Below are 57,671 nucleotides of genomic sequence, written 5' to 3' on the forward strand. Positions count from 1 at the left end.
CGCTAGCATTTAAAAACGAAAATGAATTAAAGGATGGCCATGATATTATTGGTCAATTCGGTGTTGGATTCTACTCTTCCTTTATGGTTGCAGATGTTGTAACTGTTGTTTCTAGAGCTTTAGGTAGTGAGACGGCTTTCAAATGGCAATCAGAAGGAGCCGATGGGTACACCATCGAAGCTACTGATAAAGAAACAATTGGAACAGAAATTACCTTACAACTTAAAGAAAACACGGAAGACGAAAACTATGATGATTACCTACAGGAATATAAACTAAAGGAAATCATTAAAAAATATTCTGATTTCATCCGCTACCCAATTAAAATGGATATTTCTGTTCAAAAGCCAAAAGATGGTGAAGAAAATGAATTCATAGAAGAAGTAGAAGAACAGACTGTTAATAGCATGGTTCCTATTTGGAGAAAAAATAAAAGTGAATTAACAGACGAGGATTATGAAAATTTTTATCAGGAAAAGCATTACGGTTTTGACAAGCCTCTAAAGCACATTCACATTACTGTAGATGGTATGTTGAGATACAATGCTATCTTGTATATTCCTGAAAATATGCCATTTGATTACTATTCAAAGGAATATGAAAAGGGACTAGAGCTATATTCCAGTGGTGTTCTTATTATGAACAAGTGCGCGGACCTACTTCCTGATCACTTTAGCTTCGTGAAAGGGATGGTGGATTCAGAGGATTTATCCCTAAACATATCTAGAGAGCTACTTCAACATGATCGTCAGCTAAAGCAAATTGCCAAAAATATTAAAAACAAAATCAAGAGTGAATTACAAAAGCTAATGAAAGATGATCGTGAAAAATATGAAAAATTCTATAGCGCATTTGGTAGACAGCTAAAATACGGAGTTTACAGTGACTTTGGAGCAAACAAAGAGGATTTACAGGATTTACTTATGTTCCATTCATCTAAAGAGAAGAAATTAATTACTTTTGATGAATATGTATCCAATATGCCAGAGGACCAAAAGTACATTTATTATGCAACTGGCGAATCTAACGAACGAATTGAAAAACTTCCACAAACAGAAGTCGTATTAGACAAAGGTTATGAAATTCTATATTTCACAGAAGACATTGATGAATTTGCCATAAAAATGTTGATGAAATATAAAGATAAAGAATTCAAATCTGTTTCAAGTGGGGACTTAGGATTTGAAGAAGAGAATAAAGAAGAAACAAAGAAAGAGCAAGACGAAAATAAAGAACTGTTTGATGAAATGAAAAACATTCTTTCTGGTAAGGTAACGGATGTAAGAGTGTCTAAACGATTAAAGAATCATCCAGTTTGTTTAGCAACAGAAGGAGAAGTTTCCATAGAGATGGAAAAAATTCTTCAAGCAATGCCAGATAATAACCAAAATGTAAAAGCAGATAAAGTACTGGAAGTGAACATCAATCATGATGTATTCCGTTCATTAAAAGAGGCCTATTCGAACGATAAAGACAAATTAAGTCTATATACAAACCTTTTATTTAATCAAGCCCTTCTAATTGAAGGATTACCTATTCAAGATCCTGTTGAATTTACGAATGACATTTGCAAAATTATGAACTAAATGTTTATCGTTTTCGTGCATAATGGAACAAACATTGGAGCATCTTAACTCATGAAGAGGAAAGGTTACTTTCTTCTTCACTAGAGTAGTACTTGGAAGAAAGGGAATCGTCGTAATATGACCTTGAGGGGTGGTTAGCTTGAACAAGTAGCAGGCAACAAACGCTTCTAGGTATATAAAACGATCGAAAAAATGAGGTGTTTCCAGCAGACAAACATCGCTTTGACCCCAGAGTAACCAGTATCTACTCAAATAAAGGGATAGCCTAAACGGCTATCCTTTTTTTCTAAAGGTTAGAATTTATATAATATATCACTTTGAAAGTTGTCTAGGATGTCGATAGTACGCCGTTGCCTACAGGACGTAAGTTGTACTTAGGCGGAATTGGGGCACCTTGCGCTTTTCTTATTATAAACATACAATCCAATTTATATATAACCAAATGTTAACTAAAAATGTCGAATTCAATATGTTTTACATGTAATTATTGGTCATCAGATGGATAACTTCCCCTAATGTATGAATACGGATTCCGATCACGAAAAATCGACTGATTTCGTCTTTTATATATTTATTATCTTGTGGTTTAATTTAATAGTCTGTGAAAAATATAAGAAGGAAGTGTTATATCTTGGAAAGTGACAGGTCGATTTTTAAAATTTCTATTGCAATAGCGATTACTTTTGTATTTATTGGTGTTATAATTCCAAACCAATTAGGGGCTGTAATGAGTATTGCTCAAAGCTTTGTTCTTGAGTCGTTTGGATGGTTTTATCAATTAGTGGCAACGTTTTTTCTTTTCTTTGCCGTTTTTATGATCTTTAGTAAGTATGGAAAAATAAAGCTCGGAAAGCCTGAAGATAAACCTGAATACAACCGTCCAACTTGGTTTGCCATGTTGTTTTCAGCAGGGATGGGGATTGGTCTATTGTTTTATGGTGTATCTGAACCAATTGCCCATTTTTCAACTCCACCTATTGGGGATGGAAATTCTGAACAATCAGCCATAATAGGGATGAGGTATACATGGCTTCATTGGGGATTACATGCTTGGGCTATTTATGCAGTTGTGGCACTAGCGCTTGCATACCAAAAATTTAGAAACAATGCACCAGGTTTAATGAGTGCAACACTATATCCTGTACTTGGTGAAAAGGTGAAAGGGCCTATTGGGAAAACAATAGATGTTGTAGCAGTATTTGCAACGTTATTCGGAGTAGCAGCATCTCTCGGATTAGGATCTCAGCAAATTAATGCTGGATTAGAATATCTTATTGGAGTACCTAATAATTTTATGATTCAGATGATTATCATGGGGATTATTACTGTACTTTTCATTATTTCAGCAAATACAGGTATTTCTAAAGGAATTAAATATTTGAGTAACGTAAATATGTCAATTGCAACATTACTCTTTTTTACGATGCTAATTCTTGGTCCCACATTATTTCTACTTAACATGTTTACGACAACGTTAGGAAGCTATATACAAAATGTTACATTAATGGGATTACGTTTATCTCCTTTTGATGAAAACGAAGCTGCATGGTCTCAAGGCTGGACTATATTTTATTGGGCTTGGTGGATTTCATGGACACCATTTGTAGGAATGTTTATTGCTAGAGTGTCGAAGGGGCGTACAATTAGAGAATTTGTAATCGTTGTCCTTCTTATTCCAACACTTGTTTGTGGTCTGTGGTTCACTGTTTTTGGTGGAACAGGAATTTATTTAGAATATGTACAAGGATTAAATGTTTCATCACAAAATCTTGAAACAGCATTATTCTATGTATATCAACAATTACCTTTTGGTATTTTACTTTCTATTTTGACAGTAGCTCTAATCACTACATTCTTTGTAACATCTGCAGACTCCGCTACATTCGTTTTAGGTATGCAAACAACAGGAGGAAAATTAAATCCATCAAATAAAGTTAAGGTAACTTGGGGATTAATACTAGTGGCATCAACAGCAGTTTTAATGGCATCAGGAGGACTAGGTGGATTACAGACAGCCATTATAGTTAGCGCATTACCTCTTACGTTTATCATATTACTTATGTGTTATGGTTTAATAAAAGAGCTCAACAATGAATTGAATATACAGAAGAATGTTTCAACAAAAAATAAAGAAAAATCTTCATTAGAAAAGTCAGTAAGTTAGTTCCCTTTATAATTATCTAATACTTTATGATAAATATTGAAATGTGTAGTCTAAAAAAATAATGTACGAAAAAGAGTACCAGGGTCGCAGGTACTCTTTTTCATTTATAAAATGAAAAATTGTATTAAGTATCATTAAGCAAACTTTAATGACGAACTTTCCAACTTTTACACCTATCTATAAAATACTAATTTGACACATTTTTTCTAAATGTTGGATTCATTTAATGGAATAAAGGGAAAATATATTAATAGGGGTAGGAAATCACAGACTGTCTTTAAGAACGCTTTAATTTTAAAAGGGGGGGATATTGATGAAAGTATCAAACAAAGTGTTTGTTGTCACTGGTGGAGGAGCTGGTATTGGACGGGATTTAGTTCTTACACTACTCTCTAGTGGGGCAAGTGTTGCTGCAGTGGATATTAACAAGATCGCTTTAGAGGAGACTTTGGAGCTATCAGGAGGAAATCAAGATAAGCTCTCCACACATGTTGTAGATATAACCGATAGACATGGCGTGGAATCATTACCTGAGGATGTAATTGCTTATCATGGAGCTGTGGATGCTATTATAAATAATGCTGGAATTATTCAGCCCTTTGTGAAAATAAATGACCTTGACTATGAAAAAATTAAGTTAGTCATGGATATCAACTTTTATGGTACTCTTTACATGACGAAAACCTTTCTTCCATATTTATTAAAAAGACCCTTTGCACACATCACAAATGTTTCAAGTATGGGTGGATTTCTTCCTGTACCGGGGCAATCAATTTATGGTGCATCAAAAGCCGCTGTAAAACTTTTTACTGAAGGCCTTCATTCAGAATTAAAAGATACTAACGTAAAAGTAACTATTGTTTTTCCAGGAGGGGTTGGGACAAACATATTGGAGAACTCAGGAGTAGATAACTTAAAAATAACAGATGAATCACAAAATCAAAAGTACAAAGTATTAACACCAAGAGAAGCGGCTGAAATCATAATAAATGGAATAGAAAAGGATAAATTTAGAGTTTTACCTGGGAAAGATTCTAAAATGATGGATTTATTCTATCGATTTAATCCTAAACGAGCAGCGAACGTGATAGCAAATAAATTGAATTTACAATAGACACTACAAATATCAGTACAAAACAAACATAATAACCCGTTCGGTTGAGAGGGAGAAGACGATAAAAACAATAGCTTTTGGAGATGCAATTAGCACGCTAATTAACATCTCCTTTTTATGTTGTCATATCAACGTTTAGGGGCAATACTTTGTGTTTTAACAGGCATTTTAGGACTCTTTTTAGCACAACAAATGACATGGGGTGAATAAATTTATGCATTGGTGTTATTTTGGGTGTTAAAACATACGTCAATAGGCAACCTAGCCATTCGATGAGGAGAAGAGATCAGCCTGGGCCATAAGGGTCCTCTATTATGGATTAGGAAATCAGGTTAAGCAACCAATCTGATAAATAAGCGGAGAAATTTCCCTTAATTAGCAAATAGCATGAAAAATAGCTTAAATAGTCGGAGAAATTCCGCCTATTGACTCGAAGCACTTGAAAAAAGGGGGAGTTTGATTTGCATAGCCGGAAAAACTCCGCTTATAAAGCCCGAAACGAGCTCAATTTTGAATTTAATCGGAATTTCTCCGCTTATTTTATTTCACTGGTGAGAATCTTAAGCAATAGGTCTACTGAAACAAGTTGATAAACTGCTGTGGAGTCTGGTCAATGGGTATTAAAGGTTAATATAAGAGAGAAAGCGCTGTTTTAACCAAATAAAAGAGCCGTGATTTCTGGTGTGAAATCAACGGCTTCTATATTGTTGTTTTCATTGTTAATTCGAGAGCTAATTTGCATTTTCTCCGCGTCATCCGAACGGGTTAATGTTAAAGAAACTGGTTTTATTCGTTCATGTTAAAAATTTGATACCTCAATCATCACATTTTTTAATATTTCAATAGATTCTATTGGATTCTCCATTATACTTAAGCTATGATCAGCATTACGAATAAGCTGTAGCGTGAAAAAATGGTTATGTTTTAGTTCATTGTATCTTTCATCAACGTAACATGGATCATTGTCTCCAATTATACAAAGGCTTTTCTTTGTGCTTTTCTTCATGGCTTCATATACATCATCTCTTTGGAGAAGGGGAGTTAGCCAAATTGTTTTATCAATAAGGTAGGTGTAGGAAGTTTCTTTCACTAAAGAAGCTAATGCAATGGTACCAATTGATTTTCCGATTATCGAAATAGATTTATATTCACTATTGTCTAACACCAAGTCTATTATTTGTTTAACATCATTTATAAAATATTCATCTTTAATAGCTTCTAACTCATTTCCACTAAAAGAATAGTTTATTTGAAGGATATCAAAACCCTTATTATAATAAATCCCACTTGTGTAAAACAACAATGGCCCTTGAGTTGAATATCCTGCTCCAGGCAAAATGATAGCAAGGCTATCGCTATCATGCTTTTGTTTCATAAGTTTGTATGGAATTGTCTTGTTGAGAGAACCCATAAACACCTTCTCCAGACTCATCAAAACACCGCCTTTTTAGATTTTAGTATACAGCAATTGGTAGAATGTTTGTAAAGATATATTTTCTTCATTCGTTTAAATTGTCATCTAATTAACATAAACTATGTTATGTTAACTAAAAACAGAAAACAGTTATGTATGCTATGTAATCGCAAAGTCATATCTGAAACTTCTCATATTTTCAATCGTAAGCATGTAGAGGAGTGCTGTCAGTGCAAGATTATACATTTGTTCTAGAATAACAGAAGAAAATGAAGCAGGTTAGAATCAATAAAAAAATGAATTGGAGGGATTAGATGCCTTTAAATGTTACATATGAAGAACAACATATTGGTTTTGTGGCTGGTGCTTATCCTGGGAAAAGTCATGTTTTTCTCATTGCCTTAACAAGCTTAACTGTTGAAGAAGCAGGTATAGATCAGCCACAAATGAAATCTTATTTAGCTAGAATATTTGAAGCTACTAATTTTTTTGGGAGAGTTAAAGAAGATGAGTTAAATGAAATTCTTAAAAGACTCCAAAAAGATAATTTTAAGGACTTAGACATACATGATGATGAAACTCTCTTGCGATTCATTTTTTTAAAAGCTGCTGCGGAAAGAGGCGGTTATGAAATCGAAATGTTATTTAATTGGGAGGAGTTAAGCCACAATGTAGAAGGCTTTCTTATTCTTGATATGGAAAAAGTCCTTTTCAAAAGAAATGCTGTTATTTTAGAAGAAAAAATTAGTTATTTTTCAGATGCAACGTTAGCAGAAGATAATGGATTACCAATATTCGCCATTATTAACGATTATCCTATTATTAAAACTGATGTGATGGGAGCCGGTGAGGGGTTACTCTTAGGAGCTAATTTATCAGATTTTGGAGGACGAAACCATTCCCATAAAACGACTTTATTGCTGAAGTCAGGGAACAGTGAACAAGAGTTTACCTTTCCACTCCATATGCATGTTAAACGAGGTATGCCTATTCAATTATACGTAAAAGAAAATCGCATTCATAAAATATTTTGTAATGAAACGATCTACCAATTGTAGCTCTATACCAAAGTAGTTTTCCATTTAAAAACTTGTTTGGTTTTTTTATTAATGCTCTTTTCTAAAAGATTGTTGCTTTTAGCTATTGAAATTAAATTTTGATAACAATTTTTGGTATAAAAGGTTTATAATAGTATTTAGTTATTATGAAATGCGTGTAATCCATATTTTATGTCGGTAAGGATGTAATATATTCTAAATGATAGGATGGGGATACTTTTGGCTATTAAACGAAATATGATTGGTACTATTATTTTATGGATCGGTATTATTTTCATGGTAATCTTATTTCTAATTGGTATTTATTCAGGAAATGCAGCTTCCCATTTTGGTATGGCATGGCCAGTTACACTTACGTGGTGGGGATATGGATTTGTCATTGGGATGCTTATCATTGGCTTTTCTGAAGTAATTGAACTATTAAATCGTATTTGGTTAGCTCAACCAAAGGGAGAATTAATGGAAAATCACCAAGTATTAGGAAGTAATAGTGAAAAAATAAATCCAAAGGACGTAATAATAGACAAATTGGGGGGCCATACAGCAAATAGAATTTATGAATTGTACGGGATGCAAGGGAAAGTAATTGAAGAAGTTATTATCACTCCTTATAAAAATAAAATGATTGTAAAAGCACGATTAGAAGGAGATGATCAATCAACCTACGATGTTGTGAATACAGCAGGGAATGATGCTATAAATTCACCACTAAATAAAGATCCAGAACTAGAGGCTTGGTTTAATAACCAAGATAAATAAGAATAAACACCCGAAACAACGGGTAAGGGCAATGAAGAGAAGCCGTTAGTCGTTGTTTTATTATTATTCTATTAAACAAACGCCCTTGATATAATAGCAAGATATTATATAGCAGTGACATACGAAGTGTGTGAACACAATATTATTTATGAAGGTATGAACGAATATAGTTTAGATTTTACTGCTGAGTTTGATAAGCAAATAAAGGAATATGCAAAACGGATCTCAATCCAATAGTAAACGGTTATGAATCAAATAGAAGAAATTTTGAAGAGTTAAGATTGAATAAAGAATATAAATATAAAGAATATGAATGTGGTTGTAATCTATAGTCTTTGCGCAAACGGGAAAGCTTATCTTAAACAAAGAAATTTGAAGTTTATTAATAGGATTTTTGATAAAATAAAAAATAAGATATTACTATTTCAAAAAGGAGGAGTTTAAAATGTTATGGGAAGAAGTTCGACAAACATACCCTAATAAATGGGTCGTAATTGAAGCAATTGAAGCTCACTCAGATAGTAATTATCGCATAGTAGATGATATAGCTGTAATAGATTCTTTTAACGACTCAATGGAGGCATTTCGTCGCCACAATGAATTACACAAGCAAAAGCCTAATCGTGAACTTTACTTCTTTCATACATCTAGAGAAGATCTAGATATACATGAGAAGAAATGGACAGGAATTAGAAAAATATGACTAAGATAAAAGAATTGTCAGAATTACCATTTATAGAGGCTTATGTAACTTTTCGAGGACAAAGCTTAAAATTAGAAAATGTTTTAATTGATACCGGATCTGCTGGAACAATTTTTAATGTCAATAAACTCGAAGCGATAGGGGTAAAACCAGAAGCAAACGATGTAACTCAAACGATTCAAGGAGTCGGTGGAATTGAGTTTGTCTATACTAAAAATATAGATTAAATCTCTATTAACGATGAAATAGAAATTCACAACTTCCAGGTTGAATTAGGGTCAATGGATTATGGTCTTGAGATTGATGGAATTATCGGCTATGATTTTATGAAGAAAGTAGGTCTTATTATTGACTTGCAACAATTTAACATATCTACAAAGTGAGTCCTCTTGTATAGGGATATTTTTATTATGTCGCTATTCAGGAAAATGATTGCGCAAATGAAAAATTAAGTTATGTGAAATGTTATACTTAAATTATAGGAAGTTTTAGTTATACAAAGTTTAGAGCATCTGATACTGTCATTGCTCTTGTTCATCAAACATGTGTCGTGAAGTGAAGATGAAACGAAAAAGTTTAAATCTGATGGAACCTACTACGCGGTGTAGTTGGTTCTTTTTAGATGGTATGCTTCCCATTACGAAAAGAAAAAGGTAACGTTAAGATCAACATATTTTTGGCTTGTACCAATAGCATCATCGTTATTTTTTACATTCCGTTAATCTCGCCCCAAAAAAAGTATTAAATATATAAAACTTTTTTAAAGCCTATCTCGTTATAGATATAGACTTATCGATAAGTACTATTTTTGTTAAGGGTGAAGGAAATTGATTAAGATTCATAGTTTATCAAAGAAATATAGAGATAATGTGGTACTTGATGATATCCATTTGACCATTGAAAATGGATTATTTGGTTTACTTGGTCCAAATGGAGCAGGAAAGACAACATTAATGAGAATATTGGCTACATTACTTCCTGCTAGTAGTGGTACAGTGGAGGTGGGTGACAATAGCCTAACAAAAAAACCAGATATTATTCGTAAACAATTAGGCTATTTACCTCAATACTTTCAAATTTATCCACAATTAACAGCAATAGAGTTTTTAGACTATGTGGGAGTAATGAAAGGGGTAAAGAAAAAAGAAGCTAGAGTTGATCAAATACACAAACTTCTCCAATCCGTAAATTTATCGGATGTGGCAAATAAAAAAGTAAAAACATTTTCAGGGGGGATGAAGCAGCGTCTTGGCATTGCTCAAGCTTTAATGGGGGATCCAAGCATCGTAATTATCGATGAACCGACAGCTGGCTTAGACCCAGAAGAACGTGTCCGTTTCAGAAATCTATTAAGTCGGATTAGTATTAATAGAATTGTTATTCTTTCTACGCATATTGTTGCAGATATTGAATCGAGCTGTGATCAGCTTGCTGTTCTTCATAAAGGAAAATTAAAACTAACCGGGGATGTAGATACTTTACGTAAACAAGCGGAAGGAAAAGTCTGGTTATTTGAAACTGATGAAAAGACCTTGCTACGTTTAGATGAAAGGAAGATTATTTCCTCCAAGCGAAGTGGATCGAACATCCAACTGAAACTAGTCAGTGATGAAAAACCAGCTCCTGACGCAACTTCTGTTGAACCTTCATTAGAGGACGGATACATTGCGTTGATTGGAGGATCGCACAATGTATAAATGGAAAAAGCAGTTCAACTTGGAGACGAAGATCCTGTTTCAAAATAAATTTTTTCTAGTTTTACCATTGCTTTTTGCTGTATGGATGGGATTCACTTTATATCAAACACCTTACTTTAAGCCGGACCACATTATTGTGAATACCAATGATTTTCATAAACTCGGCCATACGATGACATTAGGAATTGCTATGTTAATAGGAATTTTGATGATTCGTAGAGATATTCAATCACCAACCTTTGAGTGGATTCATTCATGGCCAAGGTCGAATGGAATGGCGATCATCACTAAGTTCTTAGCTGGGTTCCTATATTTATCTACCTTTACAGTGATGATGAGTATTGTTTATGTAGGTATCGCGTCCAATGTATACGGTCTATCTTTTCAACAATATGCAGCTTATTTTTTTCATGACATTCTTATGTATCAATGGTCCTATGGTGTTACATTAGCATTAGCCATGTTTTTAGCAGTGACGATTAGTCATCGCATTGTTTATTTAATTGGATTTTGTGCATGGATGTTCGGAACTTATTTTATCGACATCTTCATCATTTCAAGGTTAAATTTACCGTTTTTGACAACCTTCCATTTAAATCAATATACGTTAGATACGATGTTGAACAATGAAGTGTGGGGAATTCACATTTTTCAGAAAGAAATATGGACTTCCCGTTTATTTGTTGCAAGTTTCGCAGTCATGCTATTAACTGTTATGATCATGCTGCTTAACTTAAAGCGGGCGACAATGCATAAAACAAGAAGTATTATTCTAGGAATGATGAGTATCGTCCTTGTAGGCTTACTCTTTGTCCCATACGGTATGTACTGGGCTGATAAATTTAGTACATATCAAGTAGTTGAAGCTGATGCTTTTGTTCCTGATGACAACTATTGGAACAGTGGGGAATCAAGCTATCAGGAAATACCAATTGATTCGTATGATATTCATGTTTTGAGGGAAGATGATGATACATTACAGGTTGAAGCTACACTGACAATTTCACAAGATGGAATGCCTCAAGGAGAGGAACTATTTTTCCGGCTTAACCCTTTACTCCATTTACAAGAAGTATCTATAAACGGAGAGAAGATTTCTTATGAAAGGGAAGGAAGCTTAATTACTCTTTCTGTGATGAGTGATGAGATCGTTGGTACGGATAACTCCTTACACAACATTCGATTTCAATATGAAGGAAAAATAGATATGTGGGCTGCTCCAACAAACCAACAGGATAACATCTTCAGCTTTGTAAATGGAGATTATGTTTATTTAAACGGGGCGATAGGCTGGTATCCGATCCCAGGTAATATGCCGCTATTTATTCTCAACTTTGGTAATGATGTAAGACCGTATAATAGTACGTTTAGCTATTCATATCAACAGTCATTATCACAGTATGCTGAGTTTCAGTTAACATTATCTAATTTTACAAATAACGTGTATGCAACCATTGAAGCGGTAGATAGAAACGAAAGGGAACAAGTGTTTTACAGCAAAAATACTCCAGGGGTTACTCTTGTTGGAGGAAATTTAGTAGAAAAAGAAGGAGAGGGGCAATTATCAGCAGTTGTCAATCCATTTAGTAAACAAGATGCCTACCAAATTATAGAGGATATATCTATCGCAACAAATTTCGTAGAAAATTACTTCGCCATAGATAATGTATTAAAGGCGCCTGTATTAATACTTCCTAATGACGGCTTAGGTTTTTGGCAATATGAAGCACAATATATCGACGAAACGTATATGATACCAGCCTTTCGGATGTATCAATATTATCGTGATGACCAAAGCCATCCTCATAGTTACCGTCTTATGAGGGATGTCATCTACAATTCTTTATTTAAAGAATTTGCACCTTTTAAAGGGACAACGTTTAGTAGAGAGTCTTATGCTTCCATTTTAGAAAATGGACTATTCTATTTGTTTCTAGTTGACGAATTAAATTTAACTCATGATGAATTCAGAGAAGCGATGTATCATGTCAATACTAGTTACCATTTTTATATGGACGATGAAGATTTCTATTTTAGTGATTCGTTTTATGAAGGGATGTCACATGAAGAGGTCGAGGAGTATCAAGAAGGAGAACGTAGGAATAAAGAAGCGGGTAGACTTTTAATTGAGACGTTGGAAGCTGGAAAAATAGATAAAGTGAGAGAGTTTTTAGTAGAGTTATACGAAAACTACGTGATTCCGCAAAAAGGAATGGAAGAATACTATCCGATCATCACTCCTGAAGAATGGGAAATGGAGTGGAATCAGGTGATGGCGGATGAGTAGCATTCTGCAAGATTGGAAAAATATGAAAGGTGCCTGGTTGTCTGTATTGGTTGTCTTTTATCTTCTTTTTCTCTTATCGTTTCTATTTTCGTCAGAACCGCGTGATTTGTTTTACTTAAATGAAATGTTTATGCTTCCTCTCGTAGTTATTTGTACGATTGTATTTTTTCAAAGAGAATTTGGTGGTTATTTCTCTGAGATTTATGGGACTTTTCCAGTATCGATACCACTCATGATGCTTAGAAAGATAGTACAATTATTCGTATTGATCTTTATCCTTCATTTCTTTTGGACTGTTGTTTATAGTTGGAGATTTGGTGGAATGGAAACCGTTCTTTATTCCTATCAAGGGAAGGAAGCTGTTTATCAGGAAGTTACATCTATACAGCTTTTTCTCCAAGCTCTTCCGACGTATTTCGTCATGGCTGGGGCTACGATACTTGGCCTCGTGTTGACGAAAAAGGTGTACGGAGGATTAGGAGTAGGATTTGCCTTATGGATGTTTGAAGTCATTTCTGTAGGGAGCATTACTGGAAAGTGGGCGTTATTCACGATATTTCTTTCGCAAAATGATTCTTTTGCAGTCAACCGTATTGCACATATAGTTGTATTTTTATTATTATTTACCATTAGTATATTTTGGGCTAATCGAAGGTCCCTATGGGTTATTCATGATGAGTATCACTAAGGGGAAGGAAGGGGGAACGCTTATGGTAACGGATGAGGAATTAATTCAATCATATAAACAAGGAAACATGGGAGCATTTGAAGCATTTGTACATCGTTATCATAGTTCTCTCCTTGGTTTTTTGTTAAGAACGGTAAAAGACCCAACGAAAGCGGAGGATTTTACACAAGAAACGTTTATTCGATTAATGAAGCAAGTAAAAAGAGATGAAGTGCCAAAACAAATAAAGCCGTGGATGTACCGAGTTGCACTAAATCTATGCCGTGATTATTGGCGAAGCAGTCGATATCGATCAGAACGATACGATTTAGAAAGTATTCCAGATCTTACGGATACAAATTCATCTGTTGTAGAAATTTATGAAAAACTAGAAGATCGTAAACAGATTATTGCAGCGTTAGAACAACTATCTGAAGATCAACGGCACATTATTATCTTACGGTTTTATCAGGAGCTAAAACTACAGGAGATTGCGGAAGCATTAGAAATGCCACTAAGTACAGTGAAAACGAATTTATATAAAGGGTTAAAAATGCTAAAGAGCTTATTAAGTAAAGGGAAGGAGGGGGCTATCTATGAAGGAAAATTCTGATTGGAGTGAAGAAGAGCTTGATCTACTTGAAGAGGAGATGAGGGATGCTCTATCTTTATATCAAGTGAAGGAAGCTACCTCTAAGGAAACAAAGGATTTAATTTCTTTCTTACAACTTGAGGAAAGTGAATTGGAAAATGAATCAGTTGTCCCAATTGAACCTTTTACTAATCCTATGTCTAGCATTTCATTATGGAAGCAATTTGTTATTCAGTTCACATCCACAAAATGGCCAATTTGGTTAAGTAGCTTTGTTTTTATCGGCATGCTGACATTATTAGTAAGGCCAGTTAGTCGAATAACGTATCATTACGATCAACCATTTATTGTTTTGTTTCCGCTACTCATCTTTGTTGGGATTTTATATACGTATAAAACGTGGAATAGAGAAATGCGACTTGTAGAAATGGTAACTCCATTTCCACCTGTTTTGCTTTTATTTTGCCGTATGTTTTCAATATTAATGATTAATATTGTTTTAGCGTTAGGTGCTTCCTTGTATCTATTTTTTACCATACAAGAGTTTATGTTGTTTTCTTTTATATTGAGTTGGCTTGCTCCTACTATTTTCCTTATTGGGCTACTAGCCTATCTCGTCTTTTGGAAGGGGTTCTTGTTCGGATTAATTATTTCTTCTGGAATCTGGTTTGCCATGATCGTCCAAACGCAGATGTTCATAAGAAGCGTGCTTTTTATTGACTTGTATTATATTATTCACTTTTCATTTTTACTAATAGGGATATTATTCCTATTCATTAGTTACAAGAAGGGGTACTCAGATAAAAAAATTTTAACGTATTAAGGTAGAGGAGACGGCTATATGATTCATATGCAGCGTGTTACGAAATTGAAGCAAGGGTTTTCTTTAAATATTCAGGACCTTCAAATTCAACGTGGAATTACTCTCCTTGTAGGGAAGAATGGAGCTGGGAAATCCACCTTGCTCCATCTCCTTGCTACTGCTTCTCAACCTAGTTCAGGTAAAATTACATATGGTGGAAAAACAACAGCTGATATAGCACAAATACGTCGGGAAATCGGTTTTCTTCCAAGTGCAATAGAGCTTTATGAAGTTATGACAATGGAGAAATTTCTTTATTATATGGGTGAATTAAAAGGGATTAATAAGAATGATTGTAAAAGGGAAGTAGAGGAACTATTATATTGCCTTCATCTTCAAGGTATGCACAAAATAAAATTGAAGAATCTTTCCGAAGGTGTTAAACAACGAACGGCTATTGCACAAGCGTTACTAGGTTCGCCTTTTTTCCTTTTCTTAGATGAACCTTTAACAGCTCTTGATATTCAAGAGAAAAAATCTGTAATTAAATATATTGGTCAACATTATGCTCAAAAACGATTAGCAGTCATTGTTACCCATGAATTAAACGAATGGGAAGTCATCTGTGACAACTTAATTCTATTACATGATGGAGAAATTGTTTACAGTGGAAATCCGACACAATGGAAGTATGACACAAACTACTATGTGTGGGAAGGTATCTTAACTCATGAAGAAGGGGAGCATCTTGAACGACAGGTGAATGTTATTAACAGAAAGAAGGAAAAGGATCATGTTAAGTACCGAATCATCTCCAAAACTCCTCCAAACCCTTCCTTTCAACAACAGCAACCAACTCTTGAAGACGCTTATTTTATTAAAAAAATGTCTTTAGGTTTGAGTAATGATTAGTGGTAAAAATTACCTATTGGAATAGTTTAATATGGAAACCATAAGTGAGTTATTGGAAAACTATCAGATGATATGAAGAGAGTAATAGAAGATAGAAACTCATTATAAGGGAGTAATATATTATAATTATGCTATAACATAAATTTAAAATGTACGATCAAGGAGAAACTGTTGACAATTGTTTTTTTCTAACAACATAATTTTAGAAAACCTATGGTTAAATTAACGTTTGAAGAAAATTAAAAAGAGCAGCTAAAGCATAGTTCTACCCTGAAAATAAGTGTTAGTTCAGGTGTGAATGCGGTGACTCCAGCAGGAAAAGCAACTGGTGAAGACCCGACAATTCGGCACTTTAGTGCGAAGTTTGGAGGCTGAGGCGTTGCCCGCAGAAAGCGTCCGCAAGTAACGGATGAACCAACATGATGAGTATTTTCATCCTCCATGGTCAAAGTGCTTACTTGAATGGGAGGTCTACCTTATTAATTGAATACACGAAAAGAAAGGAGAGGAAATCTATGTTTTTAATTGAAATAGCGATTAGGTTGTTTATTTTGTTTAGTTTATTATTTATATCACACTTCGTTTTATTACTAATTTCACAGTTCTTAAAAGTAAAGGCAAACAACGGTTCTGAATCATCCCCTTATTTTTACCTTACTGCCAGTATTTGTTCTATGATTGTCTATATTGCTATTCCTGATTTTTATCCAACCTTCATATCAATGATTGGTATATCTTGTTTTCTTGTTTTTATTATCTTATTAATAAAAAATATATTAAAAAGAAATTCAAATAGAATTCGTAAATAGGTTAGCAACCTCTTAGTTAAATGATAAACATCATGACAGAACCAATGATAGTAAGTGCTATAAAATGATAGCCTACACTAATGAAATACAAAGATAAAGGCTTTTTACTATTTGTTCCAAGACCAAAAATAAAGTCTTTCGCATAGGCGAGAGCAATGATAACCCCGATTACTGCTCCTACTATCATACCATCTAATACTGATTCAGCTTGAGAAAATTGAATTGCACCGTACAATAAAATGGTTGTTAATACAGTCACTAATGATAAGAGACCATAATTAGGATGCTCAGGTTTTATATTTAAAATTTGTACCCATTTATTCCCGAAGAGTAAAGGGGAATAGTATAACATACCAAGTGCCATATATAATAGAACTCCTACTACGATTGCTAAAATCATGATATTCCTACCTACTTTCTTTTCAGATTAGATTTTTTCTATTTAACATTCGTCATTATAACACCATTTTTCATTGTTGTAATCACCCAATAATAAACGATAGCCTTAAAATCATTAACCTTCTTACTCTATTTAACCAAGCTCTTCGATTGACTAGGTTAAATAGATTTATTACAAAAGTTAATGCACTTCCAAATTTGTAATAAAAGAATATGTTAAACATTCTTATATATTGAATTTATGTAGACGAAATGATAAATTGTTTATATAATTACAAACGTAAATAGGGGGTTGTTTATAATGAGTGATGATGAACTGTTTTGGAATGCATCTATTGAAGAACTTACGAATGGCTATATTTATTTAGAGGAGAAAGAAGAATATATTTGTCTCATATGCAACGAAAGGTTCGAAAGTGGCGTTATATATGAAATAGAAAGTAGGTTATTAGAAGCAAAGAAAGCGATTCAATTACATATAACTGATTCTCATGATTCTATGTTCCACAATTTAATTAGTATGGATAAAAAATATACTGGTCTATCAGAAAACCAAAAAGAGCTCCTCCAATATTTTTATAAAGGCTTATCTGATAAAGAAATAGTAAAAGAACAAATGGGTGGAAGTACATCAACAATTCGAAATCACAGATTTAAGTTTAAAGAAAAGGAGAAGCAAGCAAAAATATTTTTATCGTTAATGAATATAGTTAAAAATTCGAAAGAAAAAAGTCTGGATGAACTTGTACCATTTCATAAGGGGGCTACGATGGTGGACGAACGTTATGCGACAACAATAGAAGAAAAAGAAAAAGTTTTGGCTACGTACTTTGAGGAAGGATTAAATGGACCTCTTCATATTTTTCCTAGTAAAGAGAAGCGAAAAATTATTGTGTTACAGCATATTTTAACAAGATTCGAAAGTAATAAAATGTATTCAGAAAAAGAAGTAAATACGATTTTAAAATCTATTTACAGTGACTACGCAACAATTAGAAGATATTTTATTGAGTACGGTTTTATGGACAGAAGTAAGGATTGCTCGACATATTGGATAAAAAACTAAAGCAGAGGAGGTTTTAGCACATGAATGAGGCATATGGAGTTGGTTGGTTCACCCTATCTCTTATAAATGCTGGGATTGCTCAAGGGAAAAACAGAAGCGGATTAAATTGGTTTTTACTATCATTATTCCTTGGTCCGTTTGCTACCTTTTGTCTCGTTATTTGTGATAAGCTCCCGTCTTCTAATTAATACCATTAATAATTTCCTAATACTGATCATTTCCCTGGCAAGCGCATAAACTTACATAATAGTATAAAATTAGCATAACTTTGTCTAAAAAAACTGATTATGTTCTTATGTTAAATTGTTTATAAGGGGGGGGGATTACCTTGATTATTTTACGAGGAAAGGTTGTTAGCGGGTTCGGGAATTTCTCTTATTGGATAGAAAAACTTCAAAAATATTATAGAAAAAAGACTGAAATGTCGTTGTATCCAGGTACTTTAAACATAGAGTTGGATAAACCATATGATTTACCTACAAATTGTATTCGTCTAGAAAAAGTGGAATATGGTGGTACAGTTTCTGTAAGTATTCAGCCATGTACCATATTAAATCGTCCTGCATTTATTCTTCGTACGGATAAGAACGCTTCAGGAAAAGGGGATCATCCACGGACAATTATTGAAGTTGCGACGGATGTGCGATTAAGAGATGTATATAACTTGATGGACGGAGATATAGTTGAAGTAACAATTAACAATTAATATTCTTGCTATAAGGATGTGTTAAAAGGTGAAACATGCCTTAATTGTTGGAGGTACGGGTATGTTATCAGATGTTTCACTGTCGTTAGTGGAAGAGGGCTATCACGTATCGATAGTTGCACGAAATTCATCTCGTATGAATCAATTAATAAAAGCTTCGAATAACGGATCGCGTATCACACCTGTATTTGTAGATTATAGGAATAGTGATGAGCTTAGAAAAAATGTGAAAGATGTTCTTCAAAAAAATGGTCCAGTTGAAATTATAATCACTTGGATTCATTCAGTAGCAAAAAATGCCCTAGATATTATCATGAAAGAGGCTAGTAATCAAAACAAGAAGTGTTATTTGTATCATATTGTAGGTAGTAGTACAGATTTAAAAGCATTGAATAATAAAGTAGCAGTCCCAAACAATTGTTCTTACCATCATATAAAGTTGGGGTTTAGTATTGAAAACAAACGTTCCCGATGGCTAACCCAAGAGGAAATATCCAATGGCGTAATAGAAGCTATTCATTCAAACAAATGTTCTCATATTGTTGGTGTAATTGAACCTTGGGACAAACGGCCATAATGACCTTTTGTCCGTCGAGAAAATATCCATATTCTTCTATAGTTTATTTGTATAGTCCCTTTGCGGGAGAGGAGATCTTTTTATGTTTGCGATTGTTCTAAACTAATCCGAACTGGATATGATCTGAAAGGAGTGGTCATGGGATTATAGAGGAAATCATTTTTAGAAAGTAATTTACTTAATGACAAATAAATACTTACCAAGTATTTACCTTTCTTTCGTTTCGACTTTATCTAGATATCGATGTAGTTTAAAACTGTTGTATAATTAAGGGTAAGTACTTTGAAATGGAGGTTAAATAAGAATATGAGGAAACTTGATAGATACGAAGCAGAGTTAATTAAAAGTATTATTCTTGATGGAGAATCAGTTATAGAGCTAGACGGCAAAAAATATCATTTAAGTTTAATCGAAAAACCAGAAACTACAGTAAAAGAAGATGTTTATGCTGATCCAGTGTTAAAACAAAAATTACTCCAAGCAAAGAAAGATATAGTAGATGGTAAAGTTTATTCAACCGAAGATGTATTAGAGATGATTGAACAAGGTGAAATATAGATGAATATTGTATGGACTAATCAAGCATTAAAAGGATTTCGCAACATTCAAAGTCAGCATTTCACACTACAGGAGACTAAAGAATATAAGAAAAATTTAGTGAAAAATATCGTAGAAAAGGTTTCTCTTTTAGGTACAAGTATCCCAGTAAATAAACTAGAATGGGAAGGAAGTTATAAAATAATTAGTGATAAATACATTATTTACTATTCGTTGTCAGATGATCGAACAACATGTTATATAGAATATTTTAAGCACTCTAGACAAAAGCGTTAGCTAGGAATGATATTAATGTAATTGTAAATATCATTCCTAGCTTATTTTTGTATTGCTTATTGTGCCAACGGGTGGAGTTAGTGGAAAAGGCTGCTGCCGTTGTATCGCTATGGAGGGATTCCTGCAATACGAACTTCAAATACTTGTAATTTCTCATCGATTTTCTATAAATAACGAAATTGTTTTATTTGTATTTTTCTCCTCACGAACTGAGTTACTTAACACTTAACACGGTAGTAGATACCTTTTAGTTCACATAAAAAATATTATGTAAACAAAAATATATCGTTTACGTTCTAATGTAGACAGGGGTTCCTATTGGTATTATTCTTGAAAGTTCTTCCACATCATGATTATACATTCGAATACATCCTTTAGAAACATTCTTACCAATAGAAGAAGGATCATTTGTACCATGTATACCGTAATGCTTTTTTGACAAACTCATCCACATCGTACCATATGGTCCACCAGGATTAGGAGCTTTGTTAATAATAATATAATCGCCAATTGGCGTTTCGTGTAGCATTCTTCCTACTGCGACAGGATATATTTTTTGTACAACGTCAACGTGCTTTAAGGTTAAATTTTTCTCTGTAATATTTACATCTATTGAATAGGCTTGTGATTCAACAAGTGGAAATCCTGGGATTTTTATCTTCTGGCCAACAATGATCATATTTGGATCAATACTAGGATTGGCACCAATAATTGAGGGAAGGGGAGTACGATAATCTTCAGAAATGGAGTACAATGTTTCTCCTGGTTTTACAGTGTGTAGCATGATTTACCTCCAATATGTGTTTATGATGGTATTAGACTATTCATGCATGAAGGCAGTGGTACTCATTTAGTTCCACAACAGTTTATATTGGATTAATTTAGCAATAAGAATATCGTATTTAGTCTACATATTTTTTTTGTTTCCTCACACTATATAAGTACACAATTGAAAGGAGGAATTACCAATGGCAAACAATAATCAACTCGTAGTACCTGGAGTACAACAAGCTCTAGATCAAATGAAGTATGAGATTGCACAGGAATTCGGAGTTCAATTGGGTGCAGATGCAACAGCTCGTGCTAACGGATCTGTAGGAGGAGAAATTACGAAGCGCTTAGTACAACAAGCTGAGCAACAATTTGGTCATACTCAACAGTAATTTCTATCACACCTCCAGTAAAAATTAAAAATCATGGCTTGAAGGAGCATGGAATATTCCATGCTCCTTATTTAAGTGACAATTATAGAATAGGGAAGCACAAAAGATGATTATTCATCATCTACATCATTCTTTCGTTCATCCATTTTTTTCACAGCATCTTTTAATTCCGTATTCGTTAGATGGGTATAGATCATTGTTGTTTGGACCGACGTATGGCCTAATTGGCGACGCAGCTTTGGAATATCGTTATTTTCCATTTGATACCTAGTTGCAAAAGAGTGACGTAATTTGTGAACGGATAAAGCTGGTTTACCAAATGCTTTTGCATATTTTTCAACAAGCTTTTCTACCGAACGAGCAGTAAGTCTCCGTGTTGTTCCTTTAGGACCCATCGGTGCAGCAACAAACAGTGGACGGAAATTTTTATCTAATTCATATCGACTGGAACGAATTCTTATATACTCCTGCAAATCAATCATTGCTTGCTCACTAAAATATACAAATTGCTCTTTATTTCCTTTACGGATTACTCGTGCAGTGAACTTTTGAAAATCAATATCATCAACATCTAGACCAACTATCTCTGATAAACGCAAACCGGACCCGAGAATGAGAGAGATAATAGCCGTATCCCGTTCACAATTTCTTTGATGAAAATTAAATAGTTTTTTATTATCCTTATTTATTTCTCCATAATCATGAGCTACGAATTGACGAAAAAGCTCATACTCATCACCACGGAGAATTTTGCCTTCCATACGGTTCGCAATCGTTTCTTGATCTTCTTTCACATTGTTTAGCTCTATTTTAGCCATTACATTTCGATTTAAATAAGGTTCTAATTCCTGCGTTTCTGCAATGTTTTGTAGGTAGTGGAAGAGGGACTTTAAAGCTGATAATTTACGGTTAATTGTTAAATCTGAATTTTGTAGCTTAAATTCAAGAAAAGAGAGGAAGTCCTCGACTTGCTGCCGAGTAAGCTTTTCAAGAATATGTAAAGGGATGTCTTTACGATTTCCATTATAGAAGCCTTCAGCTAAAATCCAATCAAAAAAGATGATGTAATCGTGACAATAATTGAGTAGTGATGCTGGTGACAGCATACGTTTTCGTTTATCTATGTATTCAACAACATACCAAGGGAGGCCAGCAGATTTTTCTTCAATACGTTCCATAAACCGACGTTTTGTTTCTTGGTCCAATTTACATCAACTCCTTACGTCTATTTTACATTATGGACTTTAATTCGTCAAAATGATATTTTACGTAATAATGTTTATGTTTAAATTCATACCTCTTCTAAAGTCTACCTGTATATATTTAATGATTTTCTTTCTTATTTAGCTAATCCTTTTTACTCTTATATATTATAAACAGTTTTATAACGGCTTTATTTTTATTAAATGCCCACATTTAATATTGCGTTAAACTGTTTGGTTCATTTATCTTTATTACACACTCAATTAATTGAGTATTTGTCAAAACGGTTCTAGAATTATATTTACAGTTATTAAATGTCTTTATTGTTAATTTACTTCCTATCAATGCTTTAATAGCACCTATAATGTAATGAATACAAATGTTATGATTTTCTCTGGATAGTAATAATACAAAACCTCCTTACAATTAAAAACTTTGTTAAACACTAACTATTTTTATTCACTTATTCACTACAACGATATAATAATTACAACCTCCTCTTCCCTCTCATTAATCAACATGTGATTTTTTCACATTTGAATTGAATTTATTATAAGATAACTACTAGCCGTTTATAACATTAACTCGTACATTCTACATTCATGTACCCGTTTAAAGTTCCCTTTCACTTCCTCTATGTTACTGCCAACATAATGGGCAAATCCCAAAACTGGATGAAGCCCTTCTATTTCTGATTTCAGCGCGATCTTTGTTTCATCTACTCCTTCCATAAAGACATGATAATAAGAATCCTTTTTCTTGAAATGGTGTGCTTCATACCATTTATTCACCCAATCATCATCTCTAGTCCATGCTTCCATTCGTTTAATTCCATGTTTCTTAAGGATTTGTTTTGCCTCAGATAAAAGCGCTGTTGCTACCCCTTTTCTTTGGTGATCAGGGTGAACAGCAATATGCCAGATCATGCCACTAGGAATCGTATTGTGACTACATACGGTTTTAGGATCCTGTTCGTATTCAATATCCAGTAAACCAATAATCTCTTTTCCTTCGACTGCTACTAACTCAATAGATGGGTTTTCATATGTTTCCTTCTCACGTAGTACGTTATCAAAATATGCTGTATCAAGAAAGGATAACAATCGACATCGAACCCAACCTTTTTCATCTTGCTGATTATATCCCCTAATATTCACTAAGTTCCCCCCCATATATGGTCCCTCTATAATAATTTTTCAATTGCTTTTGTTAATTCGTAAGGTCCCGATTCTTTATTTGACGGTATTACTAATATGACATCGTTATGTGGATAGAAGGAAGAATGAAAACTAACACCAGGATCGTATCCCATAACATGATATTTATAAATACTTCCATTTCTTTTGGAAATCCAAATTCCGTAACCATAAAACTCATTGTCTTCAACTTTAACATGTGGTGTTAAGAGTAATTCCGTCATGTTTTTATTTAGCAATTTGTATGACATTAACTTATCCCACAATTTACCCATATCTCCAACAGTTATAAAAGCCCCACCATCAGAGCCACCTTTAATAGGAATTGAGTACACATTTGTTTTCCAGATCCCATTTTCTTCGTCGTCTATGTAACCATAAGCCGTATTCCTTGGTAATTGATCTAAAGAAAAATAACCAGAATTCTTCATTCCACATGGATGAAAGATATTCTCTTCTACATATTTTATAAACGGCATACCTGAATTCTCTTCAATTATTAACCCTAGGAGAATGTAGCCAGCGTTATTATAATGAAATCTTTCACCTGGATCAAACATCATTTTTCCATCCTGAAACATAGGAAGAAAGTCTTGTAAATTATTTATAAGATACATCGGATTTTCTTTCCAAAGATCTGCAAAATCATTCATTACTGATTCATCAAAATAATCCGGTACCCCAGAAGAATGTGTCAACAAATGATGAACAGTTATATCTGTATGAAAATGCGGAAAATGTATAGCTAAACAGTCTTTTAACTTTGAACTAAAGCTTAAAAGTCCCTTTTCAACTAACTGACAAATAGCAATAGCAGTAAATATTTTACACCCAGATGCGATTCCAAATCGGGTAGAAACATTATTTTGCAATTCATCTACTCTGTTTGCATACCCATAGGCCGACTGCATGACTAAAACCTGTTTTCTTTTAACTAAAACAACCCCTGAAAAATTTCTGTCTTTACAAAGCATATTTATATTTCGTTGAAAGGCAAGTTTATTTTTTACCATGTAGTTCAGCTCCGTTTTGATTTGAATGGTAAAACTCAGATTAATGAATACAACTTACTTATTAATCATACCAGGCTTTTTTAGGCCTAGATAATGGGAAACCAAATGTATTACGATATTTTTTTCTTTCGTCTGTAAAGTGAAACCATTGTTTATCACTATTAGGGTTGTTCGCATAGTGAATAACACAGCGCAATTGATCCTCTACGCAAGTATCAGTCCAATAGCCAAGGGTCTCTTCCAATCTATCGAACAACGCTGCACCGTCTTCCTTTTTTATATCCTCCAAAGTACATATCTTTAGGTGATACACTAGATTTTCTGCTAACTTATGCCCAATAGAAGGAATTGTTTGAAAAACTGCTAAACCTCTTAACATTTTTGCATTATTATCAGATATACCTAAAATATTTGTTAATGTATCTATCTCTAAGGTGTGAATATCACTTAATTTTACCTTAGCCTGTCTCAATAAGCCTTTTTCCGTTTTCGTTAAAGGTAATGATGGCGTTTTCAAATTATCACTGCCTTTTTATTATGATATATATTTTTATGTACTAAAACAGATTCTTTTCTCAAATTCTACCATAAAATGCAACTTTATATAGTCCCATTTATTAAAAACGTATAAAATGGCTGCTATGTGTGAGCTGAAAAAGGATGGAGAGTTCACTCTCCATCCTTTTGTTTATCATTTTCATATTCAAGAATATCACCTGGCTGACATTCCAAAGCTTTGCATATAGCCTCTAAAGTTGATATTCTAATTGCTTTTGCTTTCCCATTCTTTAATATAGATAAATTAGCCATTGTAATTCCAACTCTTTCGGATAGTTCTGTTACACTCATTTTTCTTTTTGCTAACATTACATCAATATTAATAATGATTGCCATTACATTCACCTCAGACCGTTAAATCATTTTCTGTCTTTATATTAATAGCACTTTTTAATAATTTTTGAAGCACCGCTGCAAAAACTGCAATAACAATGGAAGCAAAAATAATAACTAATCCTAGAAGTAATATGCCCGGGTTCCCCGCATTTTGAGAAATAAGAATGAAAATGCCTATCACATACAATAAACTGATCGTTATTGAACAGTATTTTATAATTCCTAAAGATTTAACAGATAACTCCGAGAAAGCTTGGTTCATGTCAATGTAGTTTAATAACCTAAATCCCTTATACATAGCGAAGAAAAACGGAATGGCTGTCATATATATTCCGATTAAAAGCGGGTATTTTAAATAGAGAAACTCTGGATACATCTCAGCCAAAATGTTCGCTTGCATAGGTAACCAAAAAGCACATAATAGTAGTACAATTATGCCTATGAAGAAAATTGTTATCTTTAAAAAGAGTGTCGTCCCTTGTTTACTAATTTGACGTAAATCTTCTTTCATATAAAACACCTCACTTGTTATTTGTTGATTTAATGATAATTCATAATTTATTGTTTTACAATAAAATTATATTGAAATTTGATAATAAATTATTTCATATCAATTTATCGCTTAAGGATTTACTATATAAAATAAAAAAACGTATTTTGATTTTCAATATCATGAAATCAAATACGTTTTTTGAATGAATACCTTATTTAACAACTCTTAATATCAAATTAGAATAAACATGATGTCAAAACAGTAATTATTAATAAGTCCACTATTTATGTACTTACTATTTTCCTGACGAAACTACCTTTTCTTCGTAGTTACATGCTAATTTAAATACAATTAATCGTTCCCCTGTACTTGTACTTAAATCTGTATGAAAGGAGATAACTTTTTCTCCTGTTATTTTATAGATCATTTCTCTAAGGACATCAACACCAGTTTCTACTAGATCAGACCGTGTTTTTTTTACAGTCCCCTTCCCTTCTTTTGACTTACACAACTCATACTCTGCTGGAGTAAGGACACCCTGAAGTGTAACAATAATCATATCCCGTAATATATCTGTCTTCACGGATACAGATCCTCTTCCTAAATAGTCCTTTTCCCATTGTGTTAATGCTTTACTAATTTCTGCTTCAATTGCTCCTTTGGTTATCTTCACAAATAGCCCACCTTTATAGAAAATCGGCATATTTCCCCTTACACGGATGAGAAATATGCCGATAGCCTGTATGTTATCATCATAAATCTTTGCTGTTCTTGTAAAAGGATGTCTCAAAAATTTTATCTATTAATGATTCTTCTGTCAATAGTGAAAAAAGTGCTTTTATCCATTATTTCTATATGCTTCCTTACCGAACAGATTAGAAGCTACTGACGTTTCTTTAAGTTTAGGTACAGTGACTAGTTTAGCTAGAATAATGGATAATATGGCAAAAAGAGCAGCGATAATAAAGGCTTGCGTAAATGGTATGACATTAAGAACAAATGGACCAACAAATGCTGAAATACCATACGCTTGATACATTAATCCATAATTTCCTCCCATATTTTTCGTACCAAACAAGTCTGCTGTAACAGATGGAAATAACGCCAGGAAACCACCGAAACAAAAACCGATTAGGGAAACACTAAGTAGGAACATTGGATAATTCATCGTTGCAAAGCCCATATAAAGTAAAATTAATGCTGTAAAGCCATAGCTTAATATTAAAGTATTAATTCTTCCAAGTTTATCTGAAATATTACCAAGAACGATACGCCCTGCAGCGTTAAAAATGGCTATAACTAATACTGCGTTTGCAGCCCTCTCAAATGTTAAATTTGCTACTTCCACACCAATATCAACTGCATAACTAATTACCATTAATCCTGCCATGCTTCCAAATAAAAACATGAACCATAGTAAGTAAAATTGATACGTTCCTAACATCTCTTTAGAAGTAAAATGTTTACTAGATTGCATTATCCCAGAGGTTTTTTCTCCAATTTGGTTCTCGTTTGCCTTTGGAGGATTACTTAACAATTGTGCTCCAGCAACAACAAACACGATATAAATTAAACCTATATAGAAAAAAGAAGATGATACCCCAACATTTTCAATAAACATTCTTATAATTGGTTGGAAAAGTAATCCACCTAATCCGAATCCAGCAACAGCAACACCACTGATGAAGCCTCTTTTTTCAGGAAACCACTTCACACAAGCCGACAACGGGCATACATATGTCATCCCAATTCCTATCCCACCGATAACACCGTAATAGATATATAATTCAGAAATTGTGGTAGCTTGACTTGATAGCATTACCCCTATACCTAAGAAAACACCACCAGCTGTTGCAACCCAACGTGGCCCTATTTTATCTTGTAATCTACCTGCAAATATAGTCACAAAAGCAAATACCGCAATCGTAATGGAAAAGGTTATAACAACCTCTTCTCTTCCCCATCCAAACTGATCGATTAAAGGTTGATTAAACATACTCCATGCATATACTGCACCTAAGTTTAATTGAATGATTAAAGCTCCTAGTACAACTAACCAGCGTTTCATAGAACGTACCTCCTAGAAATTATTGCATAAAAAAAGACCAACGAAGATGAGAAGCATCTACGTTGGTCTCTTGTGTACTCACAATTATGTGTTTACCAAAGCAACCAATAAGTATTTAAAAGTATCAATTTTATCATTTCAATTTTTGCTCTATCATGATTTCTCCTGCCCTTGTTAACTAAGTAACATTGACATAAGCTATCAAAGCAATTCTATTTCAGTCTTTTTTGTAATTATACGGTTGATAGGAAGGAATGTCAACAAAATTAACATTCAGCAATTTTCTATTTTCCAAGATACTTTTCGTTATCCTTTTCAAACCATTCTTCCGCTAGCATACTGTACACGGTGTGATCCACAAAATGATCATATAACCATTCTGCTTGACGGATCCTACCTTCTTGTACAAATCCAAGCCTTTCAGGAATACTTCTGCTTTTTTTATTTTCAACAGCAGCCCGGATATCTACTCGATTGAGATGTAATCCAAAAAAAGCATGAATTATTAAGGTTCTTGTTACTTTTGTAATAATGCCCTTACCTTGATAGTCTTCTCCTAGCCAATAACCAATATAAGCAATTCGATTTGACCAATCAATCTCATTATATCCAGCCACTCCAACTATGTTCCCATCATATATAACTACGTGATTCATCATTTTCTTTTTCATATACCCTTTCATGGAAAAAAGAATAAAATCCTTCGTATGTTCTAACTCTGTATTTGTATCTAACCAAGGCAACCATTTTCGTAAGTAACTTCTAGAACGATCTGTTAAATCAAAAAGCTCCTCTGCATCCTGCAATTCAATAGACCTAATGGAAAGCATGTCGTCAATTTTCTGTAAAAACATACCATCACCTCAAAGTGTTAATTTCTTTTTATGTATAATATCATATTTATATAGATAAATAGTTAAATTCTTATTATATTAGATTAGAAGAATTAGAACAGGTTAGAAAGGTGGAGGAAGAAGTTATGCTTTCAAATTTATGTGTCTTTTGTGGATCAAGTTTTGGAAATAATTTAATGTATACGAATGAAGCGATTAAACTAGGAAGTTTATTACCTAGTAGAAATATACGGTTAATTTATGGAGGCGGAAATCACGGATTAATGGGGGAATTAGCAAGAGCATCCATGAATAATAATGGAGAGGTCATTGGAATAATACCGCAAAAATTACACGAAACAGCTGAGCATACAAAATTAACAGAGTTAGTAGTCGTTAATTCCATGCATGATAGGAAAGCAAAAATGTATGAAATGTCCGATGGGTTTATTGCTCTTCCTGGAGGCATTGGAACACTTGAGGAATTAACAGAATGCCTAACATGGAAGCAGATAGGGTATCATCAGAAGCCTATTGGCATATTAAACATTAATGGTTTTTATGACAAGTTAAAAGCTCTTTTTCAATTTCAAATCGATGAAGGATTTCTTAGTCAAGAATTAATTGATACATTAATTGTTTCAGAGGGTTCATATGATTTATTAGATAAAATGGAACAAAATAAAGTATACACAACAAAGAAAATGGAACTTCAATAGGGATATTAAAGGAAAAAAATTAACGACTAATACAAAATAGGATGTACACAATTAGTACATCCTATTGCATTAGTTCCTTAAACCTCATTTATGTACAGATACTCTCATCCGTTTTCATTTTAGGTTAACCGATTCTCTCTTCATTATTATCCATTTCTACTATTGCACGTTTACTTAAAACTTCAGAAATAGAATTATTTTTAATTAAATAATGAAAATGTTCCATTGGCATAGTCCCATGACCTTTTCCATTTTCTAATGAAAATTGGATACTTCTTTCATTTACACGCAAGATTGTTAATGTATTCGAAGAAAAAAAATTCTTTTTTGATTCCTTACTAATAGAATAAATTAACCCTTGTTCCATTTTCATTATTCAACCCCTTTTTCGAATATATACGAAAAGTATTCCCAATGATCTTTTTATTATTAATAGATAGTAAAATTTATACCAATGCAACTTGGTCCATCCTGGTGCACTAACTACTTGCATTGGAAGTCTTCAAATTAAACATTCGTTTAAAAAATTGACGAAATGCTTAAACGAATGATTAAATAATAATCATTAGGAATGCTGCACTTATTCATCCATTTTTTCTCGGACATAACAAATTTGTTTCATACATAAACTAACCGAGAAAAAGGAGTTGATCAATCATGAGTAGAGCAAGGAAGCAAAAAGCAAGGGATAAAAATAAAAGTAAATTACCACAAACACCGAGAAAAGACATTGCAACAGACGATAGTGATTTAGAAGTAGCAAAAGAGGTTGATGAACTGTATGAACTTAAAGCTAGACAAGGCTATTCCCCAACTAAGGTAATTCGAAAAGAAGAGTAATGGATATAAGAAAAGTGTAAGGCGTTCCAATTCCGACTAAGTACCGCCTACGTCCTGTAGGCAAGATCGTAATGTCGACACTCTGCCTCCTAGACACCTTCAATGCAAGGATTTTAATCCTTTTCTTTTAAAAACGTATGAGCCTTCTATTCTCTACCTTGAAGGCTCATGATATACAATGATAATTTATAATTTAGTGAAAGGAGTAATAATATGGACATATCAGAAGAAGCTACTATTTTTCTTAGAGAATTACTAACAAAACAAAATAAATCGTGCATTCGTATTGGTTATAATGAAAAAAGTACATGAGGGGCTTCAAAATTTAAACTAACTCTGGATGAGTTTAGAAAAGGTGACTACATAAAAGAAACAAGAGGTTTTACGATAGTATATAGGGATGATTCAGCACATCATATTTGTAGACTACATATTACATACGAACAAGGTAAATTAAAATTAATTGATAAATCACTGACCTAAAAAGTCCCTGCACAAATGTATTGCTTCTTAATAGTTATAGGCATATTTTAAAAAGTCGCATGAAATTTTCGTTTCGAAAAAATCATGCGACCTTCCTTTTGATTCAATAATTTAAATGATACATGATGTATTACGACAATTTTGCTAATATCTCTCTTACAAAGGCTGGTTCATCTTTTGGTGTACGTGAAGTCACTATATTTTCACTAACAACAACCTCTTCATCCTTGTATTCTGCACCAGCTAATTTTAGATCGTCTCGAATTCCAATAAAAGAAGTAGCAGTCTTTCCTTTTAGTACATCTGCACTAATCATTACTTGAGGACCATGACATATACCTGCTATTAATTTATTTTGGCTGTTTAATTCCTTAGTGAAACGAACAACATCTTCATTCACTCGTAACGCTTCTGGCGCACTGCCACCAGGTATAATTACTGCATCAAAATCATTCCCATTTACATCTGCAACAGCTACCTCTGTGGTATAGGATACAGTCCCTTTTTTCCCTTCACAAACTGCCCCTTTTTCTAATCCAACAATAGTTGTTTCATGTCCCGCTTCCTTAACCGCTTCATATGGTACCTTCATCTCTGAATCTTCATAATTTTTAGCTAATAAAAATGCTACTTTTGCCATGTAATATTCCTCCCATGAAATACAATTTATAAAGCGTTTTCATTATTACTATAAACTAGTACTCTATTAGTTTCAAAGATTTAACCATTTTCAGACGGAAATTAAAAACACTACGAAAAAATTTAACGGGTTTACTTGTGAGGTGTAAAACGTCAAATCGCAGATGAATACACATAGTAAATCACACAACTTTTACAACTGAAATCACATTATAATTCGCATATTAAAAACAGCACAAATTCTTCGTCCGTTTCTTTCATATTTGCTTATCGAACGCATCCGTTAGTGCAATAGTTGAAAACTCCCTATCAATCATTCTTTAATACTATCAAGCAAAATATAACCAAAAATAACTCCAGTAATCGTTATGATGGAGGTGTCAAATGACGCTGATAATAACAAAGTGAACGGTAAAGTAAATGGAAAGAAAGCAGAGGATATTCCCCATAAGAAGTGGCTAAAAGTAACATAAAAAGCGGGTATTCCGATTACAAGCAACTTCATGTAATCCAAACTCCATTTTCTTCCTTCTTTGATTTCTTTCACTAATATGGGTGCTCTCAAAAGCATGCCAATAATGACTGGGAACAATTGAAGATAAAGAGCATGGTGAACGTATACAAAATTATCTACTCGAATAATGCTGTCATAATTTTGCGTGGATTGTCCTATTCTGTGCCCCAAATACATAACTCCCCCTATAATTATCGTCCATACAAGATAATATATGAAATGTTGCATATGAATCTTCTTTCTCATTTTATTAACCTCCCCGTTAGCACCTTAACAACAATAATTTGTTACCTAACAAAGTCATCTATAATATCAACAACTTGTAAATAATTTAATTCAATTCCTCGAGAGTAACCTCCTTGTACTGGGTCAGTATACCAAGCGTTTATATTTTGACCAACTTCAAGGTCTTTAAAGGATATTTCGTCTTTTTCTTCATTAAAAAATGTAGATACATCCGTAATTATAAATGTAATTGTTGGGGCTGCGTATACATTATCAGCAGATACTTTGACTGCAGTATTCGCTTCATCAACATCAATGATATGACCAATCACATCTGTTTTTTCAAAATCTCTGTCAGGTTGAACGGTAGAACAAGCAATTAATAAAGAAAAGCTTATAATAAAAACTAATGATTTGCTTATATAATTCATCAGATTTCCCCCTCATCAATTATATTAGTAATCTTATTGTTAATTGAATACGGCATATTAGTATATCAATTACCATCCACTTCCATTGGTTGTTATCATATATAAATTCTGTCTTTTCTCTACCTTCATTTTTTAGTGATTAGGTTTTATCGCTTAATCTGCTTCTTACCTTAAACAACATTAGTCATAGGGATTATTAATCCCTTCTGTATGTTCGATAATGTGGTAAAAGATATCCAAATAACCATCTTTCTCCAACAGCGACAACGACCTGTTAGTGAAAATTAAAGGAACGTGTAATAGATAATTCCCGAAATCACTATCAGGGGAATAAAGAAAATACAAATAAACAGTAGAGACTTCTTATAAGCCTTGATATAAGAACGTAAATTCATCCCCTTATCTTCATTTGTAGCTAATTCCATTGCTAAGTAGACAATGACTAGCAACGCTATTCCAATAGCGATTACCCAATTCATTTCTACCACCTCCAAATTGTTGTGGAAATCTCCCCGTTTCTTTAAGTACATCACTTCATAAAATCTGTAAATATCTCTAGTCTATTTTAACATAAATATCCAAATCCTTTTCTTTCACATTAGAATTCACATGGCAAATCACATCAAAATCACAAGTAGGAAATATTTATTTCCACTTATGCGAATAGTGGTGTGAATTACTGTGTGATTTCCTGCATGTTTAACAATAAAACACTGATATAACAACAAAAAAACACATGTGATTCTTTCTGTAAAATCGCATGTGTTTTTGCTTTTGAATTATTTGTTTGCACACCTGAAGTAAAACCGTTAGAAAAAATTCGTAATGTTTTTATAAAGTTAGTTTAGTTTAATTATTGAGACTCATTTATTTAATTCATCTAATATTGAATAAAGTTCTTCTAAATGTGTTATTTCATAAGTAGGAATTACCTCGTTACGTTCTTTATTATGTCTATTTAACCAAACGGATTTAATTCCTACACGACTAGACCCTAATATATCAGTCATCAAATTATCTCCCACCATGATAACTTCATCTTTATTTAATTCCATAAGAGATAAAGCGTGTTCAAATATAGTCGGATCCGGCTTCCCTCTTCCAAATGCACCAGAAATGACAATCTGATCAAAATATGGAACAAGTTCTGGCGTGATATCAAGCTTCGTATTTTGTAAATCAGGAGAACCATTTGTTAATAGTAATAATTTGTATTCATCATTTAATTTATCTAACACCTTAAACGTTTCGTCATAAACATGAGGTTTTTGACGTCGTTCTTTAGGAAATCGTTCTGCTAGTTCTTCTCCAAATCCAGGATCGTCTATTCCTAACTCTAGTAATCCCTTTGTCCATGCATCCTTACGGTAGGTAGGAACTTTGTCTTTCATTTTTCTGAAGTTATCGTCATCGTCTAAGAAATTACCCCACAGTCCTTCAAATGGATTAATTCCAATCATTTGAGTAAAATCATAAAAATCATAAGATGAATATAAATCCCTTGCATGTTTGCGAACAGTTTCTTCTAACTTCTCTGGATCAACATCATATTTTGTTTGTGCATATTCACACGTAGCCTCAAAGGCATCCTTAATACTCTTCTGATCCCAAAGTAGTGTATCATCTAAGTCAAAAAATATTGCTTTAATCATTATGTAAGCACCCCTAAACGAAATAATTTCTGAAAACTTTGCTCATGTAATCAAAATTACATTAATTTCAACACGAAGTAAATAGATTTTCACTATCTTTCATATTACAAGCTGAAAATTCTCATAATAATACAGTTATACATTACAAAAATATAGGAGTTTTATAAATGCGGTTAGGATATGCTTGCATCAACTTATCATTACCAACGAAATTTAAAACGTGTCGTCTAGCTACCTTTTATCAAAGAGGTCCTTCGATTATAAAAGAATTAAGCGTACATAACCTACAAAATGTATTAGCTGCTTTAGAATGGAATCGTTCCCACAACATTCTATTTTATCGAATGAGTACCGGCATTGTGCCATTAGGTAGTCACGAAAAAATGACTTGGGATTGGTGGAATGATGAAGATATACTTCAATTAACAAAACAAATTAAAAAGTACAAAGATAAATACAATATGCGTTTATCCATGCATCCAGGTCAATTTACCTTGCTGAATACACCAAAGGAAGATGTTTTAGAACGATCCATCGCTGACTTAGAGTACCATGATAAGCTCTTACAGCTTGTAGGTGGAACAGATATGATTATTCATGGTGGTGGTGAATATGGCAATCTGGATCTAGCAAAGGCACGCTTTATCGAAAACTATAAGAAATTGTCCTCAAGTATTAAAAGGAAACTACGATTAGAAAATGATGATCGTACATACACGTTATCGGATGTAATTGATATTTATAAGGAGAGCAGTATCCCTATATGCTTCGATATCCATCATCACAACTGTAACAATCCTGATCAACCTATAGAATTACTATTAGATCATGTATTTACATCTTGGGACAAAGTAGGAATCCCGAAAGTTCATATTAGCTCTGGGAAAGAACACATAAATGATCGTCGTCATCATGATTACGTTTTTGAAAAAGACTTCTTATCCCTCCTGTCAGTATTAAAGGATAAGGATGTTGATATTATGGTAGAAGCTAAAATGAAAGAATTAGCTGTGTTAAAAATACAAAAAGAAGTGTATAAGAAATTATAATTCCTTTTGAAAAATTGTACGGCTCCGTCCCGCACCCATACCTACTATTACCATAACAATAACAATAAATAAAAAAATGAATAAAGGTATTGCAACAGAGTTGGTAATATCTAGAAGATATCCGATAAGGAATGGGCCAATTGCTGCAAAGCTGTATCCTACTGATTGGGCCATGCCTGATAATTGAGCTGCTTGGCTAGCATTAGCAGCTCTTAATCCAAGTAAAGTAAGCGCTAGACTTATGGCAGAACCTTGCCCTAGCCCTATAAGAATGATAGCAAATAGAGTAAAAATAACATTATTAGTAGTTAAAAGGATCATTAAACCAGTTACGTAGAGTGTACCAATCATAAGTACTATACCTTGTTGATTTCTTAACCGATCTGCGAATATAGGAGTAAAGAATGCCATCGGTAGACCAGCAATTTGCATTATCGAAAGCATCCAGCCCGCTACAGTAATGCTAACATTCCCTCCACTAAGGATTTCTGGAAGCCACGCTATCATGCAATAAAACAAAAAGGATTGAAACCCCATGAATATGGTTACTTGCCAAGCTATTTTAGATTTCCATATGGATGAATTAGACTCAGCATGGGTAGGTTCTATCTTAAAGCTTTTATTCTGAGAACGATAATGAAGCTGTGGTATCCAAAACAAAACTGCCGCTACTGCTAGTACACTCCATATTAATAACGTTTGTTGCCAATTCAAATGAAAAATATTCGCAATAGGAATAGTCAATCCTGATCCTAGAGCTGCAAATCCTGACATAGAAGTAGTATAAATTGCCGTTAAAAGACCTATATTTTCAGGGAATCTATTTTTTACAATACTCGGTAGTAACACATTAGAAATAGCAATCCCAATGCCTACTAATGCAGTTCCAATAAACAAAAATGAAATAAATCCTGTTGATCGTATAATCATCCCAGTAATTAACGTACATAAACCTGCAAATACCATCCATTCGTTACTGTAGCGATAACCTAGCTTTGGAGCTACTAGTGAAAAAAATGCAAACGAAAGCAGTGGAATCGTAGTAATTAAACCCGCAATACCATTAGAGATAGTTAAGTCTGTTCTTATATAACCAATTAAAGGACCTACGGAAGTAATAGCAGGCCTCAAATTAAATGACACAAAAAGAATTCCTACTATCAATAAAATCTTATTAACGGTAATAATTTTAGGTTTTATTAATGGTTGACTTTCCACATGTATTACCCCTTTTATATGAGTGAAGCTCTAGCGTGTTAGGTAAACACACTAGAGCTCCATTAATTATGGATCTGAATCAAACTTGTTTTCCCTTGACTACAAAAGTTTCCAAGGGTATTTTAATAAAATCCTATGTCATCAATCATAACTTTTCCTGGAGCATCTTTAAAATGAAAAGTTATTTTGCTAATTGAATCCGGCTGAAAATCTTCATAAACCTCTTCAATATCACTTAACGATAATATATACGTTTGAAAAATAGGTTCATTTGATTCGCTATATTTCCCATCTCTGAACAATTGATCAGACCAACTAAATTTCGTATATTGAGTATTGAACTGCGATGGATAAAAATCTTGTGAATCTAGCGTAAAGCTACTACCTGTTTTCGTTTCAAGTTCAATATTTACTGTTGGTATCATTGGACTTCCATTATTATTTACTTCCATGTCTCTTCCAAGGTTAGCCATAGAAAACGTAAGCTTTTCTGGTGAATCTGACATTACATTTTCATAAAATTCTTCACTAATATTAATAGAATATTCACCTGTTTGATACCACTCTAAAACGACTCCATCTGTGTTCTTATTATTTCTACGACGGTCCTCTGCAGCTTTTACTTCCCATGTAGCGAAACCAGTTGCTTCAGCTGTAATATTATGATGAAATGACTCCTTATCTTGATTACGATTAAATCGTACTAATGGTACGAATTCTCCACTCTCATATCTGCTTATATATTGAGTAGCCGGTAGCCAATTTAGCCCATAGCGGTAATCCTTAAATAGTGGAACATATTGTTCATCACCATGTAACGCTGTTTCAAGAAAGGCGGATATATAAACCATTGCGATCTCTCTTTGATCTGATGCATCCATAATACTACTACCGTCAAGAAACAACCCACCAGGAAGACTCATATCTCTTCTTCCCCAATCCTCATTAAATTGGCTGTGATTAGCATTTTCAATATAAACATATGATTTAAATCGTGTGGATCCTTGCTCAAAATAAGTCCGATTATATTGGCGGTCACCTCTGAAATTATTAACATCTCCATCATAAGAGCCATGCAATACTAAATAATACGTATTTTCTAATGCTGGAGACTTTCCATCTGTTCTTCGATCTGTAGGAGCTAAGCCAACTACTGCTTGAATGCCAAAATCCTCAACACCATCTAATGAATCATCTTCGGAAAACCATGTAGTATAATCTGCAGCCATTACAGCAGCTTGACCACCTCTAGAATGACCAATTAAAGCGATATTTCCCATATCAACTTTCTCAGAAAAAGGATTATCATACTTGCTGTTAAATTTTTCAATTTGCAGAAGATGATGAAGAAAAAACCATGCCCTTAATTCATAATTTCTACTAGTGCTACCTGTCCAATTAGAATAATTTAAAAAGTTCTGATCTATGGATATTGCAATAAAACCTCTACTTGCTAATAATTCACCCAAATAACCATAGCCATCATCAGAAAAGTTTTCCATCGTGTGATTCCCATGGGTAATTAATACAAGAGGAAATTTACCTTCCCCTTCTGGCATCCATACACGCCCATTTAGAGGAAGATTTTTTTCGTCAAATCCCCAAAAAAGCTTCCTCTCCCATGACCATGTATTACTATATCCCGAAGCATCTACCGAATCAGAGATCAAGGTTACATCTTCACCGAACTCACCTCTATGGTTATCCTGACCATTCCCATACGTAAAATAAGTATAAGAGTAAGGACCAGGATCAGAAGGATTATTATCCGTTAGAGGAATAATATAATCTCCCTGTCCATTGTTAGAAAAAACGGGCATGATATCCCCTTTTGACGATGGCCAAAAAATAAAACACATGATTATAAACAAAGGAAAAATTGTTAATGAAACTCTTTTACGTACACTAAATTCTTCCTTTGTTAAGACCCCAATTATCATACCAAGTAAGATACTTAAAACAGTAAAGCTTATTGCAATAATCATAGAAAACCAAGTTCCAACGTTTTGATTGTTCAAAACATAATAAACCATAAGCCCTGTATATAATACATTACTCACGAATAAACGTGGAACCGGAACGTACATAAAGGATAATGTGGTAGCAAATAAAAAAGAACAAAGAACAATTAAAATGAGATTTAGGATAAAATAAACAACAATGTCAAAAAGTATACCTAAACCTATAGGATTTCCTATTCCTGTAGTTATTGCTGCTACACTTGTAGCAATGTATAGACCAATGCTCATCATTAACCAAAATCTTGTATCGTATTCCAATGTTTTTAAACATCTGAGTTGAAACCATTGAAAAAAAAGATTTAATCTTTTATGTATATTAGTTGGAATGGCCATTATCTCTTTTTACTCCTCTATAGTCTTATATTAGCATGCTATCATGCGATGGAATTTTTAAACCTAAATCAATCCTACCAAATAATCACCACAAAAATAAAGAAATAAGATATTCATAGATTTTATCATTAACTTCCATATTATAACATAACCCAATATCGTTAACTGATTCCTAAATGAAAATAGAAAAGTTAGCATTTACCCACTAACCTTTGATAAACTTATAGTAGATTATTACAAAAGGTGGTTAAAACATTATGAGTGAGTGTAAATTAGATCATAGTATAGAAGATGTACGTAAAAAATTAGAAGATCAATCCCCTTTTCTTCCTAGTTCACTACAAAAACAATTATCACATTATATAAATGAAAAAAGAACACAAGAAACATTAAATGAAGTATTTCATTTACTAAAAAAATACGACTTATCTTCAAAGGACGAACAAAAAGAAAGAATAAGTAAAATTACCGATCTGTTGAATGGAAACTAATTCAGAAGAGGTCAATTAAAATTGCTTTTAACATGTGAAAGGGAGGAATGTAGATGAATAGCGGTCTAAGTATCATTATCATTTTAGCTCTTCTCTTTGTTATTTTCACGTTATTATTATCACGATTCTTCCCTAAAAAAAGTATAAAATATATACCTTTTATTATTTGTTTTTCCATCTCCACTTATTTGATAATTTCTGCAAGACTGTCAACAGGTGGGTTTGAAGATTTAATTAAGGGTATTTGGGCAGTATTTTTATTTTATGGTGGTATTTGTAGTTTAATTACAGCTATCATAATAGACGTTTATAATCGTAACAAATCAAAAAGTATTAGTTAACTTGATACATTTTCCTACTTACCCTTAATTCCTCAGTAAATCCTTTATCATGTTTGTTGCACGGAGACAGATTTTCTTGGTTTCAGATACATCAAGCATAAAATATTCAGCTGTCTCCTGTATCGGACTTTTTCCATTAATAACTAACTTACCGTGATCAGCTAAATTTCTTCTTTCAATTTTCCTGAAATATTGAAAAACAGATCTTTCAGGCTCAGGAAGTCTCCTGATCATCTTGTCCCTTAATTGAAAATATGCATCTTTATCATACTCATCATACCTTTTCATTTCATATTCACTCCCATTAAAATTGTATTCCATACATAATTTCCATAACTTAGAAAAACCTAACGAGATAACTCGATAGGTTTTCCTTTACGCTATTTACCCTTTTATAAAATCTTAATCACGAGAAATATTTTCTTTTACTTAATTCATCCTCCTATTCGTTACTTTCCGGTGAAAAAGATCGCTTAGAGAATTCATCATCGAGCATAACGAGTGCATTGTTATCTCCTTGTATTCGTTTAAGCCTGTCAATGATACTATCGAATAAAGCTTCTTCTTCCACTTGTTCATCTAAGAAAAAGTTTAGAAACTGGATAGTGGCATGTTCTCTTTCATCCATGGCAATATCTGATAACTTATATATACTTTTTGTAACTTTTTGTTCTTGCTCATAAGCACTTTCGTAAACATCTAAAATGGATTTAAAATCATTCTTTGGCGTGTCATAACCAGATATAGTTACACGTTTCCCACGATCATTAATATATTTATAAAATTTCATAGCATGAAAACGTTCTTCCTCTGCTTGAACGAGGAAAAAGTTTGCAAAGCCGTCTAAGCTTTCTCCAGAACACCATGCTGCCATTGCCATGTAAGTATGTGCCGCTTCAAATTCACGGTTCATTTGGTCATTTAAAGCATTTAACATCTTTTTACTCAACATCAATATCACCCTTCATTTTCTTTTCTCCCCTATATTAAGTCTTGGTCATTAGCTCTATTTTTATTAAGATTACCAAAAAAATAACTAATCCTAATATAGAAATACGAATCATTCGTACCATTACTCTTCCCTTTCACCACAAGGGGCCACAGACAACCCGCCGAAGAAAATGTGTAAACATTTTCGAGGAGTCTCGTAGGATTCCAATCATTCCAATTGGATCAAAATTATTTTCATCTCCCGTGGTGCAAGTTTTTCTTGCATGTAAAGTCTACCCTGAAAATAAAATTATACTAAATAGTCTTTACTCGGATAGGAATACTCGCCTCTGTAATTAGATGCATTATAATGAGGATACTTTACTGGCTTATAAGCATCTTCCATGTATCCATCATCTTGAGTATAAATATACATGGTGTGATAATCCCATACAACAATTTCATCTCTTGCATCACCAGTAAGATCGATTGCTTCCGCACACATCTCTGGATGGCCATCATCTGGAAATGCTACACACATGTCTCCATTTCCATTGATAAGGCCACCTCGTTTAATATCTGGATTCAACAATATTAAATCAGATCCATCCCCTTTCCAGTTTACAGGGGTTATGACATTACCATTCAGCTCATTTTCAAGCTCCCATAATGGGTTTCCCTTCGAATCATAAAAATAAACAATTCCTTGGTGTCCCCAATAGTTAGTTACACATAATTCGAAGCCTTCCTTTTTTGGACAGTAGTTTCCTGTACTAACTCGCTGTGCATGACCTATATCATCCTTCATTACAATATTACCGTTATAATCCGCAATATAGAACCCTTCTGAACCAGAGACACATGCGATATGGCCTTCATTAGATCCTGCCATAAATTTACCTGAAATGATTTCGTCTGTATGGTCTTCTGTAATTGGTAGTTTCCAAATAATGTTACCTTTATGATCAAGAAGGTTATAACCGCAAAGAAGTTCATCATGGCCATCATTGTTAATATCAAAAGCATATGGAAAATGTCCCGTATTTGTTTCACTCTTAAATTTCCACATAAGCTCTAAATCACTATTTAAAGCATAAATACGACAATATCTGTCCTTCACAAGAATATCAGTTGGCCTTTCCTTTCCTGTAAAGTTAGCTATTCTAATTCCATCTGCATTAATCCTGTCAAAAGCATAAATATCATTAGGAACACCAATAAGTGTGGAATCATCATCATCTGAAAAAGGCATTTTCGCTTTCTTTTTAACTTTTCCAGTTCGCCCATCAAGAATCAATATTTCAAAATTTCTTGAAGTAATAACTTCGTCTATTCCATCGCCATCAATGTCATATACTTGAAGTGGCATATCGGCAGAAATTTGTCCTTCATCATATTTCGTTGAAGGCTCTCCAATTTGCCAAAGAATATTTCCATCTAAATCGAAAGCAGTAAGACAGCTTATATGGCCGTATGCATCTCTATGTACTCTCTTCTGACTTTGCGCAATAACTCCATACCACTTATCTCCCCCACAAAGATGTCCAAACCTTAATTGTCTCCCTGCACCAAAGTTCTTTAAGTCTATCTTTTTATAAAGCTTCATGTTAGGATATTGGTCACGGAGTTCAGTTAAATACTCCTCTTTATCCTTCACTTTTTCTTTAATGGCATCTATCGTCTTTTGATCTGCAGTAACAGTTATATTCTCAAATTGAGTAGGATCTGTTGCTGTCAAGCAGACCTTACCACCTTCAGCAACTCTATCATTCGAAATTTCAAAAACAAATTCGTTATTCACAAAACATTTGACAACGTTTTCATTACACTCCGCTTTTAACTCGTAAAAATCATCACAATTATACGTATACGGTTTACTTGCAAAAATTTCTTTTTTCATCTTATGACGATGCTCTAATCTAACTTCTCCATCTGCAAAAACAAGGGCTAATAAGTTCATACTATTATGAACACAAAATCCAATACCAGCAATGCCAGAAGTTTTAAACATCCTTATTTTTGATGTTACAACATAGTTAAACCAGTTAATATCACCACTCATTAACATTGGATGAGTAATATGAGGTTTATCCGTTTTAACTCTCATTTGTTCCATAAAATGCTTGCCTTCATCCTCTGTTACAATCCAAGATGCACCTGATCCGTTATAGGTATAATTACATACTGGATCTACCCATTTTCCTGCATATCCCTCATTTATTACATAATGGTACTCTCCTGTAGCCGAATGACTTTTATCGTAAGGTAATTCACCAATTTCAAAATCCATAAAATTTTCATTCAACAAATATTTCTCCATCTAATCCTCTCCCTTATTATAATGAAATTACATTAAACATTAACTCATACTTTTTTCAAATGGTTTTCCACTAGATATACGTAAAATATACTCCCTATCTGTAGGAACCTGAATGTCTTGTTAATTTAACTATTTCGTCATTGGTACGTTTTATTCCTGCTAACTAATCTACACTAAGTACACATGACCTCTTGCTAATCTCACTATTCTCCATAATCAACATCTTTTTTTCTTTTATCTCATTATGCTAATAAAGTGTTTTAGCATATTTTGTAAGAATGAAAAATAAGGAGTTGAATAAAATATTACTACTAATAATCGCAGTACAATGAATGAAAAGAAGTCATTGATTAGGGAGAACAGACAAATGAGAAATCACCTACTTAACACTTGGGACATACTTGACCCTTATTATCACAAAATAAGAAAATTTGCTTCTATTGAAACAGATGATAAGATATCTGTATTTCGTGTTCACTTGATAAAATATAAAGGTCCAACTCAAATCCTATCTGATGGTAATATCATTTTAAAAGGGGATTTATTAATAAAGATTCATCTACATAACATAAAAATAATAAAGCTTTTACAAACCATTACATCATCAAAGCAAAAAACATTGTTACTCTATCAAATGGTAAAAAAAGCGTTACCTAAGCTCGCAAAATATGTGAATGAACATGAACTACGAAATAAAATTAAAGGAATTTGTGGAGTAACGATGCTAAATAAATTAGTTGGAAGGCTTGGGTTTGAAATAAAGCCGATTCCTAGTTTAAGTTATCGTATTTTAAAATATTTTTCTCAATTACCAATACATTATATTTCAACAGGACTTGTTGCTAAACGATATGAAAAAAGGCGAGTTAGCTATTTGTTTATGTCAAAAAACGAGTTACTAAAACTTATTTAAGTACGACATTTCAATTTTATAATCGACGAATACATCTGACTGTCCTATAATTGAAGCGACAGTCATTTTAATTAACTGAGAGAGGATGAAGTGATTGATTGCTATTATATATGATCTAGAATTAGTAAAACGATTTAAGAAAGGACAGCTTAGTGAAATCGTTGAAATCGGAGCCTGTAAAGTAGATCTACAAAAAAAAGAGATTATAGATGAACTTCAAATATACATGCTACCAAGAAGTGGTTATATCCCTAAAAGCACGAGGAAATTTATAAAAATGACAAAGGAAGACGTAAAGAAAGCAATTCCTTTTAATCAAGGGATTGAACTATTTTCTTCTTGGCTTGGAGAAAATTATTACTTATGTTCTTGGGGAAAGGATGATAAAGTTCATCTAATGGATCAATGCCTAAGAAATAAAATACCATTAGATTGGTTTATCAATTATAACGATATCCAAAGACAAATTGGGAAAGCCCTAGGAAATGAAAATGCAAACGAGCAAGTAGGATTAAAAAAGGCGTTACAAATAGCTGATATTGACCCCATAGGGAAAGCACACAGAGGAATCGACGATACGATCAATACTGCATTATTATTTATAAAGTACATCGATCAAGTTACACTAATCGAAAACAAAATAACCGAAAAAGAATTAAAGCTACTAAAAAATAAACAGAAAAGAAAGAGAAAGGTATCTAGAAGAATAGATAAAACAAATCAAGAAAACAAATCCCACCATCCAAATCATGCTCCAAAATAAAGAGAGTCTGCAAACTTTTTAATGCAGGCTCTCTTTATTTTGGAGTAAAGACACTTTCGTTATGTTACTAATTAATTAATATAATAAGCAAACGTAGTATACAGCTACGTTTGTTAAATTATTTATCGAACTACTTCTCATCACTTACATATCTTTATTCAAGCGGCTTTCTTCCAGCATACCCCTCATTTACTCTGTGATAATGCTTTACTTCGTTCTCCCCTAATTTCCAACAAAGAAGTACCTCTTCCCCATTAATGATAGCAGGAAAATCTAAAAGGCCTAAATCTATTCCCTTTAATTGTACACCTGTATCATGAATATTTTTAACATGTACTTGTGCTTGAATCTCCAAGAATTCTAATTCACTTTCACAAGTGAAAATATCTTTTGATTGAGCATCTTTAAGGCCCTTCAGTTCCTTTAATTCTTTAAATTTCGTATGGAATTTTTCCTGAAGCTGTTGTAGTGTGACAATTTCTTTTTCCAATACAGGGATTAAGCTGTTTGCTTCCTCTATACTAAAGTATTTTTTGGACATGAAATCACCTCTATTTTAAGTATAGTTTAATGTGGCATTCAATTAAAGGATTTAGGATCATACAAGTTATTTTAAAAAGTAAAGTAGTCAACATAAAAACAGGCTAACAAACTAAAACAATTATACATTCTATTCATAACATACTTGTATAAGAGAAATATCACTGATCTACAAATACCTTTGAAACTCTTAAAAAGAAAGGGACGAGATAAATGTCTGTTCAATATTATCAAAAGTTTTGCCAAGATCATATCGGTCAAGATGTTGAAATTAGAGATCATCATGGGAAAACCTATGTAGGAAAAATTGAAAGAGTTGACCATGAGAATGTTTATTTACGTCAATCTCCTCCGCCTTCCCAGCATCAAGGTCCTGGACTATTTTTCTTACCTCTAGCTTTAGGTGCATTGATTGCTATCCCATTTGTTGGTATAGCTGGTGCCCGTCGTAGAGCATATTATTAATTAATGAGAAATAGTAATATGAAAACATACCCATACATTCAACAATTGAAACAGATATGTTAATTAGTACTTGTAATTTTAAACATTGGGATTCTTTTTCTCAAATCATTTTACAACTAACGAAAGAGCTGTTGCTCTTTCGTTAGTTGTGTTTAGGCTTAACTAGATTGGGAATAGAGTAATATATTCTTTAATTTTGAGGTGATTTTATATGAAAAAAGACCCTAACCATCCTCATGAACATGAAGATAGAAAATACAAAGAAAAGGTTGAAAAACGTTTAAGAAGAGATGAAGAAGCTATGCCTGTAGATGAAATACCAATTGAGGAAGTAAAAAAAGAATTAAAGGAAGAAAAGAAAAAACATGCAACAAAAAAAGATTCCACTACACATGATAGCTAGTATGATATATGTATAAACAACATGACAAAAAATATCGAGTATGGTTTCTATTTGAAACCATACTCGATATTTTTCTATTTATTATTCTTGCAACGATTTTACAAAATATCGTTCACCTTTGTCATCAATACTTTCTTTAAAGCCCACCTTATTTAAATATTTCATATGTTTCTCATTTGTTGTATAACTAACAAAATCCGTAAATCCTTTATCTTTGAAAAACTGTTTACTATTTTTAAAAATGTAGTTACCAACCTTAAAATCCCTATATTCTGGAACAACAAAATCAAGTTCTATCTTTAACGTATGTTCAGTGTATGTAGAAGCAATAAATACCCCAGCTGGAACTGTATTTCTTAAGATAAAAAAGCTAACTTCATAATTATTTTTTTGTAGCTTAGTTACTTCAGAAACCTTTTCAATTTCATTTTTATAAAACTCTAAAAAATAATGATAGTACTGCGAGTTTTTGTCGATTGGCATTGTCTTAAAGTACTCTTCGTCTGTACGATATATTTTTATCAAATAGTAAACATTGATTAATGCAATACCTAGATTCATTATACCTACTGGTAGAGCACCAATTAAAAAGCCATATATAGAAAAAATGGTGGAACCGATTAAATTAATCCATCTTAATTTTATAATGGAACTCATTAATAACGATATAAGTACAATCAGTGAAGCTAAGTATCCTAACCATTCTAACCAGTTTATCTGCAATTTATCAATACCCTCCTTTTATCTCAAGACCATCCATACTTATAACACAGTCTTGTGTACTTTGTCTACTTCGACCAATTACAGTTTAATCTTATTATTTCCAAATAAGAAAATGATACTATAAAATACCCCTATTCCTATGTAGCTTAATAGTGAAATTTAGTAAAAAACAAATAGAGGTTGTCTCTTTGTTATGTTAAAGTGAACCTATAGAGACAACCTTTTTTTTACAAACATCATTAGATTAAAAATATGGTTTTTGATCGTAGCTTTCATAAAGTTTCTTCTCGTCTTCTCTTGATAAAGGAGTTGTTAAATCAAACAATGGTCCTTCTTCAATTTTCTCCTTTTTCACATCAACAGTTATTTTCTTCTCATCTACGGAAAAATAACTAACCCAATCTGTTGAGAGAACTGCAAACTTTTCTGTTAACAAATTGTTGAAATTTACTACGAGATAGCGAACCTTCCAATTTTCATCGTCAATGATAAAATCAGTTACACGACCTATCTCCTCATCCATTGCATGTACATGATAGCCAAAAAGGTCACCTGATACATCTTTAACACTACGGATATGATTTTCTTTTTCATCTAAAGTGGTTAGCTCTTCTTTCGTTGGCATTTGTTCTCTTAACTCTACTGGCGTGTAATAATCTCCCCATAAGCTAACACTTCCTGAATACCCCCAATATTGTGGCCATCCATAATATGAATTGATCATTATCTCATGTTGTCTTGTAATAGGTATTTCTTCATCCATATGGGGACTGTCTTTAATGTTATCCTTTGTCTCAAAAACTTTTACAGTTAAGGATTCAGGTTCAATATAGTCAAATGAAATAGGAGAAAGTAACACTTTTCTTCCTGGTAACCACTTGCGTGTGTCCACAACTAAATATCGAACAACCCAATCATCATCAAAGTAAATATCTTTAACTTTTCCAAGTTCACCGTCAGTTCCTTGAATATTATATTGCTGTAACTGATGTGCAAAGACGAACATGAAAAACTCCTCCTTTATATATATTACATATTAGCCTAATGAAATAGCCTTATAGTATTTGTAACCTAATAGAATGTGTCACAAACATTACCTTTATTATCATCCTAAAAATTCAGTTTAAATAAGAGACTTATATTACCATTCATAGCTTTTCACTATTAGCATTTCTCGTGTTAAATTAGATTGATTAATTTTGAGGTAAACTGTTGCATTCCTATTTGTTATTTGTTAAGGTGAAATTAAGTTCATATTATTTACTTCAATTCTTTATTTGAAGTGAGTTTAGAGGTGCAAATTTCATCAGTATATACCATGAGGAGAATGAGCTTCAATGAAAGGTATAGAAAGGGAAATTTGCCGAAGCGGCAATTACTCATGAACATTGTTGCTGGTTCTGTCATTTAATAAATACAGAACTGTCATATTCCTTTATGTCATAAAAAGGTATATGGAGGGCTATCTCACGCTGGAATGACCGTGCATTATTATTCCAAGCAGCAACGATGCCCTCGTTGTTGCTTTTGTTTTTATTCCAAACGGTTATTTGCGATTTAGCTCTATTCAAGAACTTTTGATGATGTCTTCTATTAAGAAGGCGACTAAATCTGTTGAATAGAGGTGTTTTTAATGAATTTCGGAAAATTATTAACTGCAATGGTTACACCGTTCGACCAAGATGGAGAAATCGATTACCATGCTACTAAATCATTAATTAATTATTTATTATCTAATGGATCAGACGGATTGGTTATTGGAGGAACTACAGGTGAATCTCCAACTTTAACTACAGAAGAAAAAGTTAGTTTATTCCAATATGTTGTGAAAGTGGTAGATGGCCGTGTACCAGTAATTGCAGGAACAGGTACAAATAGTACGAGAGCATCTATACAATTAACTAAAATGGCTGAGGATTCAGGTGTAGACGGGATCATGCTAGTAACCCCTTATTACAATAAGCCTAACCAAGAAGGTATATACCAACACTTTAAAGCAATTGCAGATTCAACAACATTACCAGTAATGCTTTATAACATTCCTGGAAGAAGTTCTGTAAACATGCATGAAGAAACAATTGTTCGTTTAGCTCAAATTGAAAATATTGTATGTATTAAAGAAGCTAGTGGAGATCTAGAAATGATGGCAAATATCATTCAACATACTCCAGATGATTTTTATGTTTATAGTGGGGATGATAGCCTCACGTTACCATTAATGTCTATCGGAGGACACGGAGTGGTTTCAGTAGCTTCTCATATAATCGGCAATGAGATGAAAGATATGATGATTTCCCACTATAATGGACATTCACAATATGCTGCAGCATTACACCGTGAATTGTTACCAATTATGAAGGGATTATTTATCGCACCTAATCCAACACCTGTTAAGGCTGCGATGGAAATGATAGGATTAAACGTAGGGTCAGTACGACTTCCACTTGTCCCACTAACGAATGAAGAACGACAATCATTATACAACATCATCAAACCAAATTTAATGTCCTCAGCAGGATGATAATAATAAACAAGCTTGTACACATAATTGTTGCAAGCTTGTTTTTTTGTGCAAAACCGTTCTATCTCCAACCAAAAGCAAATGTTCTGGCCGTTAAAAAGTACGACCTTACACTTTTAATACTGAAAATATAACTACAACTAAGTCTTTCTCCGTTCTATAAGTAAAGTTTTGTTTATCGATTAGAATATTTAATCACGAATACAAGTACTTCCTGATCTCTGCCTGAATCAACTTACTCGCACCTTTGCAAACGAGTTTACCGAGGAGTAGATGGCGACAGAAGCTAGTCGATTATAGAAAATGTTATCAATATGAGGGGATTTTATAAATTCAGTAAAAAACAAAGAAGACTATCGTAAAGATAGTCCTCTTTGTTGGCGGACTTGATGGGATTCGAACCCACAAAATGCTCAATAATTAGCTACGTAATCATTAGCAGCTCTGCCCTTTAAGCTACAAGTCCATTATCTGTTAAAGCTAGTATGTCCTTAAGTTAATCTTTTATCCAATTGAATATGAATTATCATACAAATTTTTTGTCTCCCACCTTTTTCTTCTTATGAATTTTTTAAAACTGTAAATTCTAATGTGTAAGATGCACTTTTTATTGCATTGAAAAATAAAGGGAATAATTCATAAATGGAGGCATGAAGTAATGGCTAAAAAAGATGGTGCAACAAAACAAAAGTCAAAAAGAAGACCTAAACATAAGACAAGTAGCAGTGCAAATGGAAGAAACAGTTATCATTAATATGGAAGTCGTATAAAAATAAAGGACTATTTGTACAATGGCCTCTATTTTAGGCTCTATTAGCGTTTAATGTTAATTTTTAATAATAAAATCGGACTTCTAATTTTATGGAAGTCCGATAATAGTTTATTCGCTTATTCAACTAACACACCCGTTCAATATGAGCACTTTAAGTTATTATGTTTGGCAAAAGATAAAGTGATCACTAGAATTCCAAACGTGCAAATGATCAGCATTATACCCACGTAGCCATAACACGCCACCAATTTTTCTAAGGTAAAAGCCTTTAGGAAAATCATCGTCTTTGCAAATAATTTCCGATGCTACTGTAATGGAGCCATATGGAGCTTGATTTTGATTTGAGGGATTACCCAAATAACCTTCAGGCTGATCCAAATATTTTAACCTTAGGTGAGGTCCCAGTTCTAGGGGACACAATTCCAATCCAAGTTCGTTCGCCCTTTTAAAAATCTGAGGCAAAGTAGCTCCATCAGAAAAGCCAAGATCTTCAACGGTTAATTCAACAATCTGCAGGCTATACTTTGCATCAGAAGTAGTAAATATATCATCAGACAACAGTTTCTTTGCATACTCATTCATCGAGATAGACTGTTGTTGCATAATTTGAATAAGCTGCGACTTCGTTAGCCCACCAACCTCTAATGTTCTAGTAACAAATGGACAATTAGGGTATATTCGCATTCACGTCACTCCCACAATTGGATACAAGAATCTAAATCAATAAGTACATTCTAAATACATTATATTAAACAAGAAATTGTGATCATTTTTCTTTAAAGATTGCACCCTATAGTGTAATAACGTGCGAGGTAAAGTAATTTGTAAAATTTTCATTCGACGTAAAGTGCCTAGGAGACAGGATGTCGATATTACGCCGTTGCCTACAGGACGTAGGCTGTACTTAGGCGTAATTGGGGCGCCTTGCGCTTTTCTTATATCAACTTATAGTTTTATTTTAAATGAATGTTTTGGATGTTTATATATAAGCTTAAATTGGTCATCATTCTTTAATTCGTCGTTTAAATTTTGCGGGGAGAACCATAACCCTTGTTGCTTAAAAGGATGATTAGCTCCAAAAAAATAACAAAGCCAAATTAGCTTAGAACAATAAATTGTAGTCCACAAATCCTTTAAATCCTTTGAAGGTAAAAAACTGAATTTAGGGCGATTTACCCCCTTCTCTAGTTTTTCTTTATACTTTTTATGATAACTTAATCCCCATTTAACTGCCTCATAACCTAATTTATCATTCTTAGGTCGAAATAATGCATACCATTGGTGGTCATCATAAAAATGACTTATTGGGGTTATGGAAATACTCTCTACGCGATTATTTGATTCTAATATTCGACTGTCATCAATTACTAATGCTGAATGTCCCATATAACCATCAGGTATACCTTTTTTATTATCACTTGCTACGATTATATCGCCACATTTAAAATCATGCTGCCGTTCTTGAGTATTCTCCCTCTCTTTATCTACCGTAAAAGAATAACCTTCTTCAACAATGTGTTCTTGAGAATGAAAGATGCACTTACCTTTAATATTTAGTAAATGGGTTCCGCCAGTAAGTGATTTCTTCGGTATAACAACCTCATTTTTTTGCCTACGAAATGATAGCTCTTGGTCATCAATAAATACTTTTATATAAGAAAAATTAATATAACTGTTAGTTCGTATGAATAATAAATCTTGAACATCATAAACTTCAAAATAATGCCTCGGATTTACAGTCATTAAAACACACCTCCCCTATCTACACTTTATGTAGAATATGGGCAGATGTGTTTTCTTCATTAAATTGGGACAAAAAGAATAGCGAAAGGGACTCCAAACAAATGTTCTGACAGGAAAAAAGTGCATTTTTGCTTTTTTTTAGCTGGCAGTTTATTTGATCTCGAATACAAGTATAACCTGAATCCTCTTCCTCGCACCTCTTTGATCAAGTTTACCGAGGAACAGTACTTTTGAATAATGGTATTTTTATAACAAAATTAATTCGAGTCTACTATTTGTTTCTTTATTTCTACTATGCCATTTCAGAAACAAATGTATTACGAAGCGTTCCGATTTCTTTAATTGAGCATTCTATGACTGCACCTGCTTTTACAAATTCAGCACCAACAGGACTTCCAGTTAAAATGACGTCACCTTTTTTAAGTGTCATAAATGTTGTAAGGTAAGAGATCATTTTTCTAATTGGAACAATCATTAATTCCGTTCCACTGTTTTGCTTTTGTACACCGTTCAAATGAGCTTCAACTGTAATATTAAAAGGGTTTAAGTCAGTCTCTATAACTGGTCCTAATGGAGTAAATGTATCAAATGATTTCCCTACTAACCAATGACCATCCTCACGGAAAAATTGAGGAGCTGTTACATCATTTCCCACAGTATAACCAAATACGTACTCTAAAACATCTTCTTCCGCAACATTCCTAGCATCTTTTCCAATAACAATAGCTAATTCAGATTCAAACTTTACCTCATCAATTTTTGCAGGAATAACAATTTCCTCGTTAGGTCCAATAACAGATGAAGTAGCTTTAAAGAAAAGAACTGGAATTTCTGGAAGGTCTGTAGGAAGCTCTTCAACGTTAGACACATAGTTAGCACCAATTCCAATTACTTGATTAGGCTCTAAAGGAGCTAGTAATTGAACCTCATTTTGTAGGAAAGTTTGTCCTGTATAATCCCATTCGCCGAAAATGTCACCTTTTATTTCTTTTATAACTCCCTCAGCAACAACCCCAGAATAAATGACTTCATCTTTCATAAATCTAGCAAATTTCATCATTAATTACTCCCTTCAGTTCAATAAAATATGTACGAAACTATATTATCATACTTTACGTGTAGCCTGTTTTCTTTCATCAAATTCTTCCTAGATTAGACAAAGTTCCAATTATTAAGAAAAATACATGTTTTTAGCAATGAATAGTATTATGAAATTATTGGTAATGAAATAACAAAGGTACTCCCTTCACCAATTTTACTACGTACCCAAATACTACCCTCATGCCCTTCTATAATTGATTTTGCGATTGCTAAACCTAAGCCTGTGCCACCGTAGTTACGGGATCTAGACTTATCACCTCGATAGAAATGCTCAAATATTTTTGGTATATCTTGCTCTTCGATACCACTCCCATTGTCTTCAATATAAAGTTCTAATGTATTTTCTGTTTCATTCAAAGTAGAGTTTATATTTAATTTTGTACTACCATATTGACATGAGTTTTCTAATAGATTTGTAATGACTTGAATTATTCTTTTTTCATCAATGTTAATTACTACATCTGGAAATGGGGAATTAATGAAAAGTGTTATATTCATTTGCTCCATCATATCTAATTTTTGTTGTTGAAAGATATCTTCGAAAAATGCTTTACTATTGACTAATGACTTATCTAAAGTTAACTGATCTAATTCCATTTTTGAAAACTCGAATAAGTCTTCTATTAAACGATTAAGCTGCTCTGTTTTGGAAAGAATTACATGTAAATATCTTTTTTTCATTTCTTCATTTTGCACAATCCCATCATTTATTCCTTCAACATATCCCTTAATAGACTGTAGCGGCGTTCTTAAATCATGAGAGATGGTTGCAATTAATTCTTTTCGATTTTTTTCATATTGCTCCTGCCTTTTATTTAATTGCTTAAGATGATCCCTCATTAGATTAAACCCTTGAATAAATTTCCCAATCTCATCATGTTTTGAATAATTAATTTTGTAATCTAAATTCCCCTCTTTCATTTCTTCTGTTGCAATATAAATTTGTTTTAATGGAATTAATATTGTCCGTGAAATATACACAGTCCACCCTATAATAAGGGTAATAAATAAGAGTATGCCAATTCCAAAAATAATTAAAATAGAGATTATTACTTCATAAATTGGTTGAGAAACACCGTATGCTATGGAATTTGATTTGAACTCAATAGACAATACCTCTCCTGAAAGGACTTGGATTTGTGATAGTCTAAGAGTAAACAAAAAGTCGTTACGATTGCCGTGACTAGTTGATTTAAAAATTTCATTACCATCATTTGAAATAATTATTATTTCTATATCCTCTTGATACATTAGTGGTTCAATTAATTCATAAAATTTATCCGGCTGTTCAAGCAGTTCATAATTTTTCATAACAAAATTATAAATTGCATCATAATACTCTTCTAATCCCTCATCAATTTCTTCTCCACTATGTTCTAAGTAAGTAGAATAGAAAAAAAGAAGTCCAATAACTGCTACAATAGGTAATATTACACTCGTTAAAAATGCTGCAAGCAATCTTGCTTTTAATTTCATGAAAATTTACTCCCATCAAATTTATAACCAATTCCCCAGACAGTTAAAATAAAAGCTGGTCTTGATGGATTTTCTTCAATTTTTTCTCTGATTTTCCGAATATAAACAGTAACTGTACTAATATCACCATAGCTATCATATCCCCAAATTTTACTAAAAAGTTGCTCTTTTGAAAAAACCTGGCCTTTATTGCTAGCCATGAAATGTAAAATTTCAAATTCTTTTGCCGATAAATCAACCTTCTTCTCTCCAACAGAAACAGAATATCCATCTTCATCAATCAGCAGTGGTCCAAATTTTAATATCTTGTTCTTTGGAAATCCTGAAAACTCTTTATAACGACGAAGTTGAGCTTTTATTCGAGCTACAAGCTCTCCTGGACTAAATGGTTTAGCTATATAGTCGTCTGCTCCAATTCCAAGGCCAATAATTTTATCAGTTTCACTTTTTTTAGCACTCATCATAATGATTGGAACATTTGATACTTTTCTAATAGTACGGCATACTTCAATGCCATCTAATTTTGGAAGCATTATATCTAATACAATAAGAATGGGATTTTCTTGCTTAAATATTGATAAGGCTTCTTCACCATCCTTTGCCAGTACGACATGAAAATCGTTAACATTAAGGTAATCTCTCACTAATTCACCAATTTCTTTTTCATCCTCAACTATTAGGATAGTATCTTCCATAGTAATTGCTCCCCTTTTTATGCTTTTCCTTACTTAATTATAGTCAATTAGTCACTTGTATGAAAACCTTCTTATTAAAGGTTTCTTTCTATATTAAGCATCGACATCACGAAAATTAAACATAATCCACGAAATAACTAGAAAGAAAATGTAGTATATAGAAAGTACAATTAGTGAAAATGTCAAAGTCATACCTTCTACCATGGGAGTACCATTAAAAAATTGATTTAAATTTGTATTAGCAAATAGGATATATTTAACCCAGTTATAATCATTGAAAAGCATAACAAGCTGTTGTCCAGTAAACATTAAAAAAATGGATATACCAATTGCTAATGAATTACTTCTAAACACCGTTGACACCATAAAAGCAAAAGTTACCATCATTACTAAATCAACCGCTTGAATTCCGTATAATAATAATGTTTGTGTAATCATATTTCGTTCTATTACTTTTCCATCAGTAAATGTTAAAGAGGGTAGTTCTATTCCATCAAAACCAAATAGAATTATACCTATAACAAAAGAGGATATTACCATAATACAAATTAAAAATAATGCAAATAAAAGAGTGGAAATATATTTAGAAAATAAAATTTTGTAACGGGATACTGGACGAATTAACAATAATTTAATCGTTCCTGAGGAAAACTCACCAGCAACAATTCCAGCCCCAATGACAATAGTAAAAAGTGCCGCTATACTAGTAAAATCAGGAGCAGAATTCATAAATCCCCAAAATGTTTGAGAATCTAATGGCGGTAAGTTATTTTCAATTCGATATTCATTAATTGCTACCTGTTCGTGTAATGATTGAGTTGAAATTCCAATTATGTTTGAACTTTCAATTTCTTCAATTTGTTCAATTAATTGAATATTTGTCATTTGGAGCTGTTCTTCCCATCTCTCACTATTTTCCTCAACAAAAAAGAATTTAGTAAAGAAGGCTGCAACAACTATAACTAAGAATAATAGACCTATCATTACCCATGTTCCTAAGCGTTTATAGATTTTCATGTTTTCATTTTTTATCAATGGTATTAGGTTAAACATTGGAATCACCTCCAGTTATTTCAATAAACTTATCCTCTAACGTTTTTTGTTCAGAACGGATTCCGAATATCTGGAAATTTTGATTAATTAATATTTTTGTGAAAGTAGTTATTTCTTCAGCTCTAATATTCATTTCAACGACAGAACCTTTTAGCTGTATATGCACATTAGGATACTTTTCCTTTATTAAGTTAAATGCTTTTTCTGGGGGACTGACTTTAAATTGAACCATTTTTTGATGATCGTCAACCATACTTTGTACCGATTCAACACTTATTAACTCACCATTATGAATGATACCTATCCGTTCACACATAAGCTCCATTTCTGTAAGTAGATGGCTTGAAACGAAGACAGTGATGTTTTCTTTGTGGGCAAGTCTACGTATATATGCTCGAATTTCTCGTATTCCAGCAGGATCTAATCCATTTGTTGGTTCATCTAAAATGAGAAAAGATGGAGAATGAAGCAATGCTTGCGCAATCCCTAACCTCTGACGCATTCCTAGTGAGTACGTTTTAACCTTGTCATTGATTCTTGTTTCTAGACCGACAAGATTTATTATTTCAGTAATTCGATCTTTTTTTATATTTGGAGTCATTCTTGAATAATGAATTAAGTTATCGTAACCTGTTAAAAAATTGTACATTTCAGGATTTTCAATGATTCCTCCTACATGACTAATAGCTTTTTCAAAATTTCTTTTTATACTAAAGCCATTAATTAAAATTTCACCTTCAGTCATTTTCATTAGCCCTACAAGCATCCGGATTGTTGTCGTTTTCCCTGCTCCATTTGGTCCGAGAAACCCAAAAACTTCACCACGATAAAGATTTAATGATAGGTCACGAATAATCTCCGAAGACCCAATTCGCTTTTTTACATTAATTAATTGTACAAATGGTTCTTTTTCCACATTTAAACCTCCTTCGTATTATCTAATTTGCATTATGAAGACAAAAGCTTAATAGCTACTTATAAAATTATTAAAAAAGTATTAAAATTTTTATTAAGGTTATTATGTTCGACGAAAATCATTTTAATATTTCTGGTAGGATGTGAACGGGAAGTTATGTATAAATTTTCCTTATTCCTCTGAATATTAGAAACTAAAAAAGATGAAGGACAGTCCTCCACCTTTTTTAGTGATTCATATTAAGTTTTTTAATTAAACGTTTGTTTAAATAAAAGTATATGATATTACCCCTTATTTTTTCTTGTTTTTTTCTAACATTTTTGCAATAGTACCAAAGTTGATAGACTTAGGATCATTAACTATTGCATGAAC

The 57,671-nt window shown here is 33.0% G+C and carries 65 protein-coding genes, 1 tRNA gene and 1 riboswitch (2 of these 67 cut by a window edge); of the genes, 31 read left to right on the plus strand and 35 right to left on the minus strand.

The genetic code is table 11. The annotated features are described in order from the left end of the window. From htpG to QA612_RS12915, 3 genes are all read left to right on the plus strand, one after another. Nucleotides 1-1,586, plus strand: the 3' portion of a protein-coding gene (gene htpG / locus QA612_RS12905; RefSeq protein WP_278284226.1) for a molecular chaperone HtpG. It extends 295 nt beyond the left edge of the window; 1,586 of the gene's 1,881 nt are visible here — the last part of the coding sequence; the start codon falls outside the window, past its left edge; it ends in the stop codon at nucleotides 1,584-1,586. A gap of 631 nt (nucleotides 1,587-2,217) precedes the next feature. Next, nucleotides 2,218-3,750 carry a glycine betaine uptake BCCT transporter gene (locus tag QA612_RS12910; protein ID WP_278284227.1) on the plus strand — a complete coding sequence of 511 codons (1,533 nt, stop codon included), beginning with the start codon at nucleotides 2,218-2,220 and terminating at the stop codon, nucleotides 3,748-3,750. Between the two features lie 313 nt (nucleotides 3,751-4,063). Then, on the plus strand, nucleotides 4,064-4,864 hold the full coding sequence (locus QA612_RS12915; RefSeq protein ID WP_278284228.1) for an SDR family NAD(P)-dependent oxidoreductase: 801 nt from the start codon (nucleotides 4,064-4,066) through the stop codon (nucleotides 4,862-4,864). A gap of 799 nt (nucleotides 4,865-5,663) precedes the next feature. Here the strand turns inward: QA612_RS12915 and QA612_RS12920 are convergent. After that, nucleotides 5,664-6,296 (minus strand): alpha/beta hydrolase, encoded by a 633-nt coding sequence (locus QA612_RS12920; RefSeq protein ID WP_278284229.1) that lies wholly within the window; start codon nucleotides 6,294-6,296, stop codon nucleotides 5,664-5,666. Between the two features lie 296 nt (nucleotides 6,297-6,592). On the opposite strand from QA612_RS12920, the gene QA612_RS12925 reads away from it, so the two are divergent. The 11 genes from QA612_RS12925 to QA612_RS12975 all read left to right on the plus strand — a co-directional run bounded on the left by QA612_RS12925 (nucleotide 6,593) and on the right by QA612_RS12975 (nucleotide 16,564). After that, nucleotides 6,593-7,336 carry a hypothetical protein gene (locus QA612_RS12925; RefSeq protein ID WP_278284230.1) on the plus strand — a complete coding sequence of 248 codons (744 nt, stop codon included), beginning with the start codon at nucleotides 6,593-6,595 and terminating at the stop codon, nucleotides 7,334-7,336. Nucleotides 7,337-7,555: 219 nt separating this feature from the next. Continuing rightward, entirely contained in the window at nucleotides 7,556-8,095 is a 540-nt protein-coding gene (locus QA612_RS12930; protein WP_278284231.1) for a hypothetical protein, read from the plus strand. Between the two features lie 445 nt (nucleotides 8,096-8,540). After that, complete coding sequence (locus QA612_RS12935) at nucleotides 8,541-8,798, plus strand: hypothetical protein (protein WP_278284232.1); 258 nt, start codon at nucleotides 8,541-8,543, stop codon at nucleotides 8,796-8,798. Next, nucleotides 8,795-9,025 (plus strand): pepsin/retropepsin-like aspartic protease family protein, encoded by a 231-nt coding sequence (locus tag QA612_RS12940; RefSeq protein ID WP_278284233.1) that lies wholly within the window; start codon nucleotides 8,795-8,797, stop codon nucleotides 9,023-9,025. Before QA612_RS12935 ends, QA612_RS12940 begins: the two co-directional genes overlap by 4 nt. 600 nt (nucleotides 9,026-9,625) lie before the next feature. Further along, nucleotides 9,626-10,495, plus strand: a complete 870-nt coding sequence (locus tag QA612_RS12945) for an ABC transporter ATP-binding protein (protein WP_278284234.1) — start codon at nucleotides 9,626-9,628, stop codon at nucleotides 10,493-10,495. Then, nucleotides 10,488-12,782: a hypothetical protein gene (locus QA612_RS12950; protein ID WP_278284235.1), complete on the plus strand. Its 2,295-nt coding sequence runs from the start codon at nucleotides 10,488-10,490 to the stop codon at nucleotides 12,780-12,782. Before QA612_RS12945 ends, QA612_RS12950 begins: the two co-directional genes overlap by 8 nt. Beyond that, complete coding sequence (locus QA612_RS12955; protein WP_278284236.1) at nucleotides 12,775-13,470, plus strand: hypothetical protein; 696 nt, start codon at nucleotides 12,775-12,777, stop codon at nucleotides 13,468-13,470. Before QA612_RS12950 ends, QA612_RS12955 begins: the two co-directional genes overlap by 8 nt. A 22-nt stretch (nucleotides 13,471-13,492) precedes the next feature. Further along, the gene (locus QA612_RS12960) at nucleotides 13,493-14,062 is read left to right on the plus strand and encodes an RNA polymerase sigma factor (protein ID WP_278284237.1); all 570 of its coding nucleotides are present in this window, start codon (nucleotides 13,493-13,495) and stop codon (nucleotides 14,060-14,062) included. Further along, nucleotides 14,046-14,864, plus strand: a complete 819-nt coding sequence (locus QA612_RS12965; protein ID WP_278284238.1) for a hypothetical protein — start codon at nucleotides 14,046-14,048, stop codon at nucleotides 14,862-14,864. The genes QA612_RS12960 and QA612_RS12965 overlap by 17 nt, the downstream gene beginning before the upstream one ends. Nucleotides 14,865-14,882: 18 nt before the next feature. Next, nucleotides 14,883-15,755 carry an ABC transporter ATP-binding protein gene (locus QA612_RS12970; RefSeq protein ID WP_278284239.1) on the plus strand — a complete coding sequence of 291 codons (873 nt, stop codon included), beginning with the start codon at nucleotides 14,883-14,885 and terminating at the stop codon, nucleotides 15,753-15,755. Nucleotides 15,756-16,270: 515 nt separating this feature from the next. Next, nucleotides 16,271-16,564 (plus strand): hypothetical protein, encoded by a 294-nt coding sequence (locus QA612_RS12975; RefSeq protein ID WP_278284240.1) that lies wholly within the window; start codon nucleotides 16,271-16,273, stop codon nucleotides 16,562-16,564. Between the two features lie 16 nt (nucleotides 16,565-16,580). Here QA612_RS12975 and QA612_RS12980 read toward each other — a convergent pair whose 3' ends face one another. Beyond that, entirely contained in the window at nucleotides 16,581-16,964 is a 384-nt protein-coding gene (locus QA612_RS12980) for a DUF1761 domain-containing protein (RefSeq protein ID WP_278284241.1), read from the minus strand. Nucleotides 16,965-17,264: 300 nt separating this feature from the next. Between QA612_RS12980 and QA612_RS12985 the strand changes: the two genes are divergently transcribed. From QA612_RS12985 to QA612_RS13010, 6 genes are all read left to right on the plus strand, one after another. Continuing rightward, nucleotides 17,265-18,029, plus strand: a complete 765-nt coding sequence (locus tag QA612_RS12985) for a DUF2087 domain-containing protein (protein WP_278284242.1) — start codon at nucleotides 17,265-17,267, stop codon at nucleotides 18,027-18,029. Nucleotides 18,030-18,049: 20 nt separating this feature from the next. Beyond that, nucleotides 18,050-18,217 (plus strand): hypothetical protein, encoded by a 168-nt coding sequence (locus QA612_RS12990; RefSeq protein ID WP_278284243.1) that lies wholly within the window; start codon nucleotides 18,050-18,052, stop codon nucleotides 18,215-18,217. A gap of 140 nt (nucleotides 18,218-18,357) precedes the next feature. Next, nucleotides 18,358-18,735 (plus strand): DUF120 domain-containing protein, encoded by a 378-nt coding sequence (locus QA612_RS12995; RefSeq protein WP_278284244.1) that lies wholly within the window; start codon nucleotides 18,358-18,360, stop codon nucleotides 18,733-18,735. 28 nt (nucleotides 18,736-18,763) lie between these two features. Further along, entirely contained in the window at nucleotides 18,764-19,312 is a 549-nt protein-coding gene (locus QA612_RS13000; protein ID WP_278284245.1) for a short-chain dehydrogenase, read from the plus strand. Nucleotides 19,313-19,618: 306 nt separating this feature from the next. Beyond that, nucleotides 19,619-19,870 carry a hypothetical protein gene (locus tag QA612_RS13005; protein ID WP_278284246.1) on the plus strand — a complete coding sequence of 84 codons (252 nt, stop codon included), beginning with the start codon at nucleotides 19,619-19,621 and terminating at the stop codon, nucleotides 19,868-19,870. Continuing rightward, a complete protein-coding gene (locus QA612_RS13010) occupies nucleotides 19,871-20,146 on the plus strand; it encodes a type II toxin-antitoxin system RelE/ParE family toxin (RefSeq protein WP_278284247.1) in 276 nt (91 codons plus the stop codon). 289 nt (nucleotides 20,147-20,435) lie between these two features. On the opposite strand, the gene QA612_RS13015 is transcribed toward QA612_RS13010, so the two are convergent. Further along, entirely contained in the window at nucleotides 20,436-20,930 is a 495-nt protein-coding gene (locus QA612_RS13015) for a L,D-transpeptidase family protein (protein ID WP_278284248.1), read from the minus strand. Nucleotides 20,931-21,114: 184 nt separating this feature from the next. On the opposite strand from QA612_RS13015, the gene QA612_RS13020 reads away from it, so the two are divergent. Then, entirely contained in the window at nucleotides 21,115-21,309 is a 195-nt protein-coding gene (locus tag QA612_RS13020; RefSeq protein ID WP_278284249.1) for an alpha/beta-type small acid-soluble spore protein, read from the plus strand. A 110-nt stretch (nucleotides 21,310-21,419) separates the two neighbouring features. Here the strand turns inward: QA612_RS13020 and xerS are convergent, their stop codons facing one another. From xerS to QA612_RS13065, 9 genes are all read right to left on the minus strand, one after another. Beyond that, nucleotides 21,420-22,514, minus strand: a complete 1,095-nt coding sequence (gene xerS / locus QA612_RS13025; RefSeq protein WP_278284250.1) for a tyrosine recombinase XerS — start codon at nucleotides 22,512-22,514, stop codon at nucleotides 21,420-21,422. A 570-nt stretch (nucleotides 22,515-23,084) separates the two neighbouring features. Continuing rightward, on the minus strand, nucleotides 23,085-23,684 hold the full coding sequence (locus QA612_RS13030; protein ID WP_481804440.1) for a GNAT family N-acetyltransferase: 600 nt from the start codon (nucleotides 23,682-23,684) through the stop codon (nucleotides 23,085-23,087). Nucleotides 23,685-23,695: 11 nt separating this feature from the next. Next, a complete protein-coding gene (locus tag QA612_RS13035) occupies nucleotides 23,696-24,721 on the minus strand; it encodes a serine hydrolase domain-containing protein (protein ID WP_278284252.1) in 1,026 nt (341 codons plus the stop codon). Between the two features lie 61 nt (nucleotides 24,722-24,782). Next, a complete protein-coding gene (locus tag QA612_RS13040; RefSeq protein ID WP_278284253.1) occupies nucleotides 24,783-25,238 on the minus strand; it encodes a helix-hairpin-helix domain-containing protein in 456 nt (151 codons plus the stop codon). A 152-nt stretch (nucleotides 25,239-25,390) separates the two neighbouring features. Further along, nucleotides 25,391-25,615 carry a helix-turn-helix domain-containing protein gene (locus QA612_RS13045; protein ID WP_278284254.1) on the minus strand — a complete coding sequence of 75 codons (225 nt, stop codon included), beginning with the start codon at nucleotides 25,613-25,615 and terminating at the stop codon, nucleotides 25,391-25,393. A 10-nt stretch (nucleotides 25,616-25,625) separates the two neighbouring features. After that, the gene (locus tag QA612_RS13050) at nucleotides 25,626-26,126 is read right to left on the minus strand and encodes a DUF2975 domain-containing protein (protein WP_278284255.1); all 501 of its coding nucleotides are present in this window, start codon (nucleotides 26,124-26,126) and stop codon (nucleotides 25,626-25,628) included. A 277-nt stretch (nucleotides 26,127-26,403) separates the two neighbouring features. Continuing rightward, nucleotides 26,404-26,781 carry a Na-translocating system protein MpsC family protein gene (locus QA612_RS13055; RefSeq protein WP_278284256.1) on the minus strand — a complete coding sequence of 126 codons (378 nt, stop codon included), beginning with the start codon at nucleotides 26,779-26,781 and terminating at the stop codon, nucleotides 26,404-26,406. Between the two features lie 165 nt (nucleotides 26,782-26,946). Beyond that, a complete protein-coding gene (locus QA612_RS13060; protein WP_278284257.1) occupies nucleotides 26,947-28,176 on the minus strand; it encodes an L-lactate MFS transporter in 1,230 nt (409 codons plus the stop codon). A 284-nt stretch (nucleotides 28,177-28,460) separates the two neighbouring features. Further along, the gene (locus QA612_RS13065) at nucleotides 28,461-29,030 is read right to left on the minus strand and encodes a GNAT family N-acetyltransferase (RefSeq protein ID WP_278284258.1); all 570 of its coding nucleotides are present in this window, start codon (nucleotides 29,028-29,030) and stop codon (nucleotides 28,461-28,463) included. A gap of 125 nt (nucleotides 29,031-29,155) precedes the next feature. On the opposite strand from QA612_RS13065, the gene QA612_RS13070 reads away from it, so the two are divergent. Next, nucleotides 29,156-29,728, plus strand: a complete 573-nt coding sequence (locus QA612_RS13070; RefSeq protein WP_278284259.1) for an LOG family protein — start codon at nucleotides 29,156-29,158, stop codon at nucleotides 29,726-29,728. 124 nt (nucleotides 29,729-29,852) lie between these two features. On the opposite strand, the gene QA612_RS13075 is transcribed toward QA612_RS13070, so the two are convergent. Beyond that, entirely contained in the window at nucleotides 29,853-30,101 is a 249-nt protein-coding gene (locus QA612_RS13075; RefSeq protein ID WP_278284260.1) for a hypothetical protein, read from the minus strand. Between the two features lie 284 nt (nucleotides 30,102-30,385). On the opposite strand from QA612_RS13075, the gene QA612_RS13080 reads away from it, so the two are divergent. Further along, nucleotides 30,386-30,568 carry a YfhD family protein gene (locus QA612_RS13080; protein WP_278284261.1) on the plus strand — a complete coding sequence of 61 codons (183 nt, stop codon included), beginning with the start codon at nucleotides 30,386-30,388 and terminating at the stop codon, nucleotides 30,566-30,568. Between the two features lie 613 nt (nucleotides 30,569-31,181). Here QA612_RS13080 and QA612_RS13085 read toward each other — a convergent pair. The 5 genes from QA612_RS13085 to QA612_RS13105 all read right to left on the minus strand — a co-directional run bounded on the left by QA612_RS13085 (nucleotide 31,182) and on the right by QA612_RS13105 (nucleotide 34,512). Next, nucleotides 31,182-31,691 (minus strand): type 1 glutamine amidotransferase domain-containing protein, encoded by a 510-nt coding sequence (locus QA612_RS13085; protein ID WP_278284262.1) that lies wholly within the window; start codon nucleotides 31,689-31,691, stop codon nucleotides 31,182-31,184. A gap of 312 nt (nucleotides 31,692-32,003) precedes the next feature. Further along, nucleotides 32,004-32,450, minus strand: coding sequence for a hypothetical protein (locus tag QA612_RS13090; protein WP_278284263.1), 447 nt, complete (start codon nucleotides 32,448-32,450; stop codon nucleotides 32,004-32,006). Nucleotides 32,451-32,491: 41 nt separating this feature from the next. Beyond that, nucleotides 32,492-32,860, minus strand: a complete 369-nt coding sequence (locus QA612_RS13095; protein ID WP_278284264.1) for a hypothetical protein — start codon at nucleotides 32,858-32,860, stop codon at nucleotides 32,492-32,494. Nucleotides 32,861-33,144: 284 nt separating this feature from the next. Continuing rightward, the gene (locus QA612_RS13100) at nucleotides 33,145-33,339 is read right to left on the minus strand and encodes a DUF624 domain-containing protein (RefSeq protein WP_278284265.1); all 195 of its coding nucleotides are present in this window, start codon (nucleotides 33,337-33,339) and stop codon (nucleotides 33,145-33,147) included. Nucleotides 33,340-33,723: 384 nt separating this feature from the next. After that, nucleotides 33,724-34,512 (minus strand): HAD family hydrolase, encoded by a 789-nt coding sequence (locus QA612_RS13105; RefSeq protein ID WP_278284266.1) that lies wholly within the window; start codon nucleotides 34,510-34,512, stop codon nucleotides 33,724-33,726. Between the two features lie 167 nt (nucleotides 34,513-34,679). Here QA612_RS13105 and uvsE point away from each other — a divergent pair, with 167 nt between their 5' ends. Beyond that, complete coding sequence (gene uvsE / locus QA612_RS13110) at nucleotides 34,680-35,561, plus strand: UV DNA damage repair endonuclease UvsE (protein WP_278284267.1); 882 nt, start codon at nucleotides 34,680-34,682, stop codon at nucleotides 35,559-35,561. On the opposite strand, the gene QA612_RS13115 is transcribed toward uvsE, so the two are convergent. Both QA612_RS13115 and QA612_RS13120 read right to left on the minus strand, forming a co-directional pair. Then, nucleotides 35,556-36,779: a CynX/NimT family MFS transporter gene (locus QA612_RS13115; protein WP_278284268.1), complete on the minus strand. Its 1,224-nt coding sequence runs from the start codon at nucleotides 36,777-36,779 to the stop codon at nucleotides 35,556-35,558. The two genes, uvsE and QA612_RS13115, sit on opposite strands and share 6 nt — an antisense overlap. Nucleotides 36,780-36,901: 122 nt before the next feature. Next, nucleotides 36,902-39,133 (minus strand): poly(ethylene terephthalate) hydrolase family protein, encoded by a 2,232-nt coding sequence (locus tag QA612_RS13120; protein ID WP_278284269.1) that lies wholly within the window; start codon nucleotides 39,131-39,133, stop codon nucleotides 36,902-36,904. Nucleotides 39,134-39,390: 257 nt separating this feature from the next. Between QA612_RS13120 and QA612_RS13125 the strand changes: the two genes are divergently transcribed. Together QA612_RS13125 and QA612_RS13130 are read left to right on the plus strand one after the other, a co-directional pair. Beyond that, complete coding sequence (locus tag QA612_RS13125; protein WP_278284270.1) at nucleotides 39,391-39,624, plus strand: hypothetical protein; 234 nt, start codon at nucleotides 39,391-39,393, stop codon at nucleotides 39,622-39,624. Nucleotides 39,625-39,677: 53 nt separating this feature from the next. Next, entirely contained in the window at nucleotides 39,678-39,965 is a 288-nt protein-coding gene (locus QA612_RS13130) for a hypothetical protein (RefSeq protein WP_278284271.1), read from the plus strand. 24 nt (nucleotides 39,966-39,989) lie between these two features. Here the strand turns inward: QA612_RS13130 and QA612_RS13135 are convergent, their stop codons facing one another. The 3 genes from QA612_RS13135 to QA612_RS13145 all read right to left on the minus strand — a co-directional run bounded on the left by QA612_RS13135 (nucleotide 39,990) and on the right by QA612_RS13145 (nucleotide 43,215). Beyond that, nucleotides 39,990-40,253 carry a hypothetical protein gene (locus QA612_RS13135; protein WP_278284272.1) on the minus strand — a complete coding sequence of 88 codons (264 nt, stop codon included), beginning with the start codon at nucleotides 40,251-40,253 and terminating at the stop codon, nucleotides 39,990-39,992. Nucleotides 40,254-40,407: 154 nt separating this feature from the next. Continuing rightward, nucleotides 40,408-40,917, minus strand: a complete 510-nt coding sequence (locus QA612_RS13140; protein WP_278284273.1) for a ferritin — start codon at nucleotides 40,915-40,917, stop codon at nucleotides 40,408-40,410. A gap of 288 nt (nucleotides 40,918-41,205) precedes the next feature. After that, nucleotides 41,206-43,215, minus strand: coding sequence for a hypothetical protein (locus QA612_RS13145; RefSeq protein ID WP_278284274.1), 2,010 nt, complete (start codon nucleotides 43,213-43,215; stop codon nucleotides 41,206-41,208). Nucleotides 43,216-43,582: 367 nt separating this feature from the next. On the opposite strand from QA612_RS13145, the gene QA612_RS13150 reads away from it, so the two are divergent. Together QA612_RS13150 and QA612_RS13155 are read left to right on the plus strand one after the other, a co-directional pair. Further along, nucleotides 43,583-44,128: a YkoP family protein gene (locus tag QA612_RS13150; RefSeq protein WP_278284275.1), complete on the plus strand. Its 546-nt coding sequence runs from the start codon at nucleotides 43,583-43,585 to the stop codon at nucleotides 44,126-44,128. A gap of 94 nt (nucleotides 44,129-44,222) precedes the next feature. Continuing rightward, nucleotides 44,223-44,891 (plus strand): 3'-5' exonuclease, encoded by a 669-nt coding sequence (locus QA612_RS13155; protein ID WP_278284276.1) that lies wholly within the window; start codon nucleotides 44,223-44,225, stop codon nucleotides 44,889-44,891. 154 nt (nucleotides 44,892-45,045) lie between these two features. On the opposite strand, the gene QA612_RS13160 is transcribed toward QA612_RS13155, so the two are convergent. Then, nucleotides 45,046-45,432 (minus strand): DUF2203 domain-containing protein, encoded by a 387-nt coding sequence (locus tag QA612_RS13160; RefSeq protein WP_278284277.1) that lies wholly within the window; start codon nucleotides 45,430-45,432, stop codon nucleotides 45,046-45,048. 212 nt (nucleotides 45,433-45,644) lie between these two features. Between QA612_RS13160 and QA612_RS13165 the strand changes: the two genes are divergently transcribed. Together QA612_RS13165 and QA612_RS13170 are read left to right on the plus strand one after the other, a co-directional pair. After that, complete coding sequence (locus QA612_RS13165; protein ID WP_278284278.1) at nucleotides 45,645-45,896, plus strand: hypothetical protein; 252 nt, start codon at nucleotides 45,645-45,647, stop codon at nucleotides 45,894-45,896. A 211-nt stretch (nucleotides 45,897-46,107) separates the two neighbouring features. Continuing rightward, entirely contained in the window at nucleotides 46,108-46,299 is a 192-nt protein-coding gene (locus tag QA612_RS13170) for a hypothetical protein (protein ID WP_278284279.1), read from the plus strand. Nucleotides 46,300-46,380: 81 nt separating this feature from the next. On the opposite strand, the gene QA612_RS13175 is transcribed toward QA612_RS13170, so the two are convergent. Further along, on the minus strand, nucleotides 46,381-47,022 hold the full coding sequence (locus tag QA612_RS13175; RefSeq protein WP_278284280.1) for a hypothetical protein: 642 nt from the start codon (nucleotides 47,020-47,022) through the stop codon (nucleotides 46,381-46,383). 244 nt (nucleotides 47,023-47,266) lie between these two features. Then, nucleotides 47,267-48,028, minus strand: coding sequence for a PRC-barrel domain-containing protein (locus QA612_RS13180; protein ID WP_278284281.1), 762 nt, complete (start codon nucleotides 48,026-48,028; stop codon nucleotides 47,267-47,269). 275 nt (nucleotides 48,029-48,303) lie between these two features. Then, a riboswitch (Lysine riboswitch) is annotated at nucleotides 48,304-48,495 on the plus strand. A gap of 160 nt (nucleotides 48,496-48,655) precedes the next feature. Here QA612_RS13180 and dapA point away from each other — a divergent pair. Continuing rightward, nucleotides 48,656-49,543, plus strand: coding sequence for a 4-hydroxy-tetrahydrodipicolinate synthase (gene dapA / locus QA612_RS13185; protein ID WP_278284282.1), 888 nt, complete (start codon nucleotides 48,656-48,658; stop codon nucleotides 49,541-49,543). A 378-nt stretch (nucleotides 49,544-49,921) separates the two neighbouring features. On the opposite strand, the gene QA612_RS13190 is transcribed toward dapA, so the two are convergent. The 9 genes from QA612_RS13190 to QA612_RS13230 form a co-directional block, all read right to left on the minus strand. Next, nucleotides 49,922-50,009: transfer RNA gene (locus QA612_RS13190), tRNA-OTHER, on the minus strand. A gap of 465 nt (nucleotides 50,010-50,474) precedes the next feature. Continuing rightward, complete coding sequence (locus QA612_RS13195; RefSeq protein WP_278284283.1) at nucleotides 50,475-50,999, minus strand: helicase; 525 nt, start codon at nucleotides 50,997-50,999, stop codon at nucleotides 50,475-50,477. A gap of 261 nt (nucleotides 51,000-51,260) precedes the next feature. Then, the gene (locus QA612_RS13200) at nucleotides 51,261-52,058 is read right to left on the minus strand and encodes a C40 family peptidase (RefSeq protein WP_278284284.1); all 798 of its coding nucleotides are present in this window, start codon (nucleotides 52,056-52,058) and stop codon (nucleotides 51,261-51,263) included. Between the two features lie 292 nt (nucleotides 52,059-52,350). Further along, nucleotides 52,351-53,115 (minus strand): fumarylacetoacetate hydrolase family protein, encoded by a 765-nt coding sequence (locus QA612_RS13205; protein ID WP_278284285.1) that lies wholly within the window; start codon nucleotides 53,113-53,115, stop codon nucleotides 52,351-52,353. Between the two features lie 149 nt (nucleotides 53,116-53,264). Beyond that, nucleotides 53,265-54,635: a sensor histidine kinase gene (locus QA612_RS13210; protein ID WP_278284286.1), complete on the minus strand. Its 1,371-nt coding sequence runs from the start codon at nucleotides 54,633-54,635 to the stop codon at nucleotides 53,265-53,267. Then, the gene (locus QA612_RS13215; RefSeq protein ID WP_278284287.1) at nucleotides 54,632-55,330 is read right to left on the minus strand and encodes a response regulator transcription factor; all 699 of its coding nucleotides are present in this window, start codon (nucleotides 55,328-55,330) and stop codon (nucleotides 54,632-54,634) included. Before QA612_RS13215 ends, QA612_RS13210 begins: the two co-directional genes overlap by 4 nt. A 93-nt stretch (nucleotides 55,331-55,423) precedes the next feature. Further along, nucleotides 55,424-56,383 (minus strand): ABC transporter permease, encoded by a 960-nt coding sequence (locus QA612_RS13220; RefSeq protein WP_278284288.1) that lies wholly within the window; start codon nucleotides 56,381-56,383, stop codon nucleotides 55,424-55,426. Beyond that, nucleotides 56,376-57,299 (minus strand): ABC transporter ATP-binding protein, encoded by a 924-nt coding sequence (locus tag QA612_RS13225; RefSeq protein WP_278284289.1) that lies wholly within the window; start codon nucleotides 57,297-57,299, stop codon nucleotides 56,376-56,378. Before QA612_RS13225 ends, QA612_RS13220 begins: the two co-directional genes overlap by 8 nt. 291 nt (nucleotides 57,300-57,590) lie before the next feature. Beyond that, on the minus strand, nucleotides 57,591-57,671 hold the 3' portion of the coding sequence (locus QA612_RS13230) for a stage VI sporulation protein F (protein ID WP_278284290.1). Its footprint extends 183 nt past the window's final position; the window shows 81 of its 264 coding nt (coding positions 184-264); its start codon lies off the right edge, out of view; it ends in the stop codon at nucleotides 57,591-57,593.

Source organism: Evansella sp. AB-P1 (genome assembly GCF_029688925.1).
GTDB lineage: Bacteria > Bacillota > Bacilli > Bacillales > Salisediminibacteriaceae > Evansella.

Bases quoted from the DNA above. Each gene is read 5' to 3' on its own strand.
- QA612_RS13005 (WP_278284246.1), top strand. From the start codon at position 19,619: ATGAGGAAACTTGATAGATACGAAGCAGAGTTAATTAAAAGTATTATT.
- QA612_RS13080 (WP_278284261.1), top strand. From the start codon at position 30,386: ATGAGTAGAGCAAGGAAGCAAAAAGCAAGGGATAAAAATAAAAGTAAA.
- QA612_RS13090 (WP_278284263.1), bottom strand. From the start codon at position 32,450: ATGAGAAAGAAGATTCATATGCAACATTTCATATATTATCTTGTATGG.
- QA612_RS13060 (WP_278284257.1), bottom strand. From the start codon at position 28,176: ATGAAACGCTGGTTAGTTGTACTAGGAGCTTTAATCATTCAATTAAAC.
- QA612_RS13105 (WP_278284266.1), bottom strand. From the start codon at position 34,512: ATGATTAAAGCAATATTTTTTGACTTAGATGATACACTACTTTGGGAT.
- QA612_RS13200 (WP_278284284.1), bottom strand. From the start codon at position 52,058: ATGACTGTAAATCCGAGGCATTATTTTGAAGTTTATGATGTTCAAGAT.
- QA612_RS13165 (WP_278284278.1), top strand. From the start codon at position 45,645: ATGTCTGTTCAATATTATCAAAAGTTTTGCCAAGATCATATCGGTCAA.
- QA612_RS12940 (WP_278284233.1), top strand. From the start codon at position 8,795: ATGACTAAGATAAAAGAATTGTCAGAATTACCATTTATAGAGGCTTAT.
- QA612_RS13050 (WP_278284255.1), bottom strand. From the start codon at position 26,126: ATGAAAGAAGATTTACGTCAAATTAGTAAACAAGGGACGACACTCTTT.
- QA612_RS13065 (WP_278284258.1), bottom strand. From the start codon at position 29,030: ATGTTTTTACAGAAAATTGACGACATGCTTTCCATTAGGTCTATTGAA.
- QA612_RS13145 (WP_278284274.1), bottom strand. From the start codon at position 43,215: ATGGAGAAATATTTGTTGAATGAAAATTTTATGGATTTTGAAATTGGT.
- QA612_RS13045 (WP_278284254.1), bottom strand. From the start codon at position 25,615: ATGGCAATCATTATTAATATTGATGTAATGTTAGCAAAAAGAAAAATG.
- QA612_RS13035 (WP_278284252.1), bottom strand. From the start codon at position 24,721: ATGGTAAAAAATAAACTTGCCTTTCAACGAAATATAAATATGCTTTGT.
- QA612_RS12950 (WP_278284235.1), top strand. From the start codon at position 10,488: ATGTATAAATGGAAAAAGCAGTTCAACTTGGAGACGAAGATCCTGTTT.
- QA612_RS12985 (WP_278284242.1), top strand. From the start codon at position 17,265: ATGAGTGATGATGAACTGTTTTGGAATGCATCTATTGAAGAACTTACG.
- dapA (WP_278284282.1), top strand. From the start codon at position 48,656: ATGAATTTCGGAAAATTATTAACTGCAATGGTTACACCGTTCGACCAA.
- QA612_RS13125 (WP_278284270.1), top strand. From the start codon at position 39,391: ATGAGTGAGTGTAAATTAGATCATAGTATAGAAGATGTACGTAAAAAA.
- QA612_RS13070 (WP_278284259.1), top strand. From the start codon at position 29,156: ATGCTTTCAAATTTATGTGTCTTTTGTGGATCAAGTTTTGGAAATAAT.
- QA612_RS13220 (WP_278284288.1), bottom strand. From the start codon at position 56,383: ATGTTTAACCTAATACCATTGATAAAAAATGAAAACATGAAAATCTAT.
- QA612_RS13215 (WP_278284287.1), bottom strand. From the start codon at position 55,330: ATGGAAGATACTATCCTAATAGTTGAGGATGAAAAAGAAATTGGTGAA.
- QA612_RS12935 (WP_278284232.1), top strand. From the start codon at position 8,541: ATGTTATGGGAAGAAGTTCGACAAACATACCCTAATAAATGGGTCGTA.
- QA612_RS13120 (WP_278284269.1), bottom strand. From the start codon at position 39,133: ATGGCCATTCCAACTAATATACATAAAAGATTAAATCTTTTTTTTCAA.
- QA612_RS13205 (WP_278284285.1), bottom strand. From the start codon at position 53,115: ATGAAATTTGCTAGATTTATGAAAGATGAAGTCATTTATTCTGGGGTT.
- QA612_RS13170 (WP_278284279.1), top strand. From the start codon at position 46,108: ATGAAAAAAGACCCTAACCATCCTCATGAACATGAAGATAGAAAATAC.
- QA612_RS13195 (WP_278284283.1), bottom strand. From the start codon at position 50,999: ATGCGAATATACCCTAATTGTCCATTTGTTACTAGAACATTAGAGGTT.
- QA612_RS13075 (WP_278284260.1), bottom strand. From the start codon at position 30,101: ATGAAAATGGAACAAGGGTTAATTTATTCTATTAGTAAGGAATCAAAA.
- QA612_RS12965 (WP_278284238.1), top strand. From the start codon at position 14,046: ATGAAGGAAAATTCTGATTGGAGTGAAGAAGAGCTTGATCTACTTGAA.
- QA612_RS13030 (WP_481804440.1), bottom strand. From the start codon at position 23,684: ATGGGGGGGAACTTAGTGAATATTAGGGGATATAATCAGCAAGATGAA.
- QA612_RS12955 (WP_278284236.1), top strand. From the start codon at position 12,775: ATGAGTAGCATTCTGCAAGATTGGAAAAATATGAAAGGTGCCTGGTTG.
- QA612_RS13085 (WP_278284262.1), bottom strand. From the start codon at position 31,691: ATGGCAAAAGTAGCATTTTTATTAGCTAAAAATTATGAAGATTCAGAG.
- QA612_RS13130 (WP_278284271.1), top strand. From the start codon at position 39,678: ATGAATAGCGGTCTAAGTATCATTATCATTTTAGCTCTTCTCTTTGTT.
- QA612_RS13135 (WP_278284272.1), bottom strand. From the start codon at position 40,253: ATGAAAAGGTATGATGAGTATGATAAAGATGCATATTTTCAATTAAGG.
- QA612_RS13100 (WP_278284265.1), bottom strand. From the start codon at position 33,339: ATGAATTGGGTAATCGCTATTGGAATAGCGTTGCTAGTCATTGTCTAC.
- QA612_RS12925 (WP_278284230.1), top strand. From the start codon at position 6,593: ATGCCTTTAAATGTTACATATGAAGAACAACATATTGGTTTTGTGGCT.
- QA612_RS13015 (WP_278284248.1), bottom strand. From the start codon at position 20,930: ATGCTACACACTGTAAAACCAGGAGAAACATTGTACTCCATTTCTGAA.
- QA612_RS13150 (WP_278284275.1), top strand. From the start codon at position 43,583: ATGAGAAATCACCTACTTAACACTTGGGACATACTTGACCCTTATTAT.
- QA612_RS13020 (WP_278284249.1), top strand. From the start codon at position 21,115: ATGGCAAACAATAATCAACTCGTAGTACCTGGAGTACAACAAGCTCTA.
- QA612_RS12990 (WP_278284243.1), top strand. From the start codon at position 18,050: ATGAATGAGGCATATGGAGTTGGTTGGTTCACCCTATCTCTTATAAAT.
- QA612_RS13160 (WP_278284277.1), bottom strand. From the start codon at position 45,432: ATGTCCAAAAAATACTTTAGTATAGAGGAAGCAAACAGCTTAATCCCT.
- QA612_RS13095 (WP_278284264.1), bottom strand. From the start codon at position 32,860: ATGAATTATATAAGCAAATCATTAGTTTTTATTATAAGCTTTTCTTTA.
- QA612_RS12915 (WP_278284228.1), top strand. From the start codon at position 4,064: ATGAAAGTATCAAACAAAGTGTTTGTTGTCACTGGTGGAGGAGCTGGT.
- QA612_RS12980 (WP_278284241.1), bottom strand. From the start codon at position 16,964: ATGATTTTAGCAATCGTAGTAGGAGTTCTATTATATATGGCACTTGGT.
- QA612_RS13210 (WP_278284286.1), bottom strand. From the start codon at position 54,635: ATGAAATTAAAAGCAAGATTGCTTGCAGCATTTTTAACGAGTGTAATA.
- QA612_RS12970 (WP_278284239.1), top strand. From the start codon at position 14,883: ATGATTCATATGCAGCGTGTTACGAAATTGAAGCAAGGGTTTTCTTTA.
- QA612_RS12960 (WP_278284237.1), top strand. From the start codon at position 13,493: ATGGTAACGGATGAGGAATTAATTCAATCATATAAACAAGGAAACATG.
- uvsE (WP_278284267.1), top strand. From the start codon at position 34,680: ATGCGGTTAGGATATGCTTGCATCAACTTATCATTACCAACGAAATTT.
- QA612_RS13140 (WP_278284273.1), bottom strand. From the start codon at position 40,917: ATGTTGAGTAAAAAGATGTTAAATGCTTTAAATGACCAAATGAACCGT.
- QA612_RS12975 (WP_278284240.1), top strand. From the start codon at position 16,271: ATGTTTTTAATTGAAATAGCGATTAGGTTGTTTATTTTGTTTAGTTTA.
- QA612_RS13010 (WP_278284247.1), top strand. From the start codon at position 19,871: ATGAATATTGTATGGACTAATCAAGCATTAAAAGGATTTCGCAACATT.
- QA612_RS13180 (WP_278284281.1), bottom strand. From the start codon at position 48,028: ATGTTCGTCTTTGCACATCAGTTACAGCAATATAATATTCAAGGAACT.
- QA612_RS12920 (WP_278284229.1), bottom strand. From the start codon at position 6,296: ATGAGTCTGGAGAAGGTGTTTATGGGTTCTCTCAACAAGACAATTCCA.